This is a genomic window from Ferruginibacter sp. (genome assembly GCF_049840995.1).
GTDB lineage: Bacteria > Bacteroidota > Bacteroidia > Chitinophagales > Chitinophagaceae > Ferruginibacter.
The window spans coordinates 1,384,118-1,441,788 of sequence record NZ_JASGIP010000003.1 but is presented as its reverse complement, the minus strand read 5'-3'; the positions used below and the strand labels follow the sequence as shown (position 1 = coordinate 1,441,788).

The window sequence follows — 57,671 nt, the reverse complement described above, 5'->3', positions numbered from 1 at the left end:
GCAATAGCTTTTTGTTTAGTGCTATCACTCATCCAATCCAGCTTTGTAATGCGGTTCTCAAATGCCACCTGCAGGTTATTCACCAGCTCCAGCATTTTTTTCTTGGCCGCTTCGCTGAAATATTTTTTTACATACAGTTGCCCCAATGCTTCACCAATACTTCCATCAATAGCCTGGTATATTCTTTCCCAACGGTCTTTTAGTTTTTTCTGGCCGCTCAATGCTTTGCCATTGTAATTAAAAGAGGCCATTACAAAATCACTGCTCAGTATCCACGCTGTATTGGTAAGCAGGTGCAAACGCATATACGTTTTCCAGTTTTCCAGCGGAACAGTTTTTAATAACTCATTCAGCTTTGCATAATAACCCGGTTGACCCACATTCACAGAATCGGCTTTTACATGCAGGTCATTTAAAAGGTTGTTCCATCCTATTGCCGGCATTTTTTTATCGAGGTCTGCTACAGCCATTTTATTGTAATTGGTTTGCGGATCCCTTAGCTCCACATTGGTACGGTGGCTGGTGGCCATTTGTTTTTCTATATCGTAAACGATAGCGGTGTTTTTTGCCGCAGTGGCAGAATCATCGCCTGTTAATTTAAACAGGGTATTTACAAAAGTTTTATAGGCATTCACTACATCCTGTGTGGCCGGGTCGGTCTTAAAATAATAATCCCTGTCGGGCAAACCAAGACCAGCCTGGTAATACACCGCTATATTCTGTGTGCTGTTTTTTTCATCGGTGCCGATATACTGCCCGATGATGGAAGGGTTTTGCATCGTTTGCTGCTCTGCTTCATATTGCAGCAGCCCCCTGGTATCTTTTATAGCAGCGATCTTATCAATCCATGGTTTTAATGGTGTGTAACCTGCTTTTTCAATAGCAGTGGTATCCATGCCCGATGCAAACATGTCGCCCACTTTCTGTTCAATGCTTCCGGCAGTGTTGGTAGCTGCGGCGCTTTCTTCCAAAATACTTTTTATATGTGCCTTGGTTACATAGTCCATTTCCAGCCTGGCGCCTGCACGTGATTCGGTAGGAAGAATAGTGGCGGTATCGTACCATTTACCGTTGGCATACATGTAAAAATCATCGCCGGGTCTTTTAGATGAATCAATGTTCTGCATGGATAAGCCTTTTATCTGTTGTGCTGTATCAGGTGTTTCGTTATTGCATGCAAAAAAAATTGCGGAGACTGCGCAAAGCAGCAAAGAAGAATACTTGCTCATAAGACTGTTTATATTTCAGGTGCTGAATTTAAAACAAAAAAAGCGGGGTTGCAAGTAGTATTGATAAGCGGTGTACTTAATGCAGGATGAGTTGTAAAAAAGGCTGCATTAATTGCAGCCTTTAAGTGTTATTCAAATATTTTCTCTTCGTGGGTGAACTGTCCGTTCCTGTTAACCCCCTCTATAATGACCCTTATTTTTTTACAGTTATCACTGTTATAAAAAGGTATTTTTATCCTTCTTGTTTTGTTATCCATTATCAGGAATGGATTCCAGTAAAGCGTACTGCGGTAATCCGGTTCGTCGGTATTGGTCTTTTCGTAATCGGGCATATAAAACTCTTTAATGGGAGAATAGCCGTAGATATTGGTAAAGTCAAGACCTTTTACATTTGAATTATCGCCGCCACCTTTTTTAGTGTACACGGCTATTGCACCACCGGCGCCTCCACCCATGGCACCAAAAAATGGTGGACGAAATACTTTTATCATTGCCACATCCGACATGGTAATGGTTTGCAACTGGCTGGCATCCGAACTGGTTTCGTTCAGGAATATGCTGGTCTCACTGCCGCGCCATGTTGCACTCTGCCCATCACTGGCAATCTGCAGGCCTGCCACTTTTCCACGCAGGTATTCTAATACGCTGGTGGCAGTTTTGGCAAAGGGATCATCTTCGGTGGTAAATGTATAACCATCATCGCCGGTGAAGAAACCGGAAGTATACTGTTCATTCATTTTTTCCTTCAGCGATTTTTGCCTGCCCACCACTTTTACCACATCCAGTGTTTTTACCCTGCTTTCAAATAAAGAGCGTTGAAAAGCGGCCACTTTTGCATTCTTTACTTGTGTGGCACTGTCAATTTTCATATTCAGGTAAGCCGAAGCAAGAAATGCAGCTGCGGGTGATGGTGCATTTGCTACTTCATTCTTGAAATTAAATGTGGCAATAGAAGTAAGCCGTTTATCCTTATCCGCATTGATCTGGTAATACAGTTTTGCGGTATCGAATAAGAACATGCCGGTAAGCCTGAACTGTCCGTCCGTATTCAGCGGTATCATTATAAAATCGCTGGTATTGCTCTTGGTCTTTATATAACCGATCAGTTCTTTTTTGGTAAGCTGTGTTTTAGATAAGCCGTATACATTTCCCCTGATGGAAATATAATTATCTATAGGAAAAGTCAATTTAGGCCATTGCTTTGTCAGCAGCATTTCCCATTTAAACCTTCTCCAGCCATTGGTCATCATCACCAGGTCCAGTTGTTGTTTTACAGAATCTGCATCGCTGGAAAAATAATAGGCCGGGTTATATACATATCCTTTCAGGTCGCTGGTAAGTAAAAAGTTGGAGAAGATATTTTCTTCGTTGGGCGTAACCGGGTTAAGTCCTGCATCAGTAACAGCAATGGATAAATTACTGAATATAGTATCGCCCACATCTACCTGCAGGGTATTGTGGCCGCGTTTTACAATATTCTTTTCAATGGCATGCAGGTCGGTAACAAACGAAAAGCTATTGTGATTTAAAAATGCGAGGCGTTCGGCAACGGGTACCTGTGCTGCATTAAAAACGGTGATCTGCATGATACCATCCGGAAAATTCTCCGTGAGTATCGGGGCGCTTACCTGTTTTTTGGCCGCCATATTCACTCTTGCATTGTACACCATCTGGTGTTGCATTTGTGCCACTACTGTAAATGAAGTAAAATCTTCCGGTACATCGTCGGGCCTTTTTAAAGTAAAGCGTACCGTATCGGCACTATTGGTTATGTTCAGTACCAGTCCCGTTTTTTTGGCCGCCGGTAAAGCCGTTTCGTGTGCTACTCCTTTTTTATCTTTCCAGGTGGCCCGGTATTTTTCGCCTGCCGCCGGGGTGAATAAAAAATAGCCCATACCGTTATGGATAGACGAAAATGCGGTTATTTTCTTTCCAGCCCCATCTACAATATTGCCGCTGATGCTGATGGGTATACCATCCTGGTCGTTGGCTTTAAATGCCAGCCTTGATTCAATACCTTCCACCATATCTCCCCCTTCGGGAAAAAATGTAACGCTGTAGGAGGGTGCAGGAGCTACTGTAGCTATTTTCTTTGCTGCATTGTACGGCACTATCTGTATCGCTTTCAGGTACATGAGTGAAGAATCGAAATTCAGCATCCATGATGTGTAAGCCCTTACATACAGGCTGGTATTATTGAGTGTGTCGGGCAGTTCAAAATGTGAAGCCCCGCCGGATTCATACACAGGCATCATTTTCTTTTGCAGCACGGTGCCTTTATTGTCTATCAGTTCGGCATAAACGGTTTTGCTTAATGTGCTAGCAAGATTATCGGTAGTGAGATAAGCCTTGAACCAGATGGTCTCTCCGGCATTGTAATAACTTTTGTCGAAATGCAGGTATATCTTTTCCTGCGGGTATTTCTGCCCCAGCTGGTTTACCAGCGAATCAATGGGCACCTGGCTAAAGGCCCAATTAGTGGTGGCAGAGAGAAATACAAGCAGTACAATTTTTTTGCAAAAACTTTGTATGGTCATTGTTCAATGATTGCTGGTTCTTTAAACGTAATTGATCTGTCTTTGGTTAAAACAAAACTCGCCAATAATAGGCAGTATTATTACTTATGGCAACCCTTTAACAATTTCTTTAGTTTTTATTTCTGTCGGGATACAGGTCGTCAACCCTAGTTCTGGTGTTATCGGTATCGTCATTGTTTACAAAAGGCTTTTTAAGTAAGATATCCCTTATCACAAAATAGCCCATTACAGCGCTGGCAATTGCCAGCAGGTAAATAGAGAGCATATCAGAGGGCCCAAATAAAATCATTCCTATCAATGCCCCTGCAAACTCAAAACCTATCCAGGCCAGTACTGTATACCTTATCCATGTTCCGGACTTTAATCCTTTTGATTCTGCAAGAAAACCATTCTTTCTTGAGAGGAATATAATTGCGATGATCTCCAGCATAATTTAATCTAATGTCTAAATAAATCCGGTTATACCAGGTCAATATCAAAATTCACCAACTGTACAAATTCGCTGAGGCGGTTGTCGATATCTTCTTTGGTGATCTCCTTTAATCTTTCCGGTCCAAATTTTTCCACGCAAAAGCTCGCCATGGCGCTGCCGATGATAATGGCCGTTTTCATGTTCTCAAAACTGATGTCCTTTGTTTTTGCCAGGTGGCCGATAAAACCTCCGGCAAAAGTATCACCTGCACCAGTGGGGTCAAATACTTCTTCCAGCGGTAATGCAGGTGCAAAGAAAACATGATTCTCATGAAACAATAAAGCCCCGTGTTCACCTTTTTTTATGATCAGGAATTTAGGTCCCATCTTCATTATTTCACGGGCTGCTTTCACCAGAGATAATTCGCCGCTCAGCTGCCTTGCTTCGCCATCATTTACCAGCAATACATCCACTTTTTTCAATACTTCTTTCAGGTCGTCCATAGCAATGTCCATCCAGAAATTCATGGTATCCATCACGATCAGTTTAGGACGCACTTTTAACTGGTTGATCACGCTCAGCTGCAGCTTGGGCATCAGGTTGCCCAGCATTAAAAATTCTGCACCCTGGAATGCGTCCGGAACGATGGGATTAAAATCGGCCAGTACATTCAGGTCGGTCACCAGTGTATCACGGGTGTTCATATCAATATGGTATTTACCACTCCAGAAAAATGATTTTTTATCAGGCACTATCTCTACACCATCCAGCTGTATGCCGCGTTTTTTCATTTCGTCCATTTCTTCCTGCGGAAAATCGTATCCTACAATGGATATCTGCTGAACCGGAGTAACAAAATTACTTGCAGCATAGGCTACATACGTTGCCGATCCGCCAATGATCTTATCGGTTTTGCCAAAAGGAGTTTCAATAGCATCAAAAGCCATGGTGCCTACGGTAATAACTGCCATAAATTAAATGTTAGATGTTTTTTTGTACAATGTGATGTGGGTAAAATTATTTTAAGTGCAAAAGTAATAGATTAATATAAGACGATTGGTGGTAATTTTATACATTATTATTAAGGGCCATGCTTATACAAATACATCCCGAAGATCCGCAACCCAGGCTGATAAAACAGGTGGTGGAAGCGTTGAAGGACGGTGGCATCATCATCTACCCCACCGATACCATTTATGGGCTGGGCTGCGATATCATGCAGCACAAAGCAGTGGAACGCATCAGCAAAATAAAAAATATCGATCCTCAAAAAGCGCAGCTGAGCTTTATCTGCAAGGACCTGAGCCATTTAAGCGACTATACCAAAAGCATTGACACCCCGCTGTACAGGATGCTGAAGAACTACCTGCCCGGCCCTTATACATTTATTCTGCCCGCCAGCAAACAGGTGCCCAAAATTTTACAGAGTAAAAAAAGTACCGTGGGCCTGAGGGTACCCGATAATAATATCTGTCATCATATTTTAGAGGCCCTGGGCAACCCGCTTTTGAGTGCATCTTTGCCCGGCGAAATGGTGGAAGAATATACCGACCCCGAAGTGATGTACGAAAAATTCGGCCACCTGGTGGATTTTGTGATCGATGGCGGCATCGGTGGCATGATACCTTCCACCATCATCGATTGCACCACCGATAACTGGCAGATCACCCGACAGGGCCTGGGCGAATGGGAGGCATAAAAAATCCCGCCATAAAAATGGCAGGATTGAATCTTAAATCTTAATTATTTTGAGCACTTGTATTAATTCCTGTCTCTCCTGTTGTGTTTTTTGCGATAAGATCTTACGGCTTTCCTGCCTTTGATCCTGCTTAATATCTTTTCTTTCTTCTTTGGTCACCACACCATCTGCTTTTGCATCTTTTACTTCCTGGTGAATTTCTTTCTGGTCTTTTGCAAGGTTCACTGTTTCTGCTTTTGTCAACTCACCGCTTTTTACACCTTGTGCAATACGGTGGCGTTGGTTTCTTCCTTTTTGTCTAACTGTTTGGGCATCGGCATTGGTGTAAGCCACACTCAATAGCAAAACTGCTGCGGCTAATACTGTTGATTTCATACTGTTTGGTTTTAAATGTTGTAAAAGGTGAATAAATCCGTTGTAAATACATAGACCGGGAATGGTCTTCCGGGTTTAAATGCACCGTTTTTATTTTTTTGGAACAGTATAATAACGTGTGATCAAAGCCTTTAGTGTTCGGCACTACTCAAATATGCTGATCTGCGCAGGAAGGATATTAAAACTTTTGCGGTGATAATCGCATAAGCCGTAAGTTTCGATGGCTTTGCGGTGTTGGGCTGTGCCATAACCTTTATTCTTGTTCCAGCCGTATTGCGGGTATTGCTGGTGGGCCTTTTGCATAAATTCATCGCGGTAGGTCTTTGCCAGTATGCTGGCAGCGGCGATAGATGCATATTTACCGTCACCTTTAATGATGCAGTGATGCGGTATGGAACCGTATTTTTTAAAACGGTTGCCATCTACCAATAATAATTCGGGAATAGTTTGTAACTGATCCAGCGAAAGATGCATGGCTTTATAACTGGCCTGCAGGATATTTATTTTATCGATCTCGTTATTATCCACCGATGCTACTGCAAATGCAATACTTTCTTTTTCTATAACAGGTCTTAATTCGTCGCGTTGTTTTTCTTTCAGCTGTTTACTATCGTTCAGCAGGGGATGAAAAAAATCTGCCGGTAATATCACTGCTGCTGCAAATACAGGACCGGCATAGCAACCACGGCCTGCCTCGTCCAGGCCCGCTTCGGTGTATTGTGTTTGATAGTGTGATAACAGCATGTGGTCACAAATATCTTATAAAAGAATAAATATTGGTTTGTTTGGTGGATAACAATATTGCTGCTGTAAATTTGCGGCATCTTTATGCGGTCGATCAAAAACTGGGCATTTGCCACTTTCATCCTTTGCTTTCTTGTAATTATTGCAGGCGGCGTGGTACGCACCACGCAAAGCGGTATGGGTTGCCCCGACTGGCCTAAATGTTTTGGCAGGTGGATACCACCCACCAATGCCAGCGAACTGCCACCCGATTTTGAAAAATACCTGCACAAACAGGATATCGATCACAGCTTTAACGCCTTACATACCTGGATAGAATATTTCAACCGCTTACTGGGCACTTTACTGGGTGTATTTGGTATTATACAGGTATTACTGTTATTTAAAAAAAGAGAAGAGCTGCGAAAAGCTTACAGACTTGCGTGGGCTTTTTTGCTTACGGTTATACTCACTGGTTTGTTTGGCGCCATCGTGGTGAAGCTAAACCTTGCACACCTGAGTATTTCGGTACATCTTTTATTTGCCATTGCATTGGTACAATTGCAATTGGCTTTATTACTTTCGCTGCGATCAAAATTAGCTGCTGTTACTATTGACCGCAGAACAAGGAACCTGATCTTCATTTTTTTGCTGCTGCTGTTTTGCCAAAGCGCTTTAGGCACAATGGTGCGCATGTACGTGGATGATGTTTCTAAAATATTACATTACGAACAGAGAGAGACATGGCTGGCGGATAGTCCCGTAGCATTTTTGATACACCGCAGTTTTTCGTGGCTGGTGCTGCTAACAGCTATATTCCTTGCATGGCATTGCAGGAATATGGCGGCGATAAAAAAGAACGTCTTCATCCTTACTTCTATTATTGTAATGAGCATGATCGTGGGCATTGTGTTGGTGTATGCCAATATGCCTGCGGTGGCGCAGCCTTTACATCTTTTGTTGGCATCATTTGCCATTACGCAAACTTTTAACCTGTTGTTGCAGATCAAGCCTGCGGCTTAATTTTTTAGCTATTAAGAAATTAAGACAATTAAGGTGTTTTATTAAAGGCTTTAATCTTTTATTTACTCTCGTAAATCAGTATATTTGATAACGCAGCTTTGCTATCAATCCCACAATTTTGTTTTATGATCCATAATGATGAAAAAGAATTGCAGTTGGGTAATTCCCGGCGCAGTTTTTTAAAACGTTCCGCCGCATTAACGGCTGTAGCGGTTATTCCTGCTGCTGTTGATAGCGCCGCAAAAAACAGGCTGGATGAAAAATATGCTTACCAACTGGAGCAGATACCGGTTTCGATGGAGATCAATGGTGTGCAAAAAAATCTTGCGGTTGATCCACGCACTACATTGCTGGATCTTTTAAGAGAGGAACTGCATATGACCGGCACCAAAAAAGGCTGCGACCACGGGCAATGTGGCGCCTGCACGGTGCATGTGAACGGGCACAGGATAAATTCATGTCTTACACTGGCAGTAATGCAGCAGGGCAATAAGATCACCACCATTGAGGGGCTTGCCAATGGCGATGAACTGCATCCTATGCAAAAGGCTTTTATTAAGTGTGACGGATTTCAATGTGGCTATTGTACACCGGGGCAGATCATGTCGGCAATAGGATGTGTAAATGAAGGGCATACTAAAAATGAAGAAGAGATAAGGGAATTCATGAGCGGTAATCTTTGCCGCTGCGGCGCATATAACGGTATTGCTAACGCTATAAAAGAAATTGCAAAATGAAGACCTTCCAATTTTCAAGACCGGCGGATATCAAGACTGCGCAATCCGCTTATAAAGCAAATAGCGCTTCGCAGTTCATTGCAGGCGGCACCAACCTGCTCGACCTGATGAAGAAAGAGATCGCAACACCTGCCAGTCTTATTGATATCAACCAGGTGGCTCTAAAAGAAATTACAACTAACAACAATGGTATCAGCATTGGTGCCCTGGCGATCAACAGCGTGGTGGCGGAGCAGGTGGATATTGTAAAAGATTATCCATTGATTTCAAAAGCCTTGCTGGCGGGTGCTTCGCCGCAGATACGCAATATGGCGACTGTGGGTGGCAATATGCTGCAGCGCACCAGGTGCCCCTATTTTTATGATACCGCAATGCCCTGCAATAAAAGAAAACCGGGTACGGGTTGTGGTGCAAAGAACGGGTTGAACCGCATGTCTGCTATATTCGGCGCTTCGGAAAATTGTGTGGCGGTGCATCCCAGCGATCTTTGTATTGCATTGGCTGCACTGGATGCAACCGTATTGGTGCAAACGGATGGTAAAGAAACAGCCATTCCTTTTAAAGATTTTCACCGCTTGCCGGGTACCACACCTGATAGGGATAATAATCTTGCAAAAGGCAGCATCATCACCAAAGTGACGGTATCAAAAAATAATTTCAATACGCATTTTCATTATTTAAAAATAAGGGACCGGGCTTCGTATGCTTTTGCATTGGTATCGGTGGCGGCAGCTTTGCATATAGAGGATGGAAAGATAAAAGCCGCCCGGCTGGCAGCAGGTGGTGTGGCACACAAACCCTGGCGCCTGTACGAAGCGGAGCAATTTTTGGCTGGTAAACAGGCAGAAGAGTCCGTATTCAAACAGGCAGCTGCCATTGCGGTAAAGGATGCAAAACCTTTGCAGCACAACGGCTTTAAAGTAAAGCTGCTGCAGAATGGTATTGAACTGGCATTGAAAAATGCGCTGGTATAAAATTATTCATGGATAAATCATTTACAATGGGATTTTTTGATGATAATAAATTGCTCACACCACCTGATGACAGGGTGGATGGTAAACAAAAAGTAACCGGCACTGCAAAATATGCTGCGGAATATATTGTTGACAATCTTGTTTATGGTGTATTGGTAGGCAGTACCATTGCAAAAGGCAGCATTCAATCGATCGATATTACGGCAGCAAAAAAGGCGCCCGGTGTGATCGACATCATTTCGCACCAGAATAATATACCGCTGGAAAAATTCAGCGATGCAAAAAAAGCAAAAGATGCCGGTGCCGGTTTAAGGATATTTTACAGCAATGAAATATTTTCCAGCGGACAACCGATAGCGTTAGTAGTGGCCGATCACTTTGAACAGGCGCAATATGCAGCCGGGCTGGTAAAAGTTACCTATACAGAAGCGCCTGCCGAAACTGATTTTTTAGCAAAAGCTGCCGCCGAAAAAAATAATAAATTCGGTGATGATAAAATAAGGGGCGACAAGGATGCGTGGAACAATGCAACCGTAAAAATAGAAGCCGAATACAGCCAGCCGGCAGAAGTGCACAGCCCGATGGAAATGCACGCTACGATTGCAGTATGGACGGCAGATGATAAACTTACCGTTTATGATAAGAACCATGCGGTAAAAGATGTGCAGGGTACAATTGCCAATATGTTCGGGCTTAAAAAAGAAAATGTATTGGTACAGGCTGAATTTGTAGGCGGTGGTTTTGGAAGTGGATTGCGCAGCTGGCCACATAGTTTTGCAGCCATCATTGCAGCAAAAAAATTAAACCGTCCGGTTAAAGTAGTGGTAAGCAGGCCGCAAATGTTTACCATGGTAGGCTACCGGCCGCACGCATGGCAAAGAGTGGCTCTTGGCGCCAATGCTGATGGTACTATTACCGGTGCTGTACATGAATCGATCACCAATACTTCCACCTACGAAAATTTTAATGAGAATAGTACGGGCATTACCAAAGTGCTGTACAATTTTCAAAACCTGCATACAAGGTATAAGACTGTTCCATTGAATTTTGCAACACCGATATGGATGCGGGCACCCGGCGAAGCCACAGGTTCATTTGCGTTGGAGTCGGCCATGGATGAGCTTGCCTATGCATTAAAAATGGATCCACTGGAATTACGTTTGAAAAATTTTGCTGAAAAAGACCTGGACAGTGGATTGCCATGGTCCAGTAACTTTTTAAAGGATTGCTATGATACTGCTGCTGCAAAATTTGGCTGGGCCAACAGGAAGGCAACACCGCGTTCAACACGCTTGGGCGACTGGTGGGTGGGCCATGGAATGGGCGTGGGCACCTGGGGCGCCTGGCGTTTAAAAGCAACTGCAAGAGGCAGGCTGGATATCAATGGCAACCTGTTATTACAAAGTGCCACCAGCGATATGGGCCCCGGTACAGGCACCGCGATGGTTGCTATTGCAAATAATGTATTGGGTGTGCCGAAAGAAAAAATAAAATTCGAGTTGGGCAATTCTTCTTTCCCGGATTCGCCGGCGCAGGGTGGCAGTTTTACGGTGGCTTCGGTTGGTTCTGCGGTGAATGATGTGTGCTCTGCTATTAAAGAAAAATTATTGCAGGTTGCAAATGAAACAGACAACAATTTTAAAGATGCAAAAGCTGCCGATGTGATTTTTAAAGATGGCAGCATTGCATTGGCTGCAAATCCTGCTGCTTCGGTAAGCTATACACAGCTGCTGCACAATAAAGGGCTTAAAGATATTGATATCACCAAGTCTTCGGCAAGCGGTGAAGAAACAAAAAAATATTCTTTCAACTCTTACGCGGTGCATTTTGCAGAAGTGCATGTGCATGCTTATACCGGTGTGGTTCGTGTAAAACGTTTTGTAAGCTGTGTGGATGCCGGAAAAATTGTGAGTGAAAAAACGGCTGCCAGCCAGATAAAGGGTGCTGTGGTGTGGGGCATTGGTATGGCATTGATGGAAGAACAACAGGTGGATCATCGTTACGGAAGAATACTGGGTAATGATTTTGCAGGTTACCATATACCCGTTAATGCCGATGTACCGGAAATAGATGTGCTGTTTGTAAATAAACCCGATCCTTATTTAAATGCCATGGGTTCAAAAGGTTTGGGAGAAGTGGGTTTGATCGGTTCGGCAGCGGCCATTGCCAATGCGGTGTTTAATGCCACCGGTAAAAGGATAAGACAGTTGCCTGTTACACCCGATAAGCTGATATAATTTATAATAATCATTTACGCTTACCGTTACTATAAAATAAGAAAGCTGTTTTACCTGCTGCCGTTTTTTGCAGTATTTTTAAATAACAGCCGCAATTATGAAACAGTTGTTAAAAGATATTTTTTATTCCTTTCCTATACAGTTATTCATCCTTCACTTTAGAAAGTACCAGGTGTTGCTCGTATTCTGGTATGTATTGGCCAGCACTATCAACAGTGGTTTTATGAAAACCTTTGGCGCCGATGCGCTGTTTTTTGCTCCTGAATATTTAGGCAATGTAAATGCAGTGGGCGCCGCTATTACCGGTATTGCTATGGGCGTTTTTATGATGAGCTGGAATGTAACTACGTTTATACTGCATAGTAAGCGCTGTAAATTTTTAGCCACAGCAGCCAAGCCTTTTTTAAAATACTGCATCAACAACGCCATTCTGCCGATCATCTTCATCATCTTTTATTTTGTACGGCTGGTACCGTTCAACGAGCATAAAGAATTAATGACGGGTACCGAGATATTGATCGTAATGGGCGGCATTATTGGTGGGTTTATTTTATTGCTGTTCATATCCTTTGTTTATTTTTTTGGTGCTGAAAAAACGATCATCCGCAGCGTGGCGCCTGTTATCAGCGATCCGCAACGTTTTAAACAAAGCTATAATCCTGCGGTAAAGGCACAGCCGGATGGCTATGGCATGAAGGTGAGTTATTTTTTTACCACCCGTTTCCGTTTGGTAAAGGCCCGGAACGTATCGCATTACAGCCAGGATTTTTTAGACATGATCTTCAAGCGGCATCACTTCTCTGCCATCATCAGCATTGTACTGGCTTTTATTTTTTTAACCGTGATCGGTTTTTTTCTTGATGATAAAGTATTCCAGGTACCCGCAGCAGCCAGCATTTTTGTTTTTTTTGCGGTGATGACGGCTGTGATCGGTGCCCTTACTTATTTCCTGCAAAGCTGGAGCCTGCCTTTTATCATTGTGCTGATATTTGGCGTAAATCTTTTATATACGCATGATATCATCGATCCGAGGAATAAAGCATACGGATTGAATTATACGAATCAATCTGAAAGACCTGCTTACAGCAAACAATCTTTACTGCAGCTGTGCAGGCCTGCACAGGTTGATGCCGACAGGGCTAATATGCTGCAGATATTGAATAACTGGAAAAAGAAACAAAACAGCGAAAAGCCGGTAATGGTGTTCATCAATGTAAGTGGCGGTGGCCTGCGCAGCGGCACTTTTGTAATGAATACTTTGCAGCAGCTGGATAGTATCACCAATGGGCAATTAATGAAACATACCATGCTCATCAGTGGCGCCAGCGGTGGCATGTTAGCGGCTACGTATTACCGTGAGCTATACCGCAGTAACCTGGCAGATACCACTAAACTGAACCTGCATCACAGTAATCTTACCAATAATATTGCGCAGGATCTTTTAAACCCGGTATTCTCTTCCATGATAGCGAGGGATATTTTTGCGCCGGCACAAAAATTTTCGGTTGGCGATTATAAATATGTAAAGGACCGTGGTTATGCTTTTGAGCAAAAACTGAATGAAAATACTTTTGGCTTACTGGATGTACATTTAAAAGATATGGCAGCCGATGAAAAAGCCGCCAGGGTGCCCATGATCATTTTCAACAACACCATTTCCAGGGACGGCAGAAAGATGATGATCAGCACACAGCCATTGAGCTTTATGATGAAGCCGTTGCTGTATGCGAATGATACTACAGCAAGCCCCGATGCGGTTGATTACAGCGCATTTTTTGAAAAGCAAGATCCCGGTAATACCCGCCTGCTGACCATTTTAAGGATGAATGCCACTTTTCCTTATGTATTGCCGAATGTCTGGTTACCCACCAATCCAGTAATTGATGTGATGGATGCCGGTTTAAAAGATAATTTCGGGCAGGAGACCTCGCTGCGTTTTATAGAAAATTTTAAAGACTGGATACAACAGAATACAGGCGGCGTTATCATCCTGCAGTTACGCGACCGCATGAAAGATAACTGGCAACAACCTTTTGAAAGTGGCGACATTACTGATGTGCTGATAAAACCTGCCACCATGCTGCAGCATAACTGGTACAAACTGCAGGATTATGCTGAAACAGACCAGTACAGCTATATACATGATGGACTGGACTCTGTGCTGCACCGCATTACTTTTATGTATGTACCCGAAAAAGAAGAACAGGGTGCGGCGCTCAATTTTCATTTAACTGCAAGGGAAAAAAGAGATATCATCGCTTCTTTTTATAATAGTTATAACCAGCAATCTGTAAAGCATATATTAAAGCTGTTGCAGTAAATATCATTGCGGCATTAATAAACGGAAAGCTTTTTTTATGACCCCTATCTCGAATTCTTTTGCAGTTTCGGCGGGATCGCCATCAATATGCAGGGGAGCTTTTTTGGGGTTCTTTATTATCAATTTCTCTGTTTGAAAATATCCTATATCTGTGCGCTGGTATTTTTTATCTTCATAAGGCCGCACTTCTCCTTTTCTAATCTGCTTCATTACATTCCACAACATGCGGAGTTTACTCATTTTGTTCACGATCACTATATCGAGCAACCCATCGTATAAGCTGGCCCGTGGGGCAATGGTGAAATTATTACCAAACTGGTTGCTGTTGGCGATGCTGATAAAAAATGCTTCTGTACTGATAGTGTCGTCGTTCACGGCAATTGTAAAGGGATACGCATCCGCTTTCATGAAGTTTTTGGTGGATTGTTTTACATAAGTTGCCAGTCCGCGTTTTTTTTGTTTGGCAAAATCATGCGCCACCTGTGCATCAAAGCCGATACCGCAGAGCATGCAGCTGAATTTTTTATTGATGTAAAAACTATCGATGGCGACTGCGTTACCGTTAAAGATCACGTCCAGCGCTTTATCCGCCTGCTTGGGGATCTTTGCTGCAAAGGCCAGCCCGTTGCCGCTGCCCATGGGTATTATGCCTATGTTCACATTGCTGCCTGTAAGCGCACAGGCTATTTGATTCACCGTACCATCGCCTCCGCAGATAATGATATCGGTGATGTTTTCATCCGCAATTTTTTGATGCAGGTAAGTATAATCACCTGCTGCATTGGTATGCAGTATCTCGAATGGAATATTTTTTTCTGTAGTGGTTTTTTTTATGGTCGATAACAGGGCTTCCTTGCCCTTTGTACCCGAAATAGGATTGATAAAGTAAATGAATCTTCGCTGCATGGCTGCAAAGTTCAGGGAAAGCGTTTACATTTAACCATCATTTTTACCAGCGCAGCAATGCACTGGCCCAGGTAAAGCCACTGCCGAATGCAGCCAGGCATACCAGGTCGCCTTCTTTTATTTTTCCTGCCTCCCATGCCTCGCACAATGCAATGGGTACTGATGCTGCCGTAGTGTTGCCGTATTTCTGAATATTATTGAACACCTGGTCGTCTCTTAATTGTAATTTTTGCTGTACAAATTGTGCTATGCGCAGATTGGCCTGGTGCGGTATCAGCACGCCAATATCTGATGGCTTAAGATCATTGGCTGCAAGCGCTTCCATGATGACTTCCGGAAATTTTACCACGGCTTTTTTAAATACGGCCGGTCCATCCATATTGGGAAAATTCTGCGCCTTATCGATCATGTTATGACTCATGAACATTTCTCCCATTTCAGCTTCATCAAAATCGGCCAGTTTATTTTCCATCCAGTGGTTGGCATGTGTACCGGGATTGTACATGGCCAGTATTTCTGCACTCTCTCCATCGCTGTGCAAATGTGTACTTAAAATGCCCTGTCCCTCTTTATTTGTTGGCTGCAGTACCACAGCGCCTGCGCCATCACCAAATATCACGGAAATATTTCTTCCCCTTGTGCTGAAGTCCAGCCCGAAAGAATGCTTTTCGCTCCCTATCACTAATATATTTTTGTACATCCCGGTCTTTATGAACTGGTCTGCTACCGATAATGCATACACGAATCCGCTGCATTGATTCCTTACATCCAGTGCGCCGATCTCTTTCATCTTCATGGCTCGTTGCAACAACACACCACAACCGGGGAAATAATAATCGGGGCTTAGTGTGGCAAACACAATAAAATCAATATCCTGTGCAGTTATGCCTGCTCTTTCGATGGCAATAGTAGCAGCTTTTACGGCCATTGTAGTAGTAGTCTCTCCCGTGCGGTGGGCATAGCGGCGTTCCTGTATACCGGTGCGTTCCTGTATCCATTCATCACTGGTTTCCATAAATTTTGTGAGATCCTGGTTGGTATATACGTTTTCGGGAACGTAATAACCTATACCGGCAATTTTACTTAGTGCCATACAATCGTTGTTTAGTAGGGCAATTTACAAAATTGGGAGAAGAAGTGAAACATTAAGAAGAGTTAACCATTAAGAAGTTAAGGGTAGTTAAGGTTTAGTGTCAGTTTATTTTAACCATGTCTTTTAAACAGAAATCATCATCGTAGAGGGCATGTACACGGGTTTTGTAATGAAACTCCACACTGTTCCTTAGTTCGGAATTATTCTGGATCATTTTACCGGTAAAATGTTCTACCAATGGTAACAGGGAAAGATTGCCATCTTTAAATTTTAATTCAGCAATGTAGTTCAATCCTTTTACGGAGATATTTAAAAACTGGCGCCCTGCAACGGTACTCATGAATGCGGTGCCGCTGATAGAATCCTGCTTGATGAGTTTAAATGGTTTCAATTCTTCTATGTTGCCGGTAAAAACAATATTGTACTCGGTATCTGTTTTTTTGGAAAGAATGAGTTTAACGGTTTCTTCCCTGCCGCTAACCGGTTTTTTTACAAAGGTGGCCCAACTACCCAGCAGGTCTTCTTCTACATAAATATTCGGTGTTTCGTCTAACTGGTAAGGAGAACTGTAGGGACAGGAGCAGAGGAGGGTACTTAATAAGAACAAGACCGATATGGTGAAAATTGTTTTCATCCAGTAATGTAAAAATAAGGTTCTGTTGCCGTACCTGCAAGCGTAAAAGCACCCAAAGATGCGCAAGTTTTTTCGCAGGCAGCTAAAGCAAAGAGGCTTTTTCTATTGGTAAAGTTGCTTTGTTGTGGACAGAAAACCGATCTTTTCCGTTTACAATACACGCTGTACATGCCTGTAAAGCCTGCCCGGTTGCTGCGCAAAATCTTTAAGAGTTCATCATTTTTTAAACAAAGCGCCCAGCCAGCCACCCATTTCCATGAGCCATGCAATACCAAGGTGTACGATCAATCCGCCCCAGATGCTGCCCGTATTATAACTTACAATACCCAGTAAAAGTCCTCCCCAAAAGCTGCTGATGGCTTCTCCCGCCGGCTTGCCCAGGTGAATAGCGCAGTAAAAGCAGGCCATGGGAATTATACAATGCTGTCCGCAGATCTTCAGCAGCGACAAAATTAAAAATCCGCGAAAGAAAAATTCGATGCTGATAAAATCAAAACCATAACATAACTCGTACACGATGTAGCGCCATGGCTGATGGCTCATCTGCAGTTGTGCCAGCACTTTTGCCTTGGGGTACATGTTTAAAAAATCTTTTTGTGTACTGGCCAGCGCCAGTAATGGCAGCATGATGAGCACCATGGTAATATATGGTTTCACATCTTCCAGCGGCCTGGTACCATAAAATGGCTGATCGCTGCTATCTTTTATCCACCAGGTAATATATACGGGGATGAGCAATACAAAAACCTTTACCACCCAGTTGATACAGGTTCTCCAGTATTTCAATTCAAAGCCGTTCCATATTTTTCCGAGCGCCGCTTCGTGCCAGTCGAAGTTTACACGAAAAGAAAAAAAAGCAGGCGCCAGTAATAAGATGATCCAGAACCAGTGGTTCTTATAATAACTGCAGTCTTTATAGAAAAATAATTGTAAAAAAAACGCTGCCGCAAAGGGAATAAAATACAGTAAGTAATACCCTGCAAAATTACTCCACTTTGTTTTACCGGCTGCTGCATACCGCCGCTCCAGTGAAAAATGCGAGTAATTCAAATAGATGATCGTGCCCATCAGCAACACGATCAATAAAAAATAATACGGGTTAAATTCCTTAAGATAGTACTCTTTGATATATTTAAAAACCGAAGACAAATAGTTTGTTTTTATAAAGATAGCCGCAAAATGATATATAAAACAAAAGCCCCCGCAATGCAGGGGCCTTATGAAATATAAAGAAATGAATTTTATTTATAGCCGTACCATACCCGGTTCTCCATATCAAACAACCAGTAAATGCCATTTGCAAATGCAAAATTGAAAGAACCCTCTGTCGGTGCATCTTCGGGCAGTGTTAATTTTTGTGCCAAAAAGCCGGTTTTGATATTATACAATTCCACCTGTTTGTCTACAATATTCAGTACACCTGCTTCTGCGCCCGGCACATTGCTGGAAATTACAGATGTATAATTATAACCCTGCGGCGCTTCTTCCACATCTTCATCCTCTGCAATACCATCTTTGGAGGTAAGGCCCCAGTGTATCGCCGTTTTGGTTGCATCCAATGCTGCACCTGCATTATAAAACCACAATTGAGATCCTTTCAGGAACATCACTTTTTTCTTTGCAGCAAGATAAGTACCTACGGATTGTGCATCGGGTTGATACATGCCTTCAAAATCAACTTTATGATCGGTTGGTAATCCTTTTGCATCCAGTGTGTAACTGAACCAGCCGAATTCGGAATAGGCATTACCGCATATTTTTTTGGTGTCTGCATTATACCAGATGCCACGGGTATCCATCATCGCTTCTGCATCATCGCCGGATATTCTTTTACCCAATGCATTAAATACCGCCAGCGGGTATTCGGCATTGCCGGCCATTACAGCATAGTATTTTTTTTGTATAGGATGCCATGCCACACTTGCCCCCCTTGTACCGGGCTTATCGTCATCTGCTGTTTTAGGCATTTTAAGTTCCATTACTTTTTTAAGGGCACGGGTAGTTTGGGCTGAGGTTGCCACCGTACATGCAAGGGCAACCGTAAATAACAAAAGATATCTCTTCATTGTAGAATTTTTGTACAAGAAACGAATAAAGTGAAAAAGCAGCAATACCGTATATTGGGTATTTTACCTTTTTACGATTGCGGTGTATTCAGCGTTTTCCATAACAGGTCTTTCAGCTCCTGCAGGCCCTGCATGGTTACCGATGAAATAAATACATGCGGGATATTTTTGGGCAATTCTTTTTTGATGGCCGCTTTTAATTCATCGTCCAGCATATCGCTTTTGCTTACTGCTATCACAAAATCCTTTTGCAGCATTTCAGGATTGTATTCTTCCAGTTCTTTATGCAGTATGTCGAACTCTTTTTTATGGTCTTTACTATCGGCCGGTATCAGGAACAGCAAAATAGAGTTGCGTTCAATATGTCGTAAAAAACGATGACCCAATCCTTTTCCTTCGGCAGCGCCTTCAATGATACCGGGCAGATCGGCTATGCAAAAGCTTTTGCCATCGCGGTATTCCACCATGCCCAGTTGAGGTACCAATGTGGTAAAAGCATAATCCGCAATTTTTGGCTTGGCCGCGGTAACGCTGCTGAGCAAAGTAGATTTGCCGGCATTGGGAAAACCCACCAATCCCACATCGGCCAGCACTTTCAGTTCCAATATCTTCCAGCCTTCTTCGCCGGGTTCTCCCGGTTGCGCATAATCGGGCGCCTGGTTGGTGGCGGTTTTAAAATTGCTGTTGCCCAATCCGCCACGGCCGCCTTTCAGCATGATTATTTCCTGGCCGTCTTCCAGTATCTCTGCTACTACTTTACCGCTTTCTTCATCTTTTGCAATGGTTCCCAGCGGCACTTCAATAATGATATCCTTGCCGAACCTGCCGGTACTGTTATTCTTACTACCATTCTCCCCATTTTCGGCCAGTACGTTTTTAAAATAACGTAAATGCAGTAAGGTCCACAACTGGCTGTTGCCTTTTAAAATAATATGAGCGCCGCGGCCGCCATCGCCGCCATCGGGGCCGCCCATTGCCGTAAGCTTATTACGCATAAAATGTTTACTGCCGGCGCCACCATGGCCACTGCGGCAGAAAACCCGTATCTGGTCTACAAAATTTGATTTTTCCATTTGTGCTGCAAAGGTCTGTAAAATTTAAAGATTATTTGTGATCGGCGTATGATAATATGAAATTAGTTTTGGTACTACATTTGCAACACTTTAATAAAACTGAGCATGAAAAAACTTTTCTTTCTTTTGGCCATTATCGCTGTTTGTTGTTCTTTTCAAAAAAAGAAACCTACGCAGTCGGTGCCTAAATGTATTTTAGATAAAATTGAAGTGTATAAAAAGAAAGAAAAGCACGAACAGCCACAAAATGTGATTGAATACGAATACAAAGGCAAGAAAGTGTATTATGTGACCATGCCCTGCTGTGATTTCTTTAATGAATTGTATGATGCCAAGGGTAATTTAATGGGGCATCCGGATGGTGGCTTTACCGGTAAGGGTGATGGTAAATTGCCTGATTTTACAGAAACGAAAAAGAAGGAAAGGATCATCTGGCAGGCGCAGAAGTAGGACAACATGGTCAGACGGGGCGTCAGACCATGTGAGCGTCAGACTATCTCCTACTTGGTTTCGTTCCAGGTTTTATAAACTGCTGATTGCACAGCAAGGTTTGCAGGTATTTCCCTCAATGGCTCGCAGGGTTTAAAATATTCCATCATCTCTTTAGGCAGTTGCTGGTACAGTTGGGTGCCTTCCGTTTTCCAGCTCATCATTGCATCACTTACCTCTTTTATTTTTTTTGCAGGATTGCCTACGATCAAACTCCTGGCTTCAAATAGGGTATCTGCTTTAATAAAACTCAATGCGCCTACAATACATTCATCGCCCAGCACTACGTTGTCCATTATCACCGCATTGATGCCCACCAGGCAATTCTTACCAATGGTGGCGCCGTGCACCACCGCGCCATGACCGATATGTGCGCCTTCTTTTAACAGCACTGTTACACCGGGGAACATATGAACTGTGCAATGCTCTTGCACATTACAGCCATCTTCCAGTATGATCTGCCCCCAATCGCCCCGCAATGCGGCACCGGGGCCGATATAACAATCCTTACCGATAATGACATTGCCTGTAACGGCCGCCTGCGGATGAATAAATGATGATTCGTGTATTACAGGAATAAATTCTTTGAACTGGTAGATCATAATACAATCAATGCCCTGTAAAAATACATGCTTTAGCCAGCTTTAGTTGTTTTAGGGCCACGTTTTATATGTTTTATCAGTACCACCAGCCCCCATATCAATCCCACCGTGCCCAATAAAGCCACAATGATAGCAGCAGTATCTGAGCCACTGCAGGAAAGGCTGCAAACCAAAGCGCCCAACAGGTAGGCTACACCCAATGCAGCAACAATGGCAAGCATGATCTTCCATGCATCATCACCAGCTTTTTTATCGCCTTTTACCTTTGCTGCTGCAAACATTTTTAACTGTTTTACAAATTCCTTTTTTAAAACTTTTTTCTCTTTTTTTGATAAGGCGTCTTTTGTTTTGCCGGAGGCAAGTATCTCCAGCGCTGCTGTTCTCTTTATAATAGCGCTTCCCTGCGATGTGGAGTAGAGCGCACTGTTATCGCCATTATTCACCATGGTGGCAATCACCACGAATGAGCAGACCGGTAAAATAAAATCGCAGGTTTTTTGTTTGATATACGCCAGCCGTGTTGATGAGCGTCTTTTTTGTTTGGAAGGATAAAATACAATGGCTGTTACCAGCAAACTTAATGCAATGCAATAAACAGTGCCTGCCGGTAACAGTACCTGTAAACGGTATAAAGCAATACCGGTATAGTAGGCCAGTGCCAGCAATATAATTTTCAGTAAAACAATGAGGATCCTTGCAGGTATAATATTGGCGCCTGCCCAGTAAGATATCTTTTTCATAAACAGGGGTTTTATTTTGAGCAATATTATTATGCGAAAAATAAAGCTTCTGTTCATCAAATGCAAGGGGTTTATTTAAACCAGTGGTTTACCCGTTCGGTAACAGGTGCCTTTGAACATTGCTACCACATGATCTTTCTGATTGGTAATACTGATATGATATAAGCCAGTGGAGCGGCCATTATGCAATTCCTTTGCTTCGGCGGTGAGTACATCGCCTACATGAACGGGTTTTATAAAATTGATGGAAGTATCCAATGCCACGGATAATACATTGCGGTTATTGCAGGCAAATGCAAAAGCGCTGTCGCCGAGCGAAAAAGCCACACCGCCGTGCACAATGCCAAAACCATTGATCATTTCCTTGCGTACCGTCATCTTTATTTTACTGTATCCTTCATTTACTTCCAGTACTTCAATGCCCAGCCATTGGCTGAAGAGGTCCTGCTCCATCATGTGTGATACTACTGCAGCGGGTGTTGTATTCATTGCGGTGATTTTATGGTATGATCTATTCGCCTTTGAATTGCGGCGCTCTTTTTTCTAAAAAAGAATTGATGCCTTCTGTATAATCAAAAGTCAATGCAGCTTTTTGCTGGTACTCATCTTCCAGCAGCAGTTGTTCTTCCCAACTGTTGCCAAATGCATTGTTTAAAGCGTGCTTGGTATAGGCCAGTCCCTTGGTGGGCATTTGCGCCAGTGTCGCAGCGATCTTTTTACTCTCTGTTTCAAAAGCAGCATCGGCAAAAACTTTATACAGCATGCCCATGCGTTCAGCTTCGGTGGCGCTTACTTTATCACCTGTCATCATCAATGCACTTGCTTTTTGCCAGCCTATCAAACGGGGTAGTGTAAATGTGCCGCCGCTATCCGGTATCAAACCAATTTTACTGAATGCCTGTATAAAGGAAGAGGATGCTGCAGCCACCACCACATCGCAACACAATGCAATATTGGCGCCAGCGCCGGCAGCTACACCATTTATTGCAGCAACCACCGGCTTGGGCAAATTGCGGATGCGTTTTACAATGGGATTATAATGTTCGGATAGGATCTGTTTCAGTTCCATTTTATTTTCGCCTACCAGCTCACTGATATCCTGCCCGGCGCAAAATGCTTTGCCGGCACCGGTGATGTATACGCAACGTATATCGGGCACGCTAGCACATTCATCCAGGCGGGCCTGTAAGCTCAGCGCCATATCACGGTTAAATGAATTGAATTTTTCGGGGCGGTTTAAAGTGATGTAAGCAATGCTGTTCTTTATTTCAAATAGTATAGCGCTCATAAAATAAATTTATAAGCGAAGATAAATAGAGCCTGCTATTCGTCAGCGTTTTGTTTCAGGATAGGTATTTGAAAGCGGGTCCCAGCCGGCTAAAATATTTTTAACGGTATATTCTTTTGCTTCTTCATCCGTTAACTGGTGGCTCCAGGGTACACGGTTTGCAACAGCACCCACACCATAGTTTTTATATTCTGCGTAATATGCGGTTTTTTCATTCTGTACATTGCCCCAGTTGTTCCATCCATCGGCTTTTACCTGTTTATCCAAATTGCATTGTATGTAAACTACTTTTGCAAAAGGACGCCAGGGCCTGCCGAGGTAAAAAGAACTGTCCGGTGCGCTGCCGGTAATATTGCAGTGTAAAAAAACATAGCCGAATTTTTTCCCTTCGGCGGTGGAAGCTGCTGTGTAATAACCGGCTGTTTTTCCAAAAATGGTACAGCTGTCAAATACTGCTGTTGACCAGCCAAAGATAAAATCAACCGTACCTTCTATATAACAGTGATTGTAATATTGCCTGCTGTTCATACCATAAGTATACAGCGTATCCTGGAAGCCGAGAAATTTACAGTTTTTAAATTTAGCCAGGTCGCCCGCTACAAATACAGCTACGGCCTGCCCTACCGGCCCAGCGGTGTTGGAGAACGTGATATTTTCTGCTGAAAAGGAATGCCCGTAAATATAAAAACCGGAGGAACCGGATGTACCTTTCTCTTCTCCAAAAATATTTTTCTTCTGGCTGTAATCATCATACGTGATGATGGTATTCTCCACGCTCTCCCCAATAAAACATACCAGGTTCTTCGATTCTGCCAGCACCAGTTTTTCTTTATACACTCCGTTTTTTATAAATATCACCGTTTGTTTTTTCCTGAAATCCGGAACTGCATTGATAGCTTCCTGTATGGTTGTAAAATTACCACGGCCATCTTTTGCTACAATAAAGTCTGCTTTAGGTTGCTGACATTTTGCTCCTGTACAATAAAAAAAGATACATGCGATCACTAAACTCAATCCTTTCATCTTATAAATATTTTTTCATGTAAGTGATAAACAGTTTCCAGTCTTCGGGCAATACGGTATGTGGCCCTGCGTGCATGTAGTAGCCCAATGGGTTCATCAAGAATGATTGATCATTGGCAGCAGGCATGGTTGCTGTTGCATCGGGGCCTTTTAATCCAAACAATTGATAAGCGGGTGCAGCTGCCTGCGCAGAAAGAAATTCTCCTTTGGGGTCCGACCAATAATCTGTATCGCCGGTTTGCAACAGTAATGGCCTGGGTGCCATCAATGCCACCAGCATGTGTGCATCAAAGGGGAGTGTATTCACTTTATCGGCATAAGTATGGTAATTGGCAGCAAACTGGTAGTTGTAGCGGGAGGTGTCGGTTATGTGCTGAATAGTTTCTCCGTAATTGCGCCTTGCAATAGCGGCGCCACCTTCACCGGAAATACTGGCGATGACCATTTTAAACCGGCCGTCGTGCACACCTGCCCACAACACCGTTTTGCCCAGGCGGGATGCGCCCTGCAATGCAATACGCTTTGCATCTACCTGTTTGTCTGTTTCAAAATAATCCATCGCACGGCTTAAGCCCCAGGCCCAGGCAGAGATGGCGCCCCATTCGTCTGCAGCAGGTACCGTTTGCCCCGGTTTAAGATAATGCCCCCTGATACCATATTTAATGCCGCCTTTAAAATCGGGTTCTATATCCACGTAATTAATGGTTGCAAAGCCGATACCTGCATCCATGAATTGCTCTATATTCATTTTAGGAAAACGGGAAGGCTGATCGGCCAGCATTTTTTTGCCTTCTTTCGTCCACGTGTACCCGATCTTTACACCGGGATCGTCCGTAAGCTGGTTGTTGGCTGCAAAAGAAACATTCAGCAGCAAGGGCACCGGTTTTGCGGCATTGGCAGGGATATAGATCAGTATGTTCATTTTATACTGCGCAGTATCGCTGGTAAAATAAACCGTTACCTGTTTGCGGGTGGCTTTACCATTAAAGGCAGGTGTGCCTTTATCGAATACATCAAAATGCAGCTCGGCAGGTTTGCCGGGCATTTTACCATATTGTATGGTTTCAAAAAGTTGTAATAATTCCGGGCGCCTTTTTTCCTTCCATATTTTGGCCGTGGTAACCGGCTGCCCGTTCTGCAGAGTAAGTAATGCAGGCAATGTATAAGTGCCCACAGAATCTTCTTCATAATTAACAGGAAAACCGGCCGATGTTTTTGGCAAATTTTCTTTTTGTGCGGTGCAAATAGTGCAGGCAAAAAGAAAGGCGGATGCAAGCGCTGTTTTTTTCATATCGTAAAGTGTAATACCGGCAATCGTTGCTGCCTGCATTAAATTTACAATAACTAACTGTATCCCATTTATAATTTACCGGAAACGATTGCGTAAAAAATACCAGCAATAAATTTGTAGAACAACTTCATTCTTTATTGGATCGCAAATTTTATTTTTACCTCGTACCTTAGTTTGATAGCGGTTACATTCTTAATGCCGTTTTCTGCATAACCGCCCGGCATTGATACATTGGAATTGCTTACAAGATTTACGGGCCTGTACCAATAATTGTAATCATTGTTTGCCTCGGGTACTTCTTCAATGGATAATACGCCACCCAGTTCTTCACCAAGACTTTCGAGCAGGTAAGTAGCTTTTGCTTTAGCCGCTTTGGCTGCTTCTGTTTTTACCTGTTTACGATACTCCGTGATCTTTGAATTTTCCGATTTTGAGATACGTATACTCTGCACCCATTTTTCGTTCAGTTCTTCCACCAGGTTGATAATGTTGGTCGACTTCTGCAGTTTAATAGTAATGGTCTTGGTTTGATAATAATCACCGCGGTGCTCCCACCAGTACAACCAATACCAATCGTGATTCTGCAGGTCAATAAATTTTAAAGAATCGGTATTCACTTTGTTCTTTTGCAACACTTTTACAAAGCCATCATTCACATCATCCAGCCGTACTTTTTTACCGGCGCGGTCATATTCCTGTATCACAACTTCCAGTTCAATTTCATCAGGCTGTACCTGCATTTCGGCACTGCCGGTTACTTCAATATATTTCCTGGTGTCGATAGTACTTTGGGGCTTTGCAAGCATACACAACAGCAGGGCTGCTGTTAATACAGTTAATTTTTTCATTGTTATAATTTTTCTCAAAACTATTTTTGAAAAAAGATCATAACTGTGCTACTTGACGAAATGCAGGTATGACTTGGTGAAGCAGCTGTACAGAAAATTTTTACACTTCAAAGCTTTTTACTTCCTTATGTTTCAGTAAAAAGAGATTTACAGCATCGTAATTCTTATCGGGCGAACTGATGCGGTAGAGGTAAACAGCATCATTTTTTTCTTTTACGGTTTTTATACAACGGAATGTCATATCGTTGTGGGCAAAAAAAGTATCCAGCTCTGTTTTAAAATTGGTACCCACGCCGTCCAGTGTTATCCGGTAATCCTTCACCCGGTGGAATTTATTGATAAAACGCTGTACCGGTTCCAGCACAAATAATGCTATCACCACCATCACCGTTACCACAATGGCCAGCGGGTAATTATGAAAGCCAATGGCCATGCCCAATGCAGCTGTAACCCATATCAGTGCCGCGGTCGTCAACCCGTTCACAGAAATACCTTCTTTAAATATCACACCGGCGCCGATAAAACCAATACCCGTAACAATATTGCTGGCGATCCTGTCGGAGCTGTTGCTTTCCTTAGAGAGAATAGTGTATAAACAGGAGCCTACACAGATAATGATCATGGTGCGGAACCCGGCCGGCTTGCTGCGGAATTCCCTTTCCAGCCCGATGATGGCGCCGATGATAAAGGCTGCAGATACCTGTGCAGCTTCTTCAAAATAGATGGAGAGATCCATAAAACAAAATTTTGCAATCACCTAAAGATAATAATTACTTAACGGTATTGGTTTTAAAAACTGCTGTTTTAAATGCAGCCGAAATGATTTATTTTTAAACTCCTTCTTCATCAATATTTTAAAATATGCGTCCTGTAAGATTATGTTATGCTGTTATGCTGGTATGTTCATTAAGCAGTTGCGAATTCCATTGCTCTGTTGGTAGCAGCGGATCTGTAAATACCAAACCTGTTACTTCCAATGACAGCAGCCCGGTAAGCGGCGCTGTTATTAAAAATGATATTGAGCTGGAAGCAAATGATGTTAAATTGAAAGAGGCTTATTTATATGATGATAATGATGCCGTGTTAACCAAAAACGAAACCGGCTTGGGCCAAAAGATCCACCTGGCATTACGCACCGATACCGGTTGGGTAAAAGAAAACGGCCTGTCTTTCATTGGCGCTTCCGAAAGAATATCCACGAGTGGAGGCAAAGTGATCGTGGATGCTCCTGATATCTTTAAAGATTATGAGACCACCGGTTTGCCTGCAGATAAAGCTGTAGATATCACACTATCGGCACGTATCACCGAAGCAGCCGGGGATGATAATAATTACCTGGTACAGTTTCGTGTATGGGATAAAAAAGGTAAGGGCGAAATAAAAGGCAAGTACAAGTTCAGCCTGAAAAAATAAATGCTTAGTGACATTTAAAATGATCGAAAGGCTCTTTGCAATCGTTGCATTGATATAATGCTTTGCAGGCCGTGCTGCCAAACTCGCTGATGAGACGGGTGTTGGTGGAGTGGCATTGCGGGCATTCCACATGGTCAGGCGGGGCACCGCCACGAACATGGTCAGACGAGGCGTCAGACCATGTTGGCGGCGCAATACCATACGCTTTCAATTTTTCTTTTCCCGATGCGCTCATCCAGTCGGTGGTCCATGCGGGTGAGAGTATATGAGTGATCTTTATTTTATGGAAACCATTTTCAATTAAAGCAAGCCGGATATTCATGGCAATCATATCCATGGCCGGGCAACCGGTATAAGTGGGTGTGATAACAATTTCTACTTCATCATTATTGATCTTTACCTCTCTTACAATTCCCAGGTCTAATATGGATAGTATAGGAATTTCCGGGTCGCAAACGGTTTGCAGCAGCTGCCATATTTTTTTTATTGCCTGCTCCATTATTTTGTTTGGCGTTTAAAAAGTACAATATACCTGAAGCCAATACCACCATCCTGAGTAGCAGGATCATAAAACTGGTTAACACCGGGTTGTATATAAAAAACACTGCTCTTCCAGCTCCCTCCTTTTACAATTTTGGTTCCCTGCATCTTGTTCAAAAAACTTTCTACTGTTTCTTTAAGTATCAATGCCGCAGGATTTGATTTTTTTAAACTGTCTGTAAACTGTTGCCATGCAGCAGCCTTTGCTTTTAATGCGGTGTAAGATACATCTCCATTGGTGGCGGTCCACTCTGCAACATTACCCCTCATATTATAAAGCCCGTTATCATTAGGTGAATAGGCATTGACCGGCATCGTAAAGTCTTCACCATCATCGCCGGTATTTTTAAGCTGGTATCCATTAACATCTACAATAGTAGAGAAATTGCAATCGTAATCGATGCCGTTTTTTCTATTCGCTTTTACTGGTTTGTTTAAAAACCTGCGGTGCCCATTTATGCCTATGATCCTCCTGTTATCCAATGCTGTATCATTAACCGGTACATAGCCCGTAGTAGCTGCTGCTTCCCACTGGTATAAAGTTGGCAAAGCAACCACTACTTCAATATCAGTATCATTGCCCATAGCTTTTTGTATCTGCAGTGTTTTCCAGTTGCAATAGGCCACGGCCTGGTAATAATTAATGCCGGTTACAGGGTAATTATTAAAGGCTGGATGTATAAACCGATCAACCAGCACCGGTTCATTATAAGTGTAAGGATAATCTTTTATCCAGGCATCTACATCAGGCATTACAGCAACCTGTTTTGCTTTTTTGTTTTCGTCTTTATAACTGTATACCAGGTATTTTGGAAGTAAACGTGGTTTACCGGGAATGGTATGATCTATCCGGTCCGGTGGAAAATCAGCCTGTTTAATATCCACTTTTTTACTCCAGTCAATATAAACATCGCCCTCAGCTGTTTGTTTTTCGTAACCTGATAAGTGCCTGACAATAGAATCCTGTACATAATCAATAAAATCCCGGTACTGTTTATTGGTCACTTCAAATTGTGAAATATAAAAACTATCAACGCTGATCTTTTCGGGAAAATAAAAGCTTAAAGAATCATACCCTTCATATTCCTGCAGCATAATTGTTTTACCTGCAACAAATTTAATGGCAGCAAATTCTTCAGCGAGTGCTTTGTTTGTTTTACTGATCGTTTTTTCAATTGATCTTAAATTGAAAAGCCCCTGTGATAAGGCGGGAAGCGAGGATATAAGCAATAAAAAAAAGAAAAGGCAGTTTATTGTCCTTTGTTTATTCATATTGATTACCATTTACTGTCTGGGTAGGTTCTTTGCATATACTGCAATTCTGTCAAAATATAACCTAACTGTTCCGTGTGTACGCCATTTTTTCCGCCGCTTTGCATAAAAGTTTTTTCGGGAACGGGTAAAGTTGCTTCTCCAAAAACAGTTTTTACTTTCTCCTGCCACGCTTCTTTTAACGACTCATTATCAACTCCTATCCCAACTGCTGTGCTTTGTACTTCGTACTTTGTACTCATAAACATTTCTCCAGTATATCGCCACAACTCATCAATAGCTTTCAATATTCTTGCTTTACTTTCTTCCGTGCCATCGCCCAGGCGTATCACCCATTCGCTGCTCCAGCGTACATGGTATTTTATTTCTTTTAAAGCTTTTGCGGTAATAGCGCTTAACTGATCGTCTTTGCTTTGCTGCAGTTTTTCAAATAATAAATACTGGAACTGGCTGAAGAGGTACTGGCGCAAAATGGTTTGTCCCCAATCACCATTGGGTTGTTCAACCAATAACAGGTTTTTAAACTCCCTTTCTTTTCGCAGGTAAGCCAGTTTATCTTCGTCCATATCTCCGCCCATTAAAGTGGCTGCGTACTGGTAAAAATTTCTTGATTGTCCCAGTAAGTCGAGCGAAATATTGGTAATAGCAATATCTTGTTCCAGTATAGGTCCATGTCCACACCATTCCGCATTCCGCTGCGCCAATATCAAAGTGGTATCCGCTAAATGAAGTATGTAATCAACCAAATAATTACTCATTATCAATTATTCATTATTAATTAATTCCTACATGTGCCCCACTTCATCCGGCAGATCATAAAATGTAGGATGACGATATACTTTGTCTACAGCCGGTTCGTATAATTCGCCGGCTTCTTCAGGATTGGAAGCCGTGATGAATTTACTTTCCACCACCCAGATGCTTACACCTTCCTGGCGGCGGGTGTACACATCCCGGGCATTTTCAATGGCCATTTGTGCATCAGTAGCATGCAGGCTGCCTACATGCTTATGATCCAGGCCCTGTTTGCTGCGAACGAATACTTCCCAGAGAGGCCAAGAGCCCCCTCCGCCCCCTAAAGGGGGAATTTTGGAGCTTTTTACTTCGTTGCTTCCGGCACTTTCGTCGGGTATATCTCCGTAATAAAATTTTCTTACCTGTATATTCATTATTGAAAAGATATTTAAATTATTTAAGCTGCTTTTTCGTTAATAGCGGCGGCTTTTTTCTCTGCATGTACTTTTGCTGCTGCTCTCACCCATTCACCTTCTTCATGCGCCTTTTTTCTGGCTTCCAGCCTTTGTTTATTGCAGGGCCCGTTGCCTTTTACAACAGCCCAGAATTCATCCCAGTTTATTTCACCAAAATCATAATGCCTCCTGGCTTCATTCCATTGCAGTTGATCATCGGGTAAGGTCATGCCCAGTACTTTTACCTGCTCTGCAGCCATGTCCACAAATTGCTGGCGCAGTTCATCGTTGGTCTTTCTTTTTATTTTCCATTTCATGCTCTGGTCGCTGTTGGTGCTTTCGCTGTCCCGTGGGCCAAACATCATTAAACTCGGCCACCACCAGCGGTTGATCGCATCCTGGCACATGGCTTTCTGTTCCTCCGTTCCTTTAGATAATACCAGCAACGATTCAAAACCCTGGCGCTGGTGAAAACTTTCTTCCTTACATATACGCACCATGGCCCTTGCATAAGGCCCGTAACTGGTGCGGCACAGCATTACCTGGTTCAAGATGGCAGCGCCATCCACCAGCCAGCCTACAGCGCCCATATCGGCCCATGTAAGGGTGGGATAATTGAAAATGGAAGAATATTTTGCCTTACCGCTGTGCAGGTCTGCGATCATTTCATCGCGGGAAGTGCCCAGTGTTTCTGCAGCGCTGTACAGGTACAAACCATGACCGGCCTCGTCCTGCACTTTTGCCAGTAAGATGGCTTTGCGTTTTAATGAAGGCGCCCGCGATATCCAGTTGCCTTCGGGCAGCATACCCACAATTTCGCTGTGCGCATGCTGACTTATCTGCCGCACATTTGTTTTGCGGTAAGCATCCGGCATCCAGTCCTTTGGCTCTATCTTTATTTCCTTGTCTACTTTTTCCTGGAAGATCTTTTCAAAATCGGGTAATGCCATAAAAGCGGGTTTATGGTGCAAAAATAACACAAAAAACTAACAAGCGTTAGTTTCGGGAGCTGTTTTATATAATTATCGCCTGAACAGCCGCTTTTCCACCAGTTCCATCACCTGTTCTTTATAGTTTTTACTTACCGGCAACACAATACCGGGTAATACCACTTCTTCGGCAGTAACAGAACGGATAGCATTTACCGCAACCAGGTAAGAACGGTGGATGCGGATAAAAAGATGGGCAGGCAATTGTTCTTCAATACCTTTAAAGGTTAAGTAGGCAATATATTTCTGCCCCGTTGTATGAATGATGATATAATTCGCCATGCCTTCTATATAAACAATATCATTGATAAATATCTTTTCGATCTGCTGGTTGCACTTAATAAAAAAGTAATCAGCATCTGTTACATATTTGCTGCTGGTTGTCAGGTCGATGAATTCTTTGGCTTTTAAGGCAGACCTGTAAAAGCGGTTAAAACTGATCGGTTTTAAAAGATAGTCCAGTATATCCAGTTCGTATCCTTCAATCGCATATTCGGAATAAGCGGTAGTAAAAATAACGGGAGGCAGTTGCGGATTATTTTTTAAAAAATCGATCCCTGTCATTTTCGGCATCTGTATGTCGAGGTATAAAAGATCTACTTTGTTTTGCATCAAAAAAGTAGTTGCCTCAATCGGGCTTTTGCATTCGCCAACAGCAAATAAAAAATCTATCTGCCTGATATGCTCCAGCAAACCGGTACGTGCAATGGGCTCGTCATCTATTACAAGGCAGTTGATCATGATAATTGCAGGTTTAATACGGATTCAAAAATGCTGTTATTACTATGAACGGATAATTGCGCTTTATCGGGATAAAGCAATTCTAACCGGCGTTTAAGATTTTGTATACCCAACCCGCCTGATTGTACAAGGTGTTCTACTTTTTCGCTTTTATCATAGGTATTGGTGGCTTTTACAATAAGCAACTGTTCCTTTTTTTCGATATCGATATGTATGCTGTTTTCTGCTGCATTTTTAAAATGAGAAATATGTTTAAATGCATTCTCCACCAGGGTTAAGATCATAAAAGGTGCAATGGCAAAACCTTCCAAACCACCCGTGGTATGCAATTGTATATCCGTGCCGGTTTCAAGCCGCTGGCTCTGCAGCGCTACATAGCTTTGTATATAATCGATCTCTTTTTTTATTTCAATCTTATCCGTATTGCAGTCATACAATTGGTACCGCAGCATTTCCGAAAATTTTTCTACCGATCCCCTTGCAGCTAAATTAGATCTGTCGATCTGGAAATAAATGGTATTAAGGATATTAAAAAGAAAATGCGGGTTGATCTGTGATCGTAAAAAATTCAATTCTGTTGTTATTTTTTCTTTTTCACTTTCATGCAAACGCTCCTCCAGGCCATACCTGTCGGCAATGATTTTTACGCCACAACTGATAGAAATAAATATCAGGTTAACAAAAAGCTGTAAAAAAATGATCATCAGCATTACAAAAACGGGCCTGATAACGGGCTTCCCGGTAAGGCTATAGTAAACTGTGGCTGTAATAAAATAGACAACCAGTACATTCATCACCGTGAGGTAAGTTAAACGCCAGATAAAACGACGTATTTTCTTTTGATATAAATATCGTGGTACCATTACTGTGGCAGCATACCAGCTTAATGGTAAAGAAAGCGTAGTGCCTAAAAATGTGCCCAGTAATTGAGGGGCCACACTTACGCTCAGGTCGAGGTATATCAATAACATCACCATTGATACAAACAGCCACAGCAATACAAATGGCAGGTAATTAAAGATCTTGTTCCTATAAAAAGCAGGCATAACGCAACAGGTTTTATTAGAACAAAGAAAAGGTAAATAGCAAAGCAAAGCATTTTCATTCATGAAGAATGATGACCATTTCGTCAAGAAAAAAGGTCAACTCATGTAAAGTAGGTTTTAAGGGTGGTGTTTGCTTTTACTTTTGGCGGGATCAATCAATTAAAAAAAGAAACTACATGAAACTAAGAGACCATTTTAAGTATGTATTTATTATCCCTGTAATGGCATTATCAATGACAGCCTGTAAAAAAAGTTCTCATACAGATACTCCTGCAGCAAGCAGTAATTTCTGGCATGGTTATATCGGAAGCAGCAGCTCAACAGGGCCGGGCAATGCCATTCTATTAAGAACTGATGGCACCATGCGGGAGTATGCCAACAACTATTATTCAGCAGGCACAACTATGACAGCCAGTGATACAGCAAGCGCTTTGATAAAATTAGATGGCACATACACCACCACTACTACAACCAACACCATCGTTACAGCTACCTGGTATCAAGCCGCCAGCAGCCCTGCACTTACTTATACACTTACCGGTACAATAAGCGGCAATACAATGACGGGTACACTTAAAAGCGTAGGTACAGGTATCAGCACTGTGGCAAATTTTTCATTTACCAATACGCCATAAAAATTTGAAAACATTATTTAATACAGGAATAAAGAATAACATACCATTAAAAGCGCTCTGCCTTTGTGTGCTGCTTGTAATTACAGCAGGAGCGTTGAATAGTGGTAACAGAAAAGGTACTACAGCACCCCCGTCATTGGGCGGGGGCAATAAACCGCCGGGTGTTGCCGATTCAATAGTAAGCAGCACCAATAGTTTACAGGGCATTTCTTTTGGAGGCAATGCCAGTAATTGATCCCTGCAAAGTGGTGGTTAAAATGAGTGTTTTACTTGCCGGTTATTTTATACCCAGTTATTCTTATGCGCCAGGCTGATCACCTGCGCCTTGCTGTTCACATGCAGCTTTTGGTACACATTGGCAATATGTTTACGGATGGTAAGTACGCTGATGTCGAGTAAAGCGGCAATGCGTTTGGCATCCAGCCCATTAATGGTATGCAGCAATATTTCTTTCTCCCTTTCGGTCACCAGGCTGTCTAGCAGGCTGGGTTCACTGGCCTTTGTTTCGGTTTGCAGTTGTGCCTTGCTCAGCATCTCCAGCGCTTTACGTGCAATGGCCGCACTCATGGGCGCCCCGCCATTTTCCCGCACATTGGTAATAGCATTGTGCAATGCAATAGCGCCTTCGTCTTTCAACAGGTAACCATGGGCACCTGCTTTTATTGCTTCAAATATCTTGTCGTCGTCGTCAAAAACGGTGAGCACAATAAAATATATTTCAGGATACAAAGCCCTTGCAATACTAATGGTTTGTACACCATCCAGCTCCGGCATCTCCATATCCATAAAGATCACCTGTGGCATTTTTTCTAATGGCAGGCCTTTTAATTGCTCCAGGCAATCGTTACCATTTACTGCCGTAAAACAAAGATCCAGGTCTTCAAATTGCTTTATTTTATCTGCAATACTGCTGCGGTTCACAGCTTTATCATCTACCAATCCAATTCTTACAGGTTTACTCATTGCATGCTTCTTTTCAAAGTGTAAAATCATTTTTTTTCCAGCCGAACGCAATACCTAATTTGTAGTATTGCTAAGTAACTCAAGCACTGTGCCATGGTTCTTTTCCGAACTGATCAGCAATTCCATTCCTGTTTGTTTTGCCCTTGCTTTCATATTGATCATACCATTTCCTCCCGAAGCAATAGCCGCTTCCAGCCCTTTACCATTATCCGTAATATTGATACGAATATTTTCCCTGCTGCTGATGGTTACCGTTATAAGATTGGCGCCGCTGTGCTTTAATGCATTGTGTATCGCCTCCTGTATGATGCGGAAAATATTCAACGCATTCTGCGAACTCAGCCTTGTATCATGCTCAATATCTTCATTCAGCACCAAATGGATCGCATCATAGGTAGGCTGCAGTTTATTGATATAATTCTTTAAACGGTCGCTGATACCGGTGATCGTGATATTTTCTTTATTCAATACCCAGATGGTATCACGCAAAGAATTAATGATCTCCTGCGAATGTTGCTGCAGGTTGTTCAATGCATGATTACTTTTTTCAAAACCGGCAGTACTTATCTTTTCCACATCGGCCCTTATTGCGGATGCGTAAGCCCCGATATTATCATGCAGGTCGGCAGCGATCCTTTTGCGTTCCTGTTCTTCCGCATCAATGATAGATTGCGTTGCTATCCGTTTTTCTTCTGCCAGCGCCAATTCCATTTTAATATTCTGCTTCCGGTTATAATTTTTAAAACCAAGCCATACTATCATTGCTGCCATTACTGCAAAAAGCGCCGAACCAAAAAGCCAGTAATTCTTTACCGTAAGGTTCAGTTTCTGTTCCACAATTGTCTTTTCCTTTTTTTGTGCCTCGCTGCTGAACTGCATATCTGCCAATAGTTTGGAGGAATTGATATTGTTGAAAGAATCTTTCAGCGCAATGATCGATTCCAGCGTGGTACTGTATTCGGCGATCTTCCCTGCAGCTTTATAATTCTCCGCCAGCGACCGGTAGATCATCAGTAGTTGTGATGATAAGCCGCTTTGCTTGGCAAGCTGTATACCTTCCTTGCACAATTCGATCCCTTTTTCTGTTTGGTTATTGGTGGCATAATAACTGGCAAGGCTGCTCATGTCGTACACCGTATAAAAAGGGTCGTTCAACTTTTTTCTTATCTCCACCGCTTCGTGTAAAGGCGCTTCGGCAAGATGCGCCTGCCCGTTGTCAATAAATATTTTTGCCTCCATACTTAAAGCCGTGGCTAAAAAAAGCAAATTGTTATTTTCCCTGGCATCATTAATGGCGATATTAATATACAGCATTGCCGAATCTGCTTTACCCAACGCATTATAAGTGGAAGCAATATTGCTGTACAGCGCCCCGTAATTTTTATAATATTTTTTATTGGCAGAAGTATATAATGCTTTATACAACCAGGGCAATGCTTCATGGTATTGCTCCATTTCCATCTGCACCCAACCGATACCAGTTTTGGCCTGTATTAGTATAAGTGTATCCTTCAGGGTTTCCGCCGTTTCTAATACTTCGTACAGCTGCGTCAAAGCCAGTGTATAACGGTTACCCCTGTCCAGTATCTTCGATTTAAGAAAAAGTATGTTCACATAAAAATCCTGGTGCTGCTGATCATTTTTATAAAGAGGGATAATGCGGTCTACGATCAGTAACGCACTGTCAATATAATTTTTACGTACATAATAATTCGCCCTTACTGCAGCTACCCTGTCCCTGTCGAATTTATTTTTAGATCTTTCCGTGATCGTTTCCGCCATCATCACGTAAGGTAAAAGTGTATCGGGGTTCACCGTCTGGCCCGAAAAGATCAATATATGCTCCAGCTTCTCCTGGTCGTTGGCAGATGTTTCAATGATCTGCCGGATGCTGTCAATATATTTTGTTTGCGCCTGCGTATATAAAGCAATGCACGAAACAAAACAGGAAAATAAAAAACGTTTTATTTCTTTTTTCATACTCCCGGCAGCTTTGTGGTATTACTTTGCAACAACAATACAGTGCCTTCATTCTTTGTGGATTCAATGGTCAGTTCCATTCCCGTTTCTTTCGCCCTTGTTTTCATATTGATCAACCCGTTACCTTCCACTCCATCTATCTTTTCCATTCCTTTACCATCATCAGCAACGGCGATCATAATATTACCATTACTGCTGATGCTGATAGCGATCTTTCCTGCACCGCTATGCCTTAACGCATTGTGCATGGCTTCCTGTATGATCCTGAAAATGTTCAGTGCATTCTGGGAGCTGAGCCTCGTATCATGTAATATTTTTTCCTGTACCGAGATCTGTATCTTATCATACGTAGGCTGCAGTTTGCTGATGTAATTCTTTATACGGTCACTCAACCCGGTAATAGTGATGTACTCTTTATTCAATACCCAGATGGTATCCCGCAATGAATTGATGATCTCCTGCGAGTGCTGCTGCAGATTTTGCAGCGTATTGCTGTTATCTGCCAGTCCATTGTCGGCGATCTTTTCCACATCAGCACGAATGGCCGATGCATAAGCGCCGATATTATCATGCAGGTCGGTGGCAATTCGCTTGCGTTCATTTTCTTCTGCTGCTGCAATAGCCTGTTCCGAAAGATATTTCTCTTCCTTGCGCAGCATCTCATTCTTCAACGTTTGTTTTTTACGGTAAATGGTAAATACAGAATAAAATACAATGATCACCAATATAGATAACCCTACCAGGCCATACAGCCAGTAATTCTTTTCAATCAGCGCCAGTTTTTGCTGCGCAATGATATTGTTGTTCTTTTCCGTTTCGTATTTTGTCTGCATCTCCGCCAATGCCTGCGCCGAATTTTTCTGGTATACCGAATCTTTCAGGCTGATGATGGTTTGCAGTACATCGGCATATTTTTCCATGTTACCCATGGCCTTATAATTATCCGCCAGGCTGCCATACAGGAAAAAAAGTTTGGTATCCAGTTTATATTTTTTCGCAATAGCAATGCCTTCATTACATATTGCAATACCTTTTTCGGGCTGTCCGTAATGCGCATAATAAAAACCCAGTTGCGACATATCCGATGCGATGTAAAAAGGGTCCCCAATCTTTTTCCTTATTTCCACCACTTCCTGTAAAATGGGTTCGGATAATTTTGCCTGCCCCGATTTTACATACAATTCCGATTGTATGGCCAGTGAATTGGACAACGCAAATAAATTTTCGTGCCTGCGGGAATACAGGATGCCTTTATCGATATAGTAAAATGCAGAATCCGTTCTACCCAGCCCATTGTAATTGGTGGCCAGGTTGGCAAAAAGTATGGCATACTTTTCCAATAATAGTGTATCCGTTGTAGTATGTAAGGCCTTCAAATGCCAGGACAATGCTTCTTTCAATTGTCCCATTTCAAGATATGCCCAGCCGATCAGCGTCTTACCTTTTACCTGCAGCAGTACAGCATTATTTTTTTCGGCAAGCGAGATCGTTTGATAGCCCATATCGATCGCTTCCTTGTATTGGTTCTTTCTTACATAGCAGCGGCCCTTCTGGTTATAGCAATTGGCTTCCAGCACCGGGTCGCTTACTTTGCCATTCAGTACTGCTAAACATTGGTCGGCCATGTTTAAGGAAGAATCGATCAGTCCCTTGGTGGTCAATGCACCTGATTCATAATACATACTTTGTATCTCATCGTGCAGGTTACCAGATCGTTTGGTGATCTCTTTTGCCTGTTCTGCATATACCATTAATGTATCCGGGTGCAATGTGTAGCCCAGTTCGCAAAGATCAAATATCGCAGCCACCTTATCTTTTTCAGTTTTGGCTAACCATACCCGGGCTTTAAGGCTGTCGATGATCTTTGTTTGCGCAGCACAGCAAAGTGCTGTCATGCAGCAACATAGCAATAAGGTTCTTTTGATAAGGTTCATTTTATATGCAGTAAAGCCGGTGTCGGTTATTTAAAAATATTCAATTATTGCTTGCCGGACAAGCTTTATTTACCATTACTAAAAATTAAGTATTTACAAACCAAAAAAATATTGCTATATAGCTGATACTGCTACTATAAATTCAGTATTGCAATCCCTTTTTATTGCTGTAATATTTGTACCTGTAATTTGGCATTTCAATATACCGGTAATGCATACACGATATACTTAAAATGTAGTACTAAAAATTAAGTATTGTACCGGTGGTTTTTTAAAAGCATTTTTACATACTTCCAATTTCCTTCGATATCACCAGCATTTCCGGCTTTTAATTTCAGCATTACAACTTACACAATATGAAAAAAATTGTAGCTACAGGATTCCTGTTGGTGGTACTTATATTGCCCCGGCTCAATGCACAGGGCGTTTCAAAAATGTTTGGCCTGGTAGGTGGTTATCCGCAAAGCGATAATTCCTCTAATGGTTTTCTTTTCAGTACCGACAGCAGCGGGCAAGGCTTCCAGCTGCAATACCCGTTTCCCGTTGCGGTTGATGGCGGCAATCCTGCAAACCTGGAAATGGTTCCTTTCAATGGAAAATTATACGGTACCACCCGTATCGGCGGAACAGGCAACTACGGTGTACTGTTTCAATATGACCCCGTTACCAATATCTACACTAAAAAATTTGACTTTGGCGCTAATCCCAACGTATACGGCTACAATCCGTTTGGAAGCCTTTTATTGTACAATAATAAGTTTTATGGCCTTAACTATTCCGGCGGCACCAGTGGCTATGGTACCCTATTTGAGTGGGACCCTACCACCAATATCTATACTAAAAAAATCGATTTTAATGGCAGCACCGGTGGCTATCCCCAAAATTCATTAAGACTGATGAACGGTAAAATGTATGGTGGTACAACCGGTGGCGGTTCTGCGGGCCTGGGTGTTGTATTTGAATGGGACCCTGCCACCAATACCTATACTGACATACTGGATATGACCGGACCGGGTGCCGGCAATGGATGGTCGATCAACACCAACATTACTCCGTACAACAATAAATTGTACTGCGCCAGCTGGCGGGGTGCGGCCAATGATGCAGGCGCCCTGTATGTAATAGATCCCAGTTTACCCAACGGTTCAAATACCACTGTCATTAAAGTTTTTGGCGGTGCCAATGCTTCGGATGGCACCAGTTGCAATAACAATGAAATGATCGTATACAATAACAAATTATACGGTACACTTTATTATGGTGGTACTTCCGGGGAAGGAACATTATTTGAATTGAACCCCATTGGAAATGTGTTTACCAAACTGGTTGATTTTAGCTATACAGCCAGGGGAAGCCAGCCATTAGGAAAACTGGTTGCTAACGGTTCTAAATTCCTGGGCATGTGCAGTAGTGGCGGCACTAACGGAAAAGGAACCATTTACGAATGGGATCCTGCAAACCCCACTACGGTTGTAAAAAAGTATGATTTTGGCGTAAGCAATAATGATAACCCTATTAGTCCCGGCAGTACATTGGCATTGTTCAATTCAAAATTTTATGCCGTTACTTATAGTGGAGGATTTAACGACCAGGGCGCATTGTTTGAGTATGACAATACAGCCGGTAGTGTAACAAAAAAACTAAACTTTAATACTGCCGAAAATGGCCGCATACCTTTTGGCAGGCCCACTTTACTCAACGGAAAAATTTATGGCACCTGTTACACGGGCCCTCAGCCAGATGCTGGTTGTATATGGGAATACGATCCTTCCACAACAATCTATTCCCGCAAATTTAATTTTGATATGGCAACAGGTTCGGGTAATGGTAACCGCCCTGCTGCCGCTCCCATTGCTTACAATGGAAAATTATATGGTACCACATCCGGTGGTGGTACAAGCGGCTATGGTGTTTTTTATGAGTATGATCCTGCTACAAATAATTATACAAAACAGGATTTTCAACCCATCGGCGGTCTATTTCCCATTGGCGAACCCACGTTGTACAACAACAAGTTTTATGGAATGACCAGTGCTGGAGGAGGAGGTAATTGGGGTATTATTTACAGCTACGATCCTGCAACGGGTACATTAACCAACCTGTATGATGTACAGAACTCGGGCAGTAAACAGCCCAGTGGTGGATTTAATGTATACAACAATAAACTGTATGGCACAACCAATAACGGTGGTACTAATAATGTAGGAGGAATAATTATGTACGACCCAATTGCCAATACAGCCAGTACAGTGTTCAGTCTCAATATTCCTGTTACAGGTTCAACCATACAAAATACAATGACGGTTTATAACGACAAGCTTTATGGAAATACTACTGCCGGCGGCACAATGGGCGCTGGTGTATTATTTCAATTTGACCCCGCTACAAATAATTATACAGCGCTGTATAATTACGAGCCGTATGGCAGCTATGGCGCTTACCCCAGCGGAATATTGACTTTAAGCGGTAATAAACTGTACACCATTACAAGAGATGGTAACAGTGTGATACGTGTAGTACAACTGGACCCTGCCACCAACACCGTTTCCACCCGTTCTACCTATACACCGGCAAGCTCTTATAACATGCCCGGTTACCATAATGCACTTACTGTGGTACCTGCTTTTATTGCTAACGGCATTGCCAACAGTTGCGAAACCTATCCTGTGGTTGTTATCAATGCATCCAATACCAATCAATGGGTACCGATATTGAATACCGCAGGAGATGTGGTAGCCGAGATAAAAGCCAATGGTAATTTATTAGGAAATGTTACCGCTTCCAGCTATATCAACAGCGGCGCTGTAAGAGAAGATGCGCTGAAGCAATTATATATGGACCGCAATCTTACCATCAGCACACAAAATCCTGTTACAGGTTCCAATGTGGATATTAGATTGTACGTTAAAACATCCGAGTATCTCGCTTTAAAAAATGCCACCAACTCATTGGGTCAACCCTCCGGCATTACCAGTATCAACGACATTGCTGTGTTCAAGAACAGCCAGCCTTGTGCCACATCTGCCACCATTACGCTCAATGCCGACAAACAAACAACTGTTGCAAGCGCTTACGAGTACGGCTATGTGCTCACGGCCAGTATCAACTCTTTCTCTACTTTTTATTTTGCAAAAAATACTTTTACAACGTTGCCGCTTAATTTGATCAGCTTTGATGGTATCAAACAGGACCAAACTGTAAAACTGAACTGGGTTACCGAGAACGAGATCAATACACAAAATTTTGAAGTGGAAAAAAGCAGCAACGCCAGCAGCTTTACAAAAATTGCAACTGTTGCAGCCAAAGGCAACAGCATACAAACCAGCTATACTGCTACCGATAACCAGCCATTTGCAGGCATCAACTATTACCGCCTCAAATTACTGGATAAGAACGGTCAGTTCAGTTACAGCAATATTGTAAAGATCGATTTCAGTAAAAAATACAGCATCACTATTTTACCTAACCCGGCAAAAGATTATATCACCATCAATGGCGCCGGCGCCTTTACACAGGTGCAGGTGATAGATGCCGCCGGTAAAGTTGTAAAACAAATGAATAAAACTTCGAACAACCGTTACAGTGTGTCCAGCCTGGAAAGGGGGTTGTATTTCATCAGGCTGGTGGGTGCTGATGAAACCGTGGTAAGCAAGATCATGGTGGAGTAAAAGAGTTGTTGATGGTTTAATGTTTAATGCCCTGTTGCTTCAGCAGCAGGGTATTATTAAACAGTTGTATGCTTAAAAAAGATATCATCATAATATTGCTATTAATGGCACTCATCATTTTTAGCTAAGGAACTGGATAAATAGTGTAAGTATTCTATCAAGTGGAAGTCCCTGTTGCTTTTGCAACGGGGCTTTTTTTATTTGATATCAAAATCCACCACCACTTTTTCTGTAACAGGATGGCTCTGGCAGGTAAGTATAAAACCTTCATCCAATTCTTCCTGTTCCAGTCCCCAGTTCACGTCCATTTTTACTTCGCCTTCCAGCAGCTTGGCCCTGCAGGTGCAGCATACACCACCTTTACACGCAAACGGCAGATCGGCGCCCTGTTTCAATGCAGCATCTAAAATAGTATCGTTATTAAAGCCCAGGTCAAAATCAAAACTCCTGCCATCCAGCTTCACGGTTATTTTACTTTTAGGCCCGCTGTCTGTATTCTCTGTACTTTTTACTTTGTTCTTGCTTTGTCCTGGTGTTGTAAACAATTCAAAATGTATCTTCTTTTTATCAATGCCCTGCTGCTCTAAAAAATCCTTTACACAAAATATCATTGCTTCGGGCCCGCAGATAAAATGATCGTCAATATTCTTATAATCGATCAGCCTGCTTAATTCAGCCAGTTTATCTTTATCTATCCTGCCATAATTAACCGGCGCATCCGTTCTTTCCCTGCTGAGTATATTGATAAAATTAAAGCGCTGCAGGTATTTATTCTTGATCGCTTCCAGCTCTTCAAAAAAGATAATGGAGCCGCGGCTGCGGTTGCCAAATACCAATGTAAAGCTGCTTTGCGGCTCGGTTTGTAATGTTGTTTTAATAATGGAAAGCACAGGTGTAATACCGCTGCCTGCTGCAAAAGCAAGATATTGCTTGCGGTTAGCCGCCAGCAGCTGTGTATTGAATTTGCCGGTGGGCGGCAATACTTCTATTTCATCACCTTCTCTTAAAATATCATTGGCATAGCAGGAAAATAAACCGCCTTCCACTTTTTTTACTGCCACCTTTAATTCGTTCTCGAAAGGCGCACTACAAATGGAATAGGAGCGACGCACTTCTTCGCCCGCTATTGTTTTTTTAAGCGTGATATTCTGTCCATGCGCAAATGCAAATACAGTCTGCAATTGCTCCGGCACATCAAATGCTATGGAAACACAATCGGGTGTTTCTTTTTTAACTGATCTTACTTTGAGTGTATGAAAATGAACTGCCATAATTTTTTATTGGGTATTTAGCGGGCTGTTACCAAACCATTCAGCAAATGGGTTACCATATCATCTTCCAGCACTTTGGCGCTGATATTTTTTTTATGCCGTTGCCAGAACTCCAGTCCACGCACCGCGGATAATAGTGTAAGCACGGCCACATAGGCATTGATATTTTTCAATTCCTTTTTTTTGATCCCTTCTTCAATAATGGCCACCAGGCGTTTTTCGTAACTGCGGCGCTGGTTCAAAAAATTACTGAGAAAGGGTTCCTGCAAATGCTTCCACTCGTGGTTGGCTACAAACACTTCATCAAATTCATGCTGCATCATGCTGATATGAAAACGGATGATCTTTTCTATTTTGGCGGTAGAATTAATATCCAGTTGTTCGGCCTCATTCAACTGGCTGGTAAATTCGTTGGCTATCTTAAAACAAATGGTTTGCAGTAATTCGCTTTTGCTGCCGATATGATTGTAAAGACTGGGCGCTTCCACTCCCACTGCTTCCGCCAGTTCCCGCATAGACGCCGCATTGAACCCCCTGGTGCGGAACAGTGCAGAGGCATTGCGCATGATCACCTCTTTTTTACTGGCATTTCTGCCCGGTTTTATTTTGGCCATTGCATCTTTTTTACAAAACTAACGCTTATTAGTTTTGCTGTTTTACTTTTTATATATTTTCTGCCGGTATAAAATGCTAATTTTGCTGCGCTAAAGAATTAAACTATGCAACTACAAGCTGTTGACACAGTAGATACCATTTCTGCCGAAGACTTTAAGAACAAGTACTACAAGACCATGAAACCGGTGGTGATCAAAAACCTGTCGAAAGACTGGCCGGCGTATAAAAAATGGACCTGGGATTATTTCATCGATATAGTGGGCGATAAAGAAGTGGGCGTTTACAACAACGTAAAAAGCGATGCTTATACACCGATCAACACTGCAGATGCATATATGAAGTTTGGCGATTACCTGAAAAAGGTAAAACAAGGACCATTGGATCTGAGGATATTTTTGTTCAATATATTTCAGCATGCACCACAGGTGGTAAAGGATTTTACCTGGCCCGAAGAACTGATGAAGGGCTTTGTAAAGAAGTATCCCATGCTTTTTGTAGGTGGCGAAGGTTCTATTACCCATATTCATTTTGATATTGATATGAGCCATATCCTGCACACCCAGTTCATTGGCCGTAAAAGGGTGTTACTGTTCCCTTTTGAAGAAAAACATAAGCTGTACCGCAAGCCCTGGGAAGTATTGAGCCTGGCCAATTTTGCCAATTATAATAAAGATTTTGACTATGAAAGCTTCCCGGCCGTTAAACTGGCCAAAGGGTACGAAGTGATCCTGGAACACGGCGATACGCTTTTTATGCCCGCCGGTTATTTTCACCACATGGAGTATATCGACAGTGGTTTTGCAATGAGCCTCAGGGCTTTACAATCCGATCTGGGGGGTAAGCTGGATGGGTTGTGGAAGCTGTTCGGTATGCGCAACATCGATACCCTGATGAAGAAAACGGCCCCTAAATGGTGGTACGAGCGCAAAAGGCGTAAGCTGTATGAACTGGCCAACCAGGAACTTAAAACGGCCGGAAAAATTTAGCAAAATAAATTACGTAAAGTCAAAAAAAACACTATTTTTACATCCTGCTAGGTTATTTAATCCACTCCAATCTTATTTAAAGCTTAGGGCAATTGTACAAACAACGCCCGGATTATTATCCAATTACATTTTACTGAATATTCCAATTACTATTAAATTTATTAATAAAAGATATTTTATTACCTATTTTTCTTGTGGTTTCAGAGGTAAGCAAGGCCGGAGATTTTTATCTCTGGCCATTTTGTTTATAGGAAGTAATGAGGGGAATAGCTACAAGCCGCAAGGGATAAGCAGGTATTTCGTGTAACCATGCTTATCCCTTGCGGCTATCCCCCTTGTGGCTCTATTCCACGGCTGCATTTAAAAAATCTATCAGCGGCTTCATGGTTTTAAAAGTGGCAGCCACATCTTTTACAAAATTCTTGCTCTGCACTTCTGCATCGGTAAAGGGCCTGGTTACAATAAAACTTTTTTGCTTAATGAATGCAATGGCAGGATTGCTGTCGTCGTAGCCCTTGGGTGGCCTTACCAGCGCATCGCCTTTGATACCTTCGGTAAAGGTTTTTTTAAAAGCGCTGTTGCCCATGATCTTTTTCCATTCATCAAAACTGTAGTCGATCTCCTGCCTTATTTTGGCAAGGTCCTTTGGTTCGGGCATCCATATACCACCGGCTGCAAAACTGCCACCCGGTTCAATATGCAGGTAGTACCCGCTGCCGTTAGCTTTTTTACCATTGCGGTTAAAGTAGCCGGCAATATTGGTTTTGTAAGGGCTTTTATCTTTACTGAACCTCACATCCCTGTTGATACGAAAAGTACAATCCTTTGCTTTCAACGCAGCAATGGGCGCATCAAACGATCCCATGGCAGCGATCAGCTTTTCCAGCATTGCAAGAAAATCTTCTTTCGTTGCTTCGTATTGTTTACGGTGTCCTTCAAACCAGGGGCGATTATTATTTTTTTTAAGGTCTTTTAAAAATTTCAATGTAGTTGCCTGCAGCATAAAATAATTTTTAGAAAGCGAATGTACATAAAACAAAAAGGAACCGGTAATTACCGGTTCCCCTATTTAATAAGTTGTATAAGTAGTGTTTTGTACTATTTTACTTTGCCCCAGTTCTCGCCGCTTTTAATGCGGTACAGCGTCATTTCACTTACTTTGTATTTAGTAGCAATCTGCTTGTAGGTCATTTTTCTCTTAGGGTTTTTGATCATATCCTTAATGGTCTTTACCTGTGAAGCATTTAATTTTAAACCTTCCGTACGGTTGGCCTGGCGTTTTTTATAAGCGATTCTTTCGGGGCTGGATTGCTGATGGCTGCTCACTTCTTCCAGTGTGGCCCATTTTAAATTCTTATAGCTGTTGTCTTTCTTTTTATGATTTACGTGTATCACATATTTGTGCTTGGGCGATGCTTTCTTACAAAACTGGCGGGCTATTTCCCTGTGAATATAGATCGTTCCGTTGCCACCATTCACGTGCAGGTTCAATGTTCTGTAGCCCGATGTGATGGAGCCGGTCAATAATTTACCGTCTTCACTAACGTCTTCGCCATAGCTAGCAGCACGGCCTAAAGATGATACAGCATACTTTTTACGAAGTGATTTGTGGCCGCTGAATTGAATGGGTTTCCAAACTTCGCCGGGAATTTTTTTAATCATCGTAATATGATTTTAAGTGTGGTATCCGGGCTTTAGCCTTATCCCCGGAAGAAATGTGTTTAAAAGAAATTAAGGTCTGGCTATAAATATAAATAGTTTTTTTTCAAGATGAAAGCATTTTTATAAAATCTTCTTCGGTTATTATTTGAACGGTGGTTATCTTCTTAGCCTTTTCCAGCTTGCTTCCTGCGTCTTCGCCTACTACAAGATAGTTCAATTTACTGCTTACACCACTTACAATTTTTCCACCGTTAGTTTCCACCATTGCTTCGGCATCACTTCGTTTAAGCTTGCTGAGTGTACCCGTAAATAAAAACGTTTTACCGCCCAGGTTACCATCCGTTACCGTTGTTTTATGCTCGTTCTTTAACTGCACACCCAGCTCTTCAAGCCTTTGTATCATTTTTAAATTACCTGCATCAGCAAAAAAAGCGTGTATGCTTTTAGCCACTTTTACACCTACATCTTCCAGCTGCTGTAACTGTTCTTCGCTGTAGTTTACAAAATCAAGCAGGTGCTGTACCGATGCAGCCAGGGTTTTTGCCGTTGTTTCTCCTACATAACGTATGCCAAGACCATAAATAATGCGGTGCAATGGTTGTGTTTTGCTCGATTCTATGGCAGCCTGCAGGTTGGTGATAGACTTTTCGCCAAAGCCTTCCATCTTCCTGATAGCATCAAACGGTAAGGTGTACACACCGGGCACATCCTGTAAAAAACCCAGCTCGTAAAACTTGCGCACATTGGCTTCGCCAAAGCTTCGTATATCCATGGCATCCTTGCTCACAAAATGTATGATCCTTTCCACCACCTGTGCTTTACAACTAATGTTGGTACAACGCCATACCGCTTCATCTTCTGTTTTAAATAACGGGTGATCGCATACCGGGCAACTGGTAGGGAAAACGATCTTTTTTTCATCACCCTTACGCAATTCGGCAAACGATTTTACAATTTGCGGTATCACATCGCCTGCTCTTTCTATCAGCACGGTATCACCCAGCATCAGGTCTTTTTCTTTGATGTATTCTTCATTATGAATGGAGATACTGCTAACGGTTACCCCGCCTACCTGCACCGGCTCCAGTTTGGCAACTGGTGTAACAGCGCCCGTTCTGCCTACCTGGTATTCCACATCCAGCAGTTTTGTAGTACCCTGCCTGGCTTTAAATTTAAATGCAATGGCCCAGCGGGGATGGTGAGAGGTCATGCCTAAACGCTCCTGCAATTGCAGGTCGTTCACTTTTATCACCATACCATCGATCTCATACGGAAGGTTGTCTCTTTTAGTTTCAAATTCCTCCACGTATTTTATAATGCCATCGATGCCCTTTACCACTTTCATTTCTTTTTGCGGGCTGCGGAAACCCAGGTCCCACAACATTTGCAGCATGCCACTATGTGTCAAAGGTTCCTTGTGGCTTGCTACTTGTGGCTTGCCCGTTAAAACGTAACTCACATGATACAGGAAAGCTTCCAAATTCCTTCTGCCCACTTCTGCCGTATCTTTTATACGCAGGCTTCCGGCGGCGGCATTGCGTGGATTGGCCAGTGGCGGAATACCTTCTTCTATCAGTTTATCGTTGTAGGCCTTAAAATTATTTTTATTCATCAGCACTTCGCCGCGTATCTCTATCTGCTGTATACCATATTCAGAAAATTTTGCTGACAGCGGTACTGATTTTATCTGTTTGGTGTTGATCGTAATTTCATCTCCTACAGTTCCATCGCCTCTTGTAGCCCCTCTTGTAAACAGATCGTTGTCGTAGATCAAAGAGATGCTTGCACCATCAAATTTTGGTTCTACACAATATTCAATCGTATCCAGCCCGCTCAGTTCCCTTGCCTTTCGGTCCCAGTCCAGCAGGTCATCCGCATTATAACTGTTCTCCAGGCTCAGCATCGGTACCAGGTGCTGTACTTTGGGAAAATCCTTTATCAAACCTGCGCCCACCCGCTGCGTAGGCGAATCGGCAGTGATGGACCCCGGGTTTTCATTTTCAAATTTTTCCAGTTGCTTGTACAGTTTATCATATTCAGCATCGCTGATCAATGGATCGTTCTGTACATAATAACGGTATTCGTGAAAGCGGAGGATATCCCTGAAAGTATCAACATTGGATGCAGTACAACCATTGGTGAGTTTTAACGCATCGGTGGTCTGTTGCTGCAATCGTTTGGTTTGTTCCGTACTATACATGATAAAACAGTTGACACCAAAGATAAAGTTGTACCGCCTGTTTTAGTAATTTTGAAAAAACTTTTTATGCCATTGAAAAAACTGCTCGTGTATGCAGTGGTAGCCACCACTTTTTTTTCCTGTAAGTTCCGTCAAAAAATATCCCTTGTAGTACATCATGCAAAGATCTATACGGCAGATGCTGATTTTTCTGTTGCCGAAGCTATGGCCATCAGGGATGGTAAGATCATTGCCGTTGGCACTAATGACGATATACTGAAAGAATATGAAGGAGAAGAAGAACTGAACGCCGGGGGTAAAACGATCTTCCCGGGTTTTATTGATGCTCATTGTCATTTTACCGGCTATGCCACCGACCTGTGGAAGTGCGACCTGGTAGGCACCAGTTCATTTGATGAGATCGTTGCCAAAATAACAGCCTATAGTAAAACAGCCCCCATGCAATGGTTGTATGGCCGTGGCTGGGACCAGAACGACTGGGAGATAAAGGAATTCCCTTCCAAAGAAAAACTGGATACATTGTTCCCGGACAGGCCGGTATTTTTAAAACGCATTGATGGCCATGCTGCGCTTGCCAATCAAAAAGCGCTGGACCTTGCTGCTATTACTGCTGCCACCACTATCACCGGCGGCAGTGTGGAGTTAAAGAATGGAAAGCCCACCGGTATTTTAATTGATAATGCGATGGACCTGGTGGAAAATGTGATTCCCCCGATCAGCGATTCGCTGGCAAAAAAATATTTAAGCGAAGCACAGATGACCTGTTTTGCTTTAGGACTTACGGGTGTGCATGACTGTGGTATCAGCGAGCATACGGTAGACCTGGTGGATGCCGAACAAAAAGCAGGACATTTAAAAATGAAGATATATGCCATGCTTACCGATAGTGCTCAATACTACGATAAATGGATAGCAAAGGGCATTTATAAAACCGACCTGCTGAATGTGGGCGGCTTTAAACTGTATGGCGATGGCGCTTTGGGCAGCCGTGGCGCCTGCCTGCTGCAGGACTATACGGATAAACCGGGCTGGAAAGGATTTTTACTCAGCGATCCTAAACATTTCAGAGAGGTAGCAGCAAAACTGGCCAATACCAAATTCCAGATGTGCACCCATGCCATTGGCGACAGCGGCAACAGGGAAATATTGAAAATATATGCAGCAGCGCTGAAAGGAAAGAATGATAAACGCTGGCGTATTGAACATGCGCAGGTGGTGGATTCTGCCGATATTACCCTGTTTGGTAATTATAATATCATCCCTTCTGTACAACCCACCCATGCCACCAGCGATATGTACTGGGCCGATAAAAGGCTGGGACCTGTAAGAATAAAACATGCTTATGCTTACGAAGAATTGCTGCGCCAGAATGGGTGGATGCCATTGGGCACCGACTTCCCGGTGGAAGATATCTCTCCTTTTAAAACATTTTTTGCAGCCGTTGCAAGGCAGGACAGTAAAGGCTTTCCCGATGGCGGTTTCCAGGTGGAGAATGCACTGAGCAGGGAAAATACCCTGCGGGGAATGACCATCTGGGCAGCCAAAGCAGCTTTTGAAGAGAAGGAAAAAGGCAGCCTGGAAAAAGGCAAGGCCGCCGATTTTATAATAGTGGACACCGACCTAATGCAATGCGAAGCAAAAGATATTTTAAAAGCCGTTGTTAATCAAACTTATATCAACGGAAAACTGGTGTTTAAAAAATAGGCCCGCAAGAATTATTTTGCAATTTGAATTAATGTGTTAGTTTTACACATTAATTCAAATTTGCTTGTTTATGAAGAAATACCTGCTTGCGCTGGTGCTGTTTTGTGTAGCAACTGCGGCTAATGCTCAACGCCTGTTGAGCTGGACTCCCGAATTTCCTGTAGATAATTCTAACCTGAGTATTACGGTGGATTGCTCCAAAGGCAACCAGGGCCTCTATAATTTTGAAAGCGGCAACTCCAGTAATGTGTATGTGCATGTGGGAGTGATCACTAACTTAAGTACCGGCCCATCTGACTGGAAATATGTAAAATTTACCTGGGGCACGGCCGACCCTGCGGCGCATGCTACACCACTCGGAGGTAACAAGTACCAGTACACGATAAATAATATCCGCAGCTTTTTTGGCGTACCTGCCGGCGAAACCATTCTTAAAGTAACCGTTATCTTCCGCAATGCTTCGGGTTCTTTAAAGCAGGTAAACTCTGATAACAGTGATATGTACCTGCCGGTGTATGGCAGTTCGGAATACGCAGTGCGCCTCAATCTCCCGCCTTTTGAACCCCGCTATATTCCCTGGGTGGAACCGATCAGTGTGGCGGTGGGTGGTAATATCAATATCACCGGTGTGGCATCTGCAAACTCGGCATTAACGTTAAAATTGAACGGCAACAGCATTGGTACAGCAGCTGCTGCCACCACTATTTCTGCCAATCCCACTATTACTACCGCCTGCAATCAAAAAGTAGTGCTGGAAGGTGATAATGGTTCCGGTATCAAAAAAGATTCTTTTGAATTTTATATAGCACCTTCCACAACAGTGGCCCCCGTACCTGCAGGTATGCAGGAAGGTATTAATTATGCGGCCAACAATACTTCGGCTACGCTGGTATTGTATGCACCCGGTAAAAACTCTGTGGTGGTGGTAGGCGATTTTACCAGCTGGTCGGTCAATTGCAGTTACCAGATGAATAAAACTGCAGATGGTAATTATTTCTGGATCACACTTACCGGCCTTACACCAGGTACCGAATATGCTTACCAATACCTGATAGATAACAGTATTAAAGTAGCCGATCCTTATGCGCAAAAAGTACTGGATCCGGATAACGATCCTTTTATCAGCAATGTTACCTATCCTAACCTTAAGCCCTACCCGACAGGGCTTACCACCGGCATTGTTAGTATACTGCAAACTGCGGAGCCTGCGTATAACTGGCAGGTAACCAACTTCAGCAGGCCCGATAAAAAGAACCTGATGATCTATGAATTACTCATAAGAGATTTTACCGCTCAGCACAGTTACCAGTCGCTGATAGACTCTTTGCAGTATTTTAAAAATTTAGGTATCAACGCTATTGAACTGATGCCCATCAATGAATTTACAGGCAACGAAAGCTGGGGTTACAATCCTACTTTCTACTTTGCGCCTGATAAATATTATGGTACAAAAAATAAACTGAAAGAATTTATTGATAAATGTCACCTGAGCGGCATTGCCGTGTTACTCGACGTGGTATATAATCAATGTGATAATAATGCACCACAGGCAAAAATGTACTGGAACAGCAGTACCAACCAGCCTGCCAATAACAATCCCTGGCTGAATGTAACGGCACCGCATCCATACAGCGTGTTCAACGATTTCAATCACACTTCTACAGCAACACAATATTTAGTGCAGCGTGCGCTCAATCACTGGCTGGATGAATATAAAGTGGATGGTTTCCGTTTTGACCTTGCCAAAGGTTTTACACAAACCCCCACCAATACCACCACGGTAGAAAATTACGATGCCACAAGGGTGGCTAACCTTAACCGTTATTACGATGGTACCATTCTTAACCACCCCAATACGTACATGATCCTCGAATTCCTGGGTACTTTACCTTGCCAGGAAGAACAGGAATATGCAGCCAAAGGTTTTATGCTTTGGGGCAATAACAACTATGCGTATAACCAATGCACCATGGGCTATACCACCGGTGCCGATATTGCACCGATTGTGTACAGTGATCCTAAAAAAGCTTATAACAATCCTGCCGAAGTGGGCTATATGGAAAGTCATGATGAAGAACGCACCATGTATAAAAACATCAACAACGGCAACTCTTCCGGCTCCTACAATGTTAAAACTTTATCAACTGCGCTGGCAAGGGAAGAAGCGGCTGCGGCTGTATTCTTTACCGTGCCCGGTCCTAAAATGATCTGGCAGTTTGAAGAAAGGGGTTATGATATACCGCTTACTTTCGGCGGTTCCAATGTGGCCAATAAGCCGCCGCACTGGGAATATATGGATGATCCCAACCGCAAACACCTGTACGATGTTTATAAGAGTATTATACAACTGCGTTTAGCCAATACCGGTATATTCAATAATACCAGCTTTACCTACGATCTCAGCAGTGGTTTGGTAAAAGTATTCCAGATAGCCGACCCGAATATCGGTGGTAAAAAAGTAACGGTGGTGGTAAACCTCGATGTGGTGTCACAAACCAAATCGGTAACTTTTCAATCTACCGGCGACTGGACCAATTATATCAGCAATGGAACCGGTACCGCATTAAATGGCGCTACCGGCAGCAATTTTAACCTGGCTGCTGCTGCGCAAAGCATTACGCTGCAGCCCGGCGAATATCATATTTATGTAAGCGTACCGGCTTGCGCCACACTGGCGCCCACAGCCACCAGCCCTATAAATTATTGTCAGAATGCAACTGCAACGCCGTTAACAGCAACCGGCACGGCACTGCTATGGTATACCGCTGCTACCGGCGGTACCGGCAGCAGTACAGCGCCTACACCTTCTACGGCTACTGCGGGTACTGTTACTTATTATGTAACACAAACAGTTGGCTGCGAGAGTGTACGCCTTCCCGTTACTGTTAACGTTACCGCCACACTGGGAGCACCTACTGTTACCAGTCCGCTTACTTATTGCCAGAATTCAACAGCAGCAGTACTTACCGCTACCGGCAGTAACTTAACATGGTATACCGTTGCAAGTGGTGGTACGGGCAGCAACACTGCACCTACGCCTTCTACTACAGCAGGTGGCACATTTAATTATTATGTAAGCCAGAAGAATAATTGTGGCGAAAGCCCCCGTGCCAATATCAGCGTGGTGGTTACGCCGGCACCGGCTGCACCAACAGGTTTAGCTGCTGCTGCCGGATCTAATTCGGTGGTATTGACGTGGAATGCAACAGCGGGTAATTATTATTCTGTAGATTATAAACCAACTAATTCCACTACCTGGATAAATGTGGCCAGTGCCGTTACTACAGGCACGGTTAGCATTCCTAATCTTGCAGCTGCTACTTCGTACGACTGGAGGGTGAGTGCTAATTGCTCCGCCACTCCTGTAAGCACTTATACAACTGCACAGTTTGCCACTATTTCCCGCAACAGTACCATTACCCGAATGAAGGATGGACTGGGTATCAGGATAACACCTGACCCTGTGGTTGGTAATGCGGTGATCGATTATATCGTTCCGGGCAATGGTAATACCGTCATTACATTGATGACCGTGCTGGGCCAGTCTTTGCAAACCCTGTGCAATGCGCCATTGGCAAGGGGGCAATATATGATACCAGTTACCTACCAGTTCAAGGCTTTGATAACCGGCGTATACTTTTTAAGGATCGAGCAAAACGGCAAGACCTTTTATACCCAGTTCTTAAAGCAATAAAATTGATTTACTTTTAAACCTTATTAACTTATGTCAACCGAACTCAATACCGATAAGGTAAAAAATATTAAAACCCTTTTAGGCATTAAAACCGAAGTGGAGAGCAGCAACAAGATTGCCCTCTCTGTTGATTGCGTGATCTTTGGATTTGATGAAAATAAACTGAAAGTATTATTGATACGAAGCGATCTGAAAAAATACCTGGGCAAATGGTCGCTGCTGGGCGACCTGGTATTACCTACCGAAGACCTGGACGCTGCCGCTTACCGTATTTTAAAACAACGTACGGGCCTGAGTGATGTATACCTGGAGCAGGTGCATACATTTGGCGCTGTTAACCGTCACCCGGCCGGCAGGGTGGTAACGGTTACTTACTGTTCGCTTATTAATGTGCAGCATCATAAGCTGAACATACTGGACAACGAGCTGCACTGGCATGATATAAAAAATGTTACCGACCTGGCTTTTGATCACCAGCAGATATTTGACACCTGCTACAGGCGCTTGCAAAAAAGGATACAGGAGCATCCGCTGGGCTTTAACCTGCTGCCTAAAAAATTCTCATTACGTGATCTGCAGAATTTATACGAAGCCATACTGGATACCAAGATGGACCGCAGGAACTTCCGCAAAAAATTCTTCTCCATGGATTTTTTAATTGATATTGACGAAATGGAACAGGACGTACCGCACCGCCCCGGCAAGCTCTATAAGTTCAATTATGAGAAGTATGAAAAGAAAAAGAAAAAATGGGTGGGGATCGATTTTTAGTACTGCTGTTTAACCCTTTGTTGTAAAAATGATTTTATTATAGCCCGGCCGTTTACCAGCCGGGCATTTTTTTACAAAAGACAGTTATTTACACTCAATCTATTGATTATCAATATTAAAATACTAATGCCTGTTAACTAAACTCCTGTTGCATTGATGCAGCGTTTTGCTTTTTAGTACTGCCTTTTATACTTTCCCTGTAAGTTTTACCCGGCAAAAAACGGCTCAAAAAAATATTTAACAAAATGTTTGTTATCTAAAATAAAGCCTTACTTTGCGTAAAATTTACACATACTTGTTTGTGTACTTTTTACACATCTGCAATTGCTTCTTAAATTTTAAAAACGATAAAGTTTGCGTGTATGAAAAAAAACATCCAACTATTTTTCCGTGTTTTTTTGCAAACGTTTGCATTACTGATTCTGTCAGTGGCAGCGTGGGCACAAACCGCCGTTACTGGTAAAGTAACGGACAGCAAAGACGGTTCGCCATTACCCGGTGTAACCGTAACTGTTAAAGGAACTGCAACCGCCACAAGAACTGGTGCCGATGGCAGTTTTTCTATTAATGCACCTGCCAATGCCACATTGATCTTTTCTTCTGTAGGCTTTGCAAGAATAGAGATGCCTGTTAACAGCAGGTCATCCATTGCTATTTCCCTGGTGCAGACCAACCAGCAGTTGAACGAAATTGTTGTGGTGGGATATGGTACCACCCGTAAAAAAGATCTTACCGGTGTAGTGAATGTGGTAGGTGCAAAAGATTTTCAAAAAGGAAGTATCACCACACCTGAGCAAATGCTGGCAGGTAAGGTACCGGGTGTTTCTATTGTTTCCAATGGTGGCCAGCCTGGTTCTGGAAGTACCATCCGTATACGTGGCGGTTCTTCCTTGAATGCCAGTAACAATCCTCTGATCGTGATCGATGGTGTGCCGCTGGATAACGATGGTATCAATGGCGCCAGCAACCCTTTAAGTTTTATCAATCCGAACGATATTGAAACTTTTACCGTGTTGAAAGATGCATCCGCTGCAGCTATCTACGGTACAAGGGCTGCCAACGGTGTAATCATCATCACCACTAAAAAAGGAAAATCCGGTGGTTTAAAAATGAACTTAAGCACTGTTACTTCTTTTGCCAGCAGAACCGGTGAAGTGGATGTACTGAATGGCGACCAGGTAAGGGCCATTGTTGCACAGCTCGGCAATGCCAAGCAAAAAAGCCAGGTTGGTACCGCAAACACCGACTGGCAGGATGCGATCTATCATACAGCAGTATCAACTGATAATAATCTCAGCTTCAGCGGTGGTATCAAAAAACTGCCTTACCGTGTATCGCTGGGTTACTCTTACCTGAATGGTATTTTACAGACAGATCATTTACAAAAAACATCACTTGCACTGGTATTGAATCCTACTTTCTTTCATAATACCTTAAAGGTGGATATCAACCTGAAAGGAGCGCTTGAAAAAACAAGGTTTGCTAACCAGGGCGCTATTGGTGGTGCGGTTAGTTTTGATCCAACACAAAATATCCGCTCCAACAGCCCCCGTTACAATGGTTACTACGAATGGCTGGAATCGAACGGCGACCTGATATTGAACCGTCCGAATAACCCGGTGGGTATGTTAAAAGAAACTTTTGACGAGCAATCTCCTAAAAGAAGTATTGGTAATATACAATTTGATTACAGCATTCCTTATGTAAAAGGATTGCGTGCAAACCTTAACCTTGCTTATGATGTAAGCAAAAGCACCGGTACTTATTTTGTGAATGATAGTGCAGCACAGGCTTATGTGATCGGTAAACCAGGTATCGGTGGTTCTAAAAGTTCCAGCAAATCCACCAAACAAAATACCGTGGTTGATTTCTATCTTAATTATGTAAGGGAGTTTCCTTCTATCCATAGCAGGATAGATGTTACAGCCGGTTATACCTATAACAATTACCTGGCTACTTATTACAACTATCGTGGCTACAATGCAAAGGGCGATACTATTGCAGGTACCACCAACCCTACTTTCCCTTTCAACAAACCAGAAAATACTTTGATCGGCGTTTTTGGAAGGCTGAACTAT

51 protein-coding genes (2 of these 51 running past the window's edge) are annotated in these 57,671 nt (G+C 42.8%); 16 read left to right on the top strand and 35 right to left on the bottom strand.

Annotated features, from left to right (window positions below):
* From QM738_RS08020 to QM738_RS08005, 4 genes are all read right to left on the bottom strand, one after another.
* Positions 1-1,229: the 5' portion of a M13 family metallopeptidase gene (locus QM738_RS08020; RefSeq protein WP_462276167.1), read on the bottom strand. It extends 808 nt beyond the left edge of the window; 1,229 of the gene's 2,037 nt are visible here — the first part of the coding sequence; the start codon lies at positions 1,227-1,229; the stop codon falls past the left edge of the window.
* A gap of 128 nt (positions 1,230-1,357) precedes the next feature.
* On the bottom strand, positions 1,358-3,766 hold the full coding sequence (locus QM738_RS08015) for a hypothetical protein (RefSeq protein WP_462276166.1): 2,409 nt from the start codon (positions 3,764-3,766) through the stop codon (positions 1,358-1,360).
* 109 nt (positions 3,767-3,875) lie between these two features.
* Positions 3,876-4,196, bottom strand: a complete 321-nt coding sequence (locus QM738_RS08010; RefSeq protein ID WP_462276165.1) for a hypothetical protein — start codon at positions 4,194-4,196, stop codon at positions 3,876-3,878.
* A 29-nt stretch (positions 4,197-4,225) separates the two neighbouring features.
* Positions 4,226-5,149 carry a PfkB family carbohydrate kinase gene (locus QM738_RS08005; protein ID WP_462276164.1) on the bottom strand — a complete coding sequence of 308 codons (924 nt, stop codon included), beginning with the start codon at positions 5,147-5,149 and terminating at the stop codon, positions 4,226-4,228.
* 119 nt (positions 5,150-5,268) lie between these two features.
* On the opposite strand from QM738_RS08005, the gene QM738_RS08000 reads away from it, so the two are divergent.
* Positions 5,269-5,877, top strand: coding sequence for an L-threonylcarbamoyladenylate synthase (locus tag QM738_RS08000; protein ID WP_462276163.1), 609 nt, complete (start codon positions 5,269-5,271; stop codon positions 5,875-5,877).
* A 33-nt stretch (positions 5,878-5,910) separates the two neighbouring features.
* Here QM738_RS08000 and QM738_RS07995 read toward each other — a convergent pair whose 3' ends face one another.
* Both QM738_RS07995 and QM738_RS07990 read right to left on the bottom strand, forming a co-directional pair.
* Positions 5,911-6,252, bottom strand: a complete 342-nt coding sequence (locus QM738_RS07995; protein WP_462276162.1) for a hypothetical protein — start codon at positions 6,250-6,252, stop codon at positions 5,911-5,913.
* A gap of 144 nt (positions 6,253-6,396) precedes the next feature.
* Positions 6,397-6,996, bottom strand: coding sequence for a ribonuclease HII (locus QM738_RS07990; protein ID WP_462276161.1), 600 nt, complete (start codon positions 6,994-6,996; stop codon positions 6,397-6,399).
* An 84-nt stretch (positions 6,997-7,080) separates the two neighbouring features.
* On the opposite strand from QM738_RS07990, the gene QM738_RS07985 reads away from it, so the two are divergent.
* The 5 genes from QM738_RS07985 (at position 7,081) to QM738_RS07965 (ending at position 14,266) form a co-directional block, all read left to right on the top strand.
* Positions 7,081-7,998, top strand: a complete 918-nt coding sequence (locus QM738_RS07985; RefSeq protein WP_462276160.1) for a COX15/CtaA family protein — start codon at positions 7,081-7,083, stop codon at positions 7,996-7,998.
* A 125-nt stretch (positions 7,999-8,123) separates the two neighbouring features.
* Positions 8,124-8,735, top strand: a complete 612-nt coding sequence (locus tag QM738_RS07980; protein WP_462276159.1) for a 2Fe-2S iron-sulfur cluster-binding protein — start codon at positions 8,124-8,126, stop codon at positions 8,733-8,735.
* Entirely contained in the window at positions 8,732-9,709 is a 978-nt protein-coding gene (locus QM738_RS07975) for an FAD binding domain-containing protein (RefSeq protein ID WP_462276158.1), read from the top strand. The genes QM738_RS07980 and QM738_RS07975 overlap by 4 nt, the downstream gene beginning before the upstream one ends.
* Before the next feature lie 8 nt (positions 9,710-9,717).
* A complete protein-coding gene (locus tag QM738_RS07970) occupies positions 9,718-11,946 on the top strand; it encodes a xanthine dehydrogenase family protein molybdopterin-binding subunit (protein ID WP_462276157.1) in 2,229 nt (742 codons plus the stop codon).
* 97 nt (positions 11,947-12,043) lie between these two features.
* On the top strand, positions 12,044-14,266 hold the full coding sequence (locus tag QM738_RS07965; RefSeq protein ID WP_462276156.1) for a hypothetical protein: 2,223 nt from the start codon (positions 12,044-12,046) through the stop codon (positions 14,264-14,266).
* 3 nt (positions 14,267-14,269) lie between these two features.
* On the opposite strand, the gene QM738_RS07960 is transcribed toward QM738_RS07965, so the two are convergent.
* From QM738_RS07960 to obgE, 6 genes are all read right to left on the bottom strand, one after another.
* The gene (locus QM738_RS07960; protein WP_462276155.1) at positions 14,270-15,172 is read right to left on the bottom strand and encodes a diacylglycerol/lipid kinase family protein; all 903 of its coding nucleotides are present in this window, start codon (positions 15,170-15,172) and stop codon (positions 14,270-14,272) included.
* A gap of 43 nt (positions 15,173-15,215) precedes the next feature.
* Positions 15,216-16,265 carry a 3-oxoacyl-ACP synthase III family protein gene (locus QM738_RS07955; RefSeq protein ID WP_462276154.1) on the bottom strand — a complete coding sequence of 350 codons (1,050 nt, stop codon included), beginning with the start codon at positions 16,263-16,265 and terminating at the stop codon, positions 15,216-15,218.
* Positions 16,266-16,365: 100 nt separating this feature from the next.
* Positions 16,366-16,899: a hypothetical protein gene (locus tag QM738_RS07950; protein WP_462276153.1), complete on the bottom strand. Its 534-nt coding sequence runs from the start codon at positions 16,897-16,899 to the stop codon at positions 16,366-16,368.
* Positions 16,900-17,115: 216 nt separating this feature from the next.
* Positions 17,116-18,048, bottom strand: a complete 933-nt coding sequence (locus QM738_RS07945) for a CPBP family intramembrane glutamic endopeptidase (RefSeq protein ID WP_462276152.1) — start codon at positions 18,046-18,048, stop codon at positions 17,116-17,118.
* A 92-nt stretch (positions 18,049-18,140) separates the two neighbouring features.
* Positions 18,141-18,965 carry a hypothetical protein gene (locus QM738_RS07940; RefSeq protein WP_462276151.1) on the bottom strand — a complete coding sequence of 275 codons (825 nt, stop codon included), beginning with the start codon at positions 18,963-18,965 and terminating at the stop codon, positions 18,141-18,143.
* Between the two features lie 71 nt (positions 18,966-19,036).
* Positions 19,037-20,038 carry a GTPase ObgE gene (obgE, locus tag QM738_RS07935; RefSeq protein ID WP_462276150.1) on the bottom strand — a complete coding sequence of 334 codons (1,002 nt, stop codon included), beginning with the start codon at positions 20,036-20,038 and terminating at the stop codon, positions 19,037-19,039.
* 105 nt (positions 20,039-20,143) lie between these two features.
* On the opposite strand from obgE, the gene QM738_RS07930 reads away from it, so the two are divergent.
* Positions 20,144-20,488 carry a DUF6970 domain-containing protein gene (locus QM738_RS07930; RefSeq protein ID WP_462276149.1) on the top strand — a complete coding sequence of 115 codons (345 nt, stop codon included), beginning with the start codon at positions 20,144-20,146 and terminating at the stop codon, positions 20,486-20,488.
* A 50-nt stretch (positions 20,489-20,538) separates the two neighbouring features.
* On the opposite strand, the gene QM738_RS07925 is transcribed toward QM738_RS07930, so the two are convergent.
* From QM738_RS07925 to QM738_RS07890, 8 genes are all read right to left on the bottom strand, one after another.
* Positions 20,539-21,129 carry an acyltransferase gene (locus QM738_RS07925; protein ID WP_462276148.1) on the bottom strand — a complete coding sequence of 197 codons (591 nt, stop codon included), beginning with the start codon at positions 21,127-21,129 and terminating at the stop codon, positions 20,539-20,541.
* A 32-nt stretch (positions 21,130-21,161) separates the two neighbouring features.
* Positions 21,162-21,869: a hypothetical protein gene (locus tag QM738_RS07920; protein WP_462276147.1), complete on the bottom strand. Its 708-nt coding sequence runs from the start codon at positions 21,867-21,869 to the stop codon at positions 21,162-21,164.
* Positions 21,870-21,944: 75 nt separating this feature from the next.
* Positions 21,945-22,358 carry a hydroxyphenylacetyl-CoA thioesterase PaaI gene (gene paaI, locus QM738_RS07915; RefSeq protein WP_462276146.1) on the bottom strand — a complete coding sequence of 138 codons (414 nt, stop codon included), beginning with the start codon at positions 22,356-22,358 and terminating at the stop codon, positions 21,945-21,947.
* Positions 22,359-22,380: 22 nt separating this feature from the next.
* Entirely contained in the window at positions 22,381-23,157 is a 777-nt protein-coding gene (locus QM738_RS07910; RefSeq protein WP_462276145.1) for an enoyl-CoA hydratase-related protein, read from the bottom strand.
* A 42-nt stretch (positions 23,158-23,199) separates the two neighbouring features.
* The gene (locus QM738_RS07905) at positions 23,200-24,180 is read right to left on the bottom strand and encodes a pectinesterase family protein (protein ID WP_462276144.1); all 981 of its coding nucleotides are present in this window, start codon (positions 24,178-24,180) and stop codon (positions 23,200-23,202) included.
* Position 24,181: 1 nt separating this feature from the next.
* Positions 24,182-25,471: an alpha/beta hydrolase family protein gene (locus tag QM738_RS07900; RefSeq protein ID WP_462276143.1), complete on the bottom strand. Its 1,290-nt coding sequence runs from the start codon at positions 25,469-25,471 to the stop codon at positions 24,182-24,184.
* 134 nt (positions 25,472-25,605) lie between these two features.
* Positions 25,606-26,319 (bottom strand): SIMPL domain-containing protein, encoded by a 714-nt coding sequence (locus QM738_RS07895; RefSeq protein WP_462276142.1) that lies wholly within the window; start codon positions 26,317-26,319, stop codon positions 25,606-25,608.
* 100 nt (positions 26,320-26,419) lie between these two features.
* Positions 26,420-27,055 (bottom strand): MgtC/SapB family protein, encoded by a 636-nt coding sequence (locus tag QM738_RS07890; protein WP_462276141.1) that lies wholly within the window; start codon positions 27,053-27,055, stop codon positions 26,420-26,422.
* A gap of 125 nt (positions 27,056-27,180) precedes the next feature.
* On the opposite strand from QM738_RS07890, the gene QM738_RS07885 reads away from it, so the two are divergent.
* A complete protein-coding gene (locus QM738_RS07885; RefSeq protein ID WP_462276140.1) occupies positions 27,181-27,732 on the top strand; it encodes a hypothetical protein in 552 nt (183 codons plus the stop codon).
* A 4-nt stretch (positions 27,733-27,736) separates the two neighbouring features.
* Here QM738_RS07885 and paaD read toward each other — a convergent pair whose 3' ends face one another.
* The 7 genes from paaD to QM738_RS07850 all read right to left on the bottom strand — a co-directional run bounded on the left by paaD (position 27,737) and on the right by QM738_RS07850 (position 33,510).
* Positions 27,737-28,231, bottom strand: a complete 495-nt coding sequence (paaD, locus tag QM738_RS07880) for a 1,2-phenylacetyl-CoA epoxidase subunit PaaD (RefSeq protein WP_462276139.1) — start codon at positions 28,229-28,231, stop codon at positions 27,737-27,739.
* Positions 28,231-29,544 carry an SUMF1/EgtB/PvdO family nonheme iron enzyme gene (locus QM738_RS07875; RefSeq protein WP_462276138.1) on the bottom strand — a complete coding sequence of 438 codons (1,314 nt, stop codon included), beginning with the start codon at positions 29,542-29,544 and terminating at the stop codon, positions 28,231-28,233. Before QM738_RS07875 ends, paaD begins: the two co-directional genes overlap by 1 nt.
* Positions 29,545-29,549: 5 nt before the next feature.
* The gene (gene paaC / locus QM738_RS07870; RefSeq protein WP_462276137.1) at positions 29,550-30,302 is read right to left on the bottom strand and encodes a 1,2-phenylacetyl-CoA epoxidase subunit PaaC; all 753 of its coding nucleotides are present in this window, start codon (positions 30,300-30,302) and stop codon (positions 29,550-29,552) included.
* A gap of 27 nt (positions 30,303-30,329) precedes the next feature.
* Positions 30,330-30,713, bottom strand: coding sequence for a 1,2-phenylacetyl-CoA epoxidase subunit PaaB (gene paaB / locus QM738_RS07865; RefSeq protein WP_462276136.1), 384 nt, complete (start codon positions 30,711-30,713; stop codon positions 30,330-30,332).
* 23 nt (positions 30,714-30,736) lie between these two features.
* The gene (paaA, locus tag QM738_RS07860; protein WP_462276135.1) at positions 30,737-31,684 is read right to left on the bottom strand and encodes a 1,2-phenylacetyl-CoA epoxidase subunit PaaA; all 948 of its coding nucleotides are present in this window, start codon (positions 31,682-31,684) and stop codon (positions 30,737-30,739) included.
* Positions 31,685-31,756: 72 nt separating this feature from the next.
* A complete protein-coding gene (locus QM738_RS07855) occupies positions 31,757-32,464 on the bottom strand; it encodes a LytR/AlgR family response regulator transcription factor (RefSeq protein ID WP_462276134.1) in 708 nt (235 codons plus the stop codon).
* The gene (locus QM738_RS07850; protein WP_462276133.1) at positions 32,461-33,510 is read right to left on the bottom strand and encodes a sensor histidine kinase; all 1,050 of its coding nucleotides are present in this window, start codon (positions 33,508-33,510) and stop codon (positions 32,461-32,463) included. The genes QM738_RS07855 and QM738_RS07850 overlap by 4 nt, the downstream gene beginning before the upstream one ends.
* Before the next feature lie 176 nt (positions 33,511-33,686).
* On the opposite strand from QM738_RS07850, the gene QM738_RS07845 reads away from it, so the two are divergent.
* Both QM738_RS07845 and QM738_RS07840 read left to right on the top strand, forming a co-directional pair.
* Positions 33,687-34,145, top strand: a complete 459-nt coding sequence (locus QM738_RS07845) for a hypothetical protein (RefSeq protein ID WP_462276132.1) — start codon at positions 33,687-33,689, stop codon at positions 34,143-34,145.
* A 4-nt stretch (positions 34,146-34,149) separates the two neighbouring features.
* A complete protein-coding gene (locus tag QM738_RS07840) occupies positions 34,150-34,380 on the top strand; it encodes a hypothetical protein (protein ID WP_462276131.1) in 231 nt (76 codons plus the stop codon).
* Positions 34,381-34,427: 47 nt separating this feature from the next.
* Here the strand turns inward: QM738_RS07840 and QM738_RS07835 are convergent, their stop codons facing one another.
* From QM738_RS07835 to QM738_RS07825, 3 genes are read right to left on the bottom strand one after another with little or no spacing between them, the layout of a single operon-like run.
* Positions 34,428-35,138 (bottom strand): response regulator, encoded by a 711-nt coding sequence (locus tag QM738_RS07835; RefSeq protein ID WP_462276130.1) that lies wholly within the window; start codon positions 35,136-35,138, stop codon positions 34,428-34,430.
* 24 nt (positions 35,139-35,162) lie between these two features.
* A complete protein-coding gene (locus QM738_RS07830) occupies positions 35,163-37,088 on the bottom strand; it encodes a tetratricopeptide repeat-containing sensor histidine kinase (RefSeq protein ID WP_462276129.1) in 1,926 nt (641 codons plus the stop codon).
* Positions 37,085-38,983 carry a tetratricopeptide repeat-containing sensor histidine kinase gene (locus QM738_RS07825; protein ID WP_462276128.1) on the bottom strand — a complete coding sequence of 633 codons (1,899 nt, stop codon included), beginning with the start codon at positions 38,981-38,983 and terminating at the stop codon, positions 37,085-37,087. Before QM738_RS07825 ends, QM738_RS07830 begins: the two co-directional genes overlap by 4 nt.
* Positions 38,984-39,378: 395 nt before the next feature.
* Between QM738_RS07825 and QM738_RS07820 the strand changes: the two genes are divergently transcribed.
* Positions 39,379-42,690, top strand: coding sequence for a choice-of-anchor tandem repeat GloVer-containing protein (locus tag QM738_RS07820; protein WP_462276127.1), 3,312 nt, complete (start codon positions 39,379-39,381; stop codon positions 42,688-42,690).
* A 197-nt stretch (positions 42,691-42,887) separates the two neighbouring features.
* Here the strand turns inward: QM738_RS07820 and paaE are convergent, their stop codons facing one another.
* Positions 42,888-43,961 carry a 1,2-phenylacetyl-CoA epoxidase subunit PaaE gene (gene paaE, locus QM738_RS07815; protein ID WP_462276126.1) on the bottom strand — a complete coding sequence of 358 codons (1,074 nt, stop codon included), beginning with the start codon at positions 43,959-43,961 and terminating at the stop codon, positions 42,888-42,890.
* A 17-nt stretch (positions 43,962-43,978) separates the two neighbouring features.
* Positions 43,979-44,575: a TetR/AcrR family transcriptional regulator gene (locus tag QM738_RS07810; protein WP_462276125.1), complete on the bottom strand. Its 597-nt coding sequence runs from the start codon at positions 44,573-44,575 to the stop codon at positions 43,979-43,981.
* A 105-nt stretch (positions 44,576-44,680) separates the two neighbouring features.
* On the opposite strand from QM738_RS07810, the gene QM738_RS07805 reads away from it, so the two are divergent.
* Positions 44,681-45,562: a cupin-like domain-containing protein gene (locus tag QM738_RS07805; protein WP_462276124.1), complete on the top strand. Its 882-nt coding sequence runs from the start codon at positions 44,681-44,683 to the stop codon at positions 45,560-45,562.
* A gap of 343 nt (positions 45,563-45,905) precedes the next feature.
* On the opposite strand, the gene QM738_RS07800 is transcribed toward QM738_RS07805, so the two are convergent.
* From QM738_RS07800 to ligA, 3 genes are all read right to left on the bottom strand, one after another.
* Positions 45,906-46,565 (bottom strand): DUF2461 domain-containing protein, encoded by a 660-nt coding sequence (locus tag QM738_RS07800; RefSeq protein WP_462276123.1) that lies wholly within the window; start codon positions 46,563-46,565, stop codon positions 45,906-45,908.
* A gap of 95 nt (positions 46,566-46,660) precedes the next feature.
* Positions 46,661-47,224 (bottom strand): NUMOD4 domain-containing protein, encoded by a 564-nt coding sequence (locus tag QM738_RS07795; RefSeq protein WP_462276122.1) that lies wholly within the window; start codon positions 47,222-47,224, stop codon positions 46,661-46,663.
* Positions 47,225-47,327: 103 nt separating this feature from the next.
* Positions 47,328-49,424 carry an NAD-dependent DNA ligase LigA gene (ligA, locus tag QM738_RS07790; protein WP_462276121.1) on the bottom strand — a complete coding sequence of 699 codons (2,097 nt, stop codon included), beginning with the start codon at positions 49,422-49,424 and terminating at the stop codon, positions 47,328-47,330.
* 66 nt (positions 49,425-49,490) lie between these two features.
* Here ligA and QM738_RS07785 point away from each other — a divergent pair, with 66 nt between their 5' ends.
* From QM738_RS07785 to QM738_RS07770, 4 genes are all read left to right on the top strand, one after another.
* On the top strand, positions 49,491-51,128 hold the full coding sequence (locus QM738_RS07785) for an amidohydrolase (protein ID WP_462276120.1): 1,638 nt from the start codon (positions 49,491-49,493) through the stop codon (positions 51,126-51,128).
* Between the two features lie 70 nt (positions 51,129-51,198).
* A complete protein-coding gene (locus tag QM738_RS07780) occupies positions 51,199-54,822 on the top strand; it encodes an alpha-amylase family glycosyl hydrolase (RefSeq protein ID WP_462276119.1) in 3,624 nt (1,207 codons plus the stop codon).
* Positions 54,823-54,852: 30 nt separating this feature from the next.
* A complete protein-coding gene (locus tag QM738_RS07775) occupies positions 54,853-55,593 on the top strand; it encodes an NUDIX hydrolase (protein WP_462276118.1) in 741 nt (246 codons plus the stop codon).
* Positions 55,594-55,955: 362 nt separating this feature from the next.
* Positions 55,956-57,671, top strand: the 5' portion of a protein-coding gene (locus QM738_RS07770; protein ID WP_462276117.1) for a SusC/RagA family TonB-linked outer membrane protein. Its footprint extends 1,272 nt past the window's final position; 1,716 of the gene's 2,988 nt are visible here — the first part of the coding sequence; its start codon is at positions 55,956-55,958; its stop codon lies beyond the right edge, outside the window.

Bases quoted from the DNA above. Each gene is read 5' to 3' on its own strand.
- QM738_RS08015 (WP_462276166.1), bottom strand. From the start codon at position 3,766: ATGACCATACAAAGTTTTTGCAAAAAAATTGTACTGCTTGTATTTCTC.
- QM738_RS08010 (WP_462276165.1), bottom strand. From the start codon at position 4,196: ATGCTGGAGATCATCGCAATTATATTCCTCTCAAGAAAGAATGGTTTT.
- QM738_RS08005 (WP_462276164.1), bottom strand. From the start codon at position 5,149: ATGGCAGTTATTACCGTAGGCACCATGGCTTTTGATGCTATTGAAACT.
- QM738_RS08000 (WP_462276163.1), top strand. From the start codon at position 5,269: ATGCTTATACAAATACATCCCGAAGATCCGCAACCCAGGCTGATAAAA.
- QM738_RS07995 (WP_462276162.1), bottom strand. From the start codon at position 6,252: ATGAAATCAACAGTATTAGCCGCAGCAGTTTTGCTATTGAGTGTGGCT.
- QM738_RS07990 (WP_462276161.1), bottom strand. From the start codon at position 6,996: ATGCTGTTATCACACTATCAAACACAATACACCGAAGCGGGCCTGGAC.
- QM738_RS07985 (WP_462276160.1), top strand. From the start codon at position 7,081: ATGCGGTCGATCAAAAACTGGGCATTTGCCACTTTCATCCTTTGCTTT.
- QM738_RS07980 (WP_462276159.1), top strand. From the start codon at position 8,124: ATGATCCATAATGATGAAAAAGAATTGCAGTTGGGTAATTCCCGGCGC.
- QM738_RS07975 (WP_462276158.1), top strand. From the start codon at position 8,732: ATGAAGACCTTCCAATTTTCAAGACCGGCGGATATCAAGACTGCGCAA.
- QM738_RS07970 (WP_462276157.1), top strand. From the start codon at position 9,718: ATGGATAAATCATTTACAATGGGATTTTTTGATGATAATAAATTGCTC.
- QM738_RS07965 (WP_462276156.1), top strand. From the start codon at position 12,044: ATGAAACAGTTGTTAAAAGATATTTTTTATTCCTTTCCTATACAGTTA.
- QM738_RS07960 (WP_462276155.1), bottom strand. From the start codon at position 15,172: ATGCAGCGAAGATTCATTTACTTTATCAATCCTATTTCGGGTACAAAG.
- QM738_RS07955 (WP_462276154.1), bottom strand. From the start codon at position 16,265: ATGGCACTAAGTAAAATTGCCGGTATAGGTTATTACGTTCCCGAAAAC.
- QM738_RS07950 (WP_462276153.1), bottom strand. From the start codon at position 16,899: ATGAAAACAATTTTCACCATATCGGTCTTGTTCTTATTAAGTACCCTC.
- QM738_RS07940 (WP_462276151.1), bottom strand. From the start codon at position 18,965: ATGAAGAGATATCTTTTGTTATTTACGGTTGCCCTTGCATGTACGGTG.
- obgE (WP_462276150.1), bottom strand. From the start codon at position 20,038: ATGGAAAAATCAAATTTTGTAGACCAGATACGGGTTTTCTGCCGCAGT.
- QM738_RS07930 (WP_462276149.1), top strand. From the start codon at position 20,144: ATGAAAAAACTTTTCTTTCTTTTGGCCATTATCGCTGTTTGTTGTTCT.
- QM738_RS07925 (WP_462276148.1), bottom strand. From the start codon at position 21,129: ATGATCTACCAGTTCAAAGAATTTATTCCTGTAATACACGAATCATCA.
- QM738_RS07920 (WP_462276147.1), bottom strand. From the start codon at position 21,869: ATGAAAAAGATATCTTACTGGGCAGGCGCCAATATTATACCTGCAAGG.
- paaI (WP_462276146.1), bottom strand. From the start codon at position 22,358: ATGAATACAACACCCGCTGCAGTAGTATCACACATGATGGAGCAGGAC.
- QM738_RS07910 (WP_462276145.1), bottom strand. From the start codon at position 23,157: ATGAGCGCTATACTATTTGAAATAAAGAACAGCATTGCTTACATCACT.
- QM738_RS07905 (WP_462276144.1), bottom strand. From the start codon at position 24,180: ATGAAAGGATTGAGTTTAGTGATCGCATGTATCTTTTTTTATTGTACA.
- QM738_RS07900 (WP_462276143.1), bottom strand. From the start codon at position 25,471: ATGAAAAAAACAGCGCTTGCATCCGCCTTTCTTTTTGCCTGCACTATT.
- QM738_RS07895 (WP_462276142.1), bottom strand. From the start codon at position 26,319: ATGAAAAAATTAACTGTATTAACAGCAGCCCTGCTGTTGTGTATGCTT.
- QM738_RS07890 (WP_462276141.1), bottom strand. From the start codon at position 27,055: ATGGATCTCTCCATCTATTTTGAAGAAGCTGCACAGGTATCTGCAGCC.
- QM738_RS07885 (WP_462276140.1), top strand. From the start codon at position 27,181: ATGCGTCCTGTAAGATTATGTTATGCTGTTATGCTGGTATGTTCATTA.
- paaD (WP_462276139.1), bottom strand. From the start codon at position 28,231: ATGGAGCAGGCAATAAAAAAAATATGGCAGCTGCTGCAAACCGTTTGC.
- QM738_RS07875 (WP_462276138.1), bottom strand. From the start codon at position 29,544: ATGAATAAACAAAGGACAATAAACTGCCTTTTCTTTTTTTTATTGCTT.
- paaC (WP_462276137.1), bottom strand. From the start codon at position 30,302: ATGAGTAATTATTTGGTTGATTACATACTTCATTTAGCGGATACCACT.
- paaB (WP_462276136.1), bottom strand. From the start codon at position 30,713: ATGAATATACAGGTAAGAAAATTTTATTACGGAGATATACCCGACGAA.
- paaA (WP_462276135.1), bottom strand. From the start codon at position 31,684: ATGGCATTACCCGATTTTGAAAAGATCTTCCAGGAAAAAGTAGACAAG.
- QM738_RS07855 (WP_462276134.1), bottom strand. From the start codon at position 32,464: ATGATCAACTGCCTTGTAATAGATGACGAGCCCATTGCACGTACCGGT.
- QM738_RS07850 (WP_462276133.1), bottom strand. From the start codon at position 33,510: ATGCCTGCTTTTTATAGGAACAAGATCTTTAATTACCTGCCATTTGTA.
- QM738_RS07845 (WP_462276132.1), top strand. From the start codon at position 33,687: ATGAAACTAAGAGACCATTTTAAGTATGTATTTATTATCCCTGTAATG.
- QM738_RS07835 (WP_462276130.1), bottom strand. From the start codon at position 35,138: ATGATTTTACACTTTGAAAAGAAGCATGCAATGAGTAAACCTGTAAGA.
- QM738_RS07830 (WP_462276129.1), bottom strand. From the start codon at position 37,088: ATGAAAAAAGAAATAAAACGTTTTTTATTTTCCTGTTTTGTTTCGTGC.
- QM738_RS07825 (WP_462276128.1), bottom strand. From the start codon at position 38,983: ATGACAGCACTTTGCTGTGCTGCGCAAACAAAGATCATCGACAGCCTT.
- QM738_RS07820 (WP_462276127.1), top strand. From the start codon at position 39,379: ATGAAAAAAATTGTAGCTACAGGATTCCTGTTGGTGGTACTTATATTG.
- paaE (WP_462276126.1), bottom strand. From the start codon at position 43,961: ATGGCAGTTCATTTTCATACACTCAAAGTAAGATCAGTTAAAAAAGAA.
- QM738_RS07810 (WP_462276125.1), bottom strand. From the start codon at position 44,575: ATGGCCAAAATAAAACCGGGCAGAAATGCCAGTAAAAAAGAGGTGATC.
- QM738_RS07805 (WP_462276124.1), top strand. From the start codon at position 44,681: ATGCAACTACAAGCTGTTGACACAGTAGATACCATTTCTGCCGAAGAC.
- QM738_RS07800 (WP_462276123.1), bottom strand. From the start codon at position 46,565: ATGCTGCAGGCAACTACATTGAAATTTTTAAAAGACCTTAAAAAAAAT.
- QM738_RS07795 (WP_462276122.1), bottom strand. From the start codon at position 47,224: ATGATTAAAAAAATTCCCGGCGAAGTTTGGAAACCCATTCAATTCAGC.
- ligA (WP_462276121.1), bottom strand. From the start codon at position 49,424: ATGTATAGTACGGAACAAACCAAACGATTGCAGCAACAGACCACCGAT.
- QM738_RS07785 (WP_462276120.1), top strand. From the start codon at position 49,491: ATGCCATTGAAAAAACTGCTCGTGTATGCAGTGGTAGCCACCACTTTT.
- QM738_RS07780 (WP_462276119.1), top strand. From the start codon at position 51,199: ATGAAGAAATACCTGCTTGCGCTGGTGCTGTTTTGTGTAGCAACTGCG.
- QM738_RS07775 (WP_462276118.1), top strand. From the start codon at position 54,853: ATGTCAACCGAACTCAATACCGATAAGGTAAAAAATATTAAAACCCTT.